Source organism: Streptococcus sp. SC1, from assembly GCF_030272855.1.
Classification (GTDB): Bacteria; Bacillota; Bacilli; order Lactobacillales; family Streptococcaceae; genus Streptococcus.
This window is the reverse complement of the sequence record NZ_JAQCMU010000003.1, coordinates 1-57,671: the sequence shown is the minus strand read 5'-3', so window position 1 is coordinate 57,671 and position 57,671 is coordinate 1. Positions and strand designations below refer to the sequence as shown.

Annotated in this window: 50 protein-coding genes (1 of these 50 running past the window's edge); 5 read left to right on the top strand and 45 right to left on the bottom strand. The window is 43.5% G+C overall.

The features are described from left to right. The 7 genes from PAN94_RS05540 to trpX all read right to left on the bottom strand — a co-directional run. Window positions 1–243, bottom strand: the 5' portion of a protein-coding gene (locus PAN94_RS05540) for an SP_0198 family lipoprotein (RefSeq protein ID WP_268731393.1). It extends 189 nt beyond the left edge of the window; 243 of the gene's 432 nt are visible here — the first part of the coding sequence; its start codon is at window positions 241–243; the stop codon falls past the left edge of the window. A 163-nt stretch (window positions 244–406) separates the two neighbouring features. Beyond that, a complete protein-coding gene (locus PAN94_RS05535) occupies window positions 407–823 on the bottom strand; it encodes a YbgA family protein (protein WP_285875051.1) in 417 nt (138 codons plus the stop codon). Between the two features lie 26 nt (window positions 824–849). Further along, window positions 850–1,572 (bottom strand): hypothetical protein, encoded by a 723-nt coding sequence (locus PAN94_RS05530; protein WP_285875050.1) that lies wholly within the window; start codon window positions 1,570–1,572, stop codon window positions 850–852. A 116-nt stretch (window positions 1,573–1,688) separates the two neighbouring features. After that, on the bottom strand, window positions 1,689–4,202 hold the full coding sequence (pheT, locus tag PAN94_RS05525; RefSeq protein ID WP_353048967.1) for a phenylalanine--tRNA ligase subunit beta: 2,514 nt from the start codon (window positions 4,200–4,202) through the stop codon (window positions 1,689–1,691). Between the two features lie 34 nt (window positions 4,203–4,236). After that, a complete protein-coding gene (locus PAN94_RS05520; protein WP_285875049.1) occupies window positions 4,237–4,749 on the bottom strand; it encodes a GNAT family N-acetyltransferase in 513 nt (170 codons plus the stop codon). 170 nt (window positions 4,750–4,919) lie between these two features. After that, window positions 4,920–5,966, bottom strand: coding sequence for a phenylalanine--tRNA ligase subunit alpha (gene pheS / locus PAN94_RS05515; RefSeq protein WP_285875048.1), 1,047 nt, complete (start codon window positions 5,964–5,966; stop codon window positions 4,920–4,922). Between the two features lie 312 nt (window positions 5,967–6,278). Beyond that, window positions 6,279–7,286, bottom strand: coding sequence for a tryptophan ABC transporter substrate-binding protein (gene trpX / locus PAN94_RS05510; RefSeq protein WP_125371023.1), 1,008 nt, complete (start codon window positions 7,284–7,286; stop codon window positions 6,279–6,281). A 531-nt stretch (window positions 7,287–7,817) separates the two neighbouring features. Between trpX and fbpA the strand changes: the two genes are divergently transcribed. Beyond that, a complete protein-coding gene (gene fbpA / locus PAN94_RS05505; RefSeq protein WP_285875047.1) occupies window positions 7,818–9,467 on the top strand; it encodes an Rqc2 family fibronectin-binding protein FbpA in 1,650 nt (549 codons plus the stop codon). 167 nt (window positions 9,468–9,634) lie between these two features. Here fbpA and budA read toward each other — a convergent pair whose 3' ends face one another. From budA to PAN94_RS05430, 15 genes are all read right to left on the bottom strand, one after another. Further along, a complete protein-coding gene (budA, locus tag PAN94_RS05500; protein ID WP_061910878.1) occupies window positions 9,635–10,354 on the bottom strand; it encodes an acetolactate decarboxylase in 720 nt (239 codons plus the stop codon). A gap of 114 nt (window positions 10,355–10,468) precedes the next feature. Then, window positions 10,469–11,218, bottom strand: a complete 750-nt coding sequence (locus PAN94_RS05495) for a PHP domain-containing protein (protein WP_285875046.1) — start codon at window positions 11,216–11,218, stop codon at window positions 10,469–10,471. A gap of 159 nt (window positions 11,219–11,377) precedes the next feature. Beyond that, window positions 11,378–11,683 (bottom strand): DUF4298 domain-containing protein, encoded by a 306-nt coding sequence (locus tag PAN94_RS05490; protein WP_125381370.1) that lies wholly within the window; start codon window positions 11,681–11,683, stop codon window positions 11,378–11,380. A gap of 77 nt (window positions 11,684–11,760) precedes the next feature. Further along, on the bottom strand, window positions 11,761–12,990 hold the full coding sequence (locus PAN94_RS05485) for a tetratricopeptide repeat protein (protein ID WP_285875045.1): 1,230 nt from the start codon (window positions 12,988–12,990) through the stop codon (window positions 11,761–11,763). Beyond that, on the bottom strand, window positions 12,983–14,152 hold the full coding sequence (locus PAN94_RS05480) for an AI-2E family transporter (protein ID WP_285875044.1): 1,170 nt from the start codon (window positions 14,150–14,152) through the stop codon (window positions 12,983–12,985). Before PAN94_RS05480 ends, PAN94_RS05485 begins: the two co-directional genes overlap by 8 nt. Before the next feature lie 191 nt (window positions 14,153–14,343). Then, window positions 14,344–15,285, bottom strand: a complete 942-nt coding sequence (gene manA / locus PAN94_RS05475) for a mannose-6-phosphate isomerase, class I (RefSeq protein WP_285875043.1) — start codon at window positions 15,283–15,285, stop codon at window positions 14,344–14,346. A 149-nt stretch (window positions 15,286–15,434) separates the two neighbouring features. Next, window positions 15,435–15,935, bottom strand: a complete 501-nt coding sequence (locus PAN94_RS05470) for a phosphatase PAP2 family protein (protein WP_148887994.1) — start codon at window positions 15,933–15,935, stop codon at window positions 15,435–15,437. A 143-nt stretch (window positions 15,936–16,078) separates the two neighbouring features. Continuing rightward, on the bottom strand, window positions 16,079–18,475 hold the full coding sequence (locus PAN94_RS05465; RefSeq protein WP_285875042.1) for a glycogen/starch/alpha-glucan phosphorylase: 2,397 nt from the start codon (window positions 18,473–18,475) through the stop codon (window positions 16,079–16,081). A 133-nt stretch (window positions 18,476–18,608) separates the two neighbouring features. Then, window positions 18,609–20,039 (bottom strand): glycogen synthase GlgA, encoded by a 1,431-nt coding sequence (glgA, locus tag PAN94_RS05460; RefSeq protein WP_285875041.1) that lies wholly within the window; start codon window positions 20,037–20,039, stop codon window positions 18,609–18,611. Beyond that, window positions 20,036–21,175, bottom strand: a complete 1,140-nt coding sequence (gene glgD / locus PAN94_RS05455) for a glucose-1-phosphate adenylyltransferase subunit GlgD (RefSeq protein WP_285875040.1) — start codon at window positions 21,173–21,175, stop codon at window positions 20,036–20,038. Before glgD ends, glgA begins: the two co-directional genes overlap by 4 nt. Then, a complete protein-coding gene (locus PAN94_RS05450; protein WP_045496498.1) occupies window positions 21,165–22,307 on the bottom strand; it encodes a glucose-1-phosphate adenylyltransferase in 1,143 nt (380 codons plus the stop codon). The genes glgD and PAN94_RS05450 overlap by 11 nt, the downstream gene beginning before the upstream one ends. A 3-nt stretch (window positions 22,308–22,310) precedes the next feature. Further along, a complete protein-coding gene (glgB, locus tag PAN94_RS05445) occupies window positions 22,311–24,224 on the bottom strand; it encodes a 1,4-alpha-glucan branching protein GlgB (RefSeq protein WP_285875039.1) in 1,914 nt (637 codons plus the stop codon). A 388-nt stretch (window positions 24,225–24,612) separates the two neighbouring features. Next, window positions 24,613–26,037: an NADP-dependent glyceraldehyde-3-phosphate dehydrogenase gene (locus tag PAN94_RS05440; RefSeq protein WP_285875038.1), complete on the bottom strand. Its 1,425-nt coding sequence runs from the start codon at window positions 26,035–26,037 to the stop codon at window positions 24,613–24,615. 236 nt (window positions 26,038–26,273) lie between these two features. Next, window positions 26,274–28,007, bottom strand: coding sequence for a phosphoenolpyruvate--protein phosphotransferase (gene ptsP, locus PAN94_RS05435; protein WP_285875037.1), 1,734 nt, complete (start codon window positions 28,005–28,007; stop codon window positions 26,274–26,276). A gap of 4 nt (window positions 28,008–28,011) precedes the next feature. After that, window positions 28,012–28,275, bottom strand: a complete 264-nt coding sequence (locus tag PAN94_RS05430) for a phosphocarrier protein HPr (RefSeq protein WP_005589589.1) — start codon at window positions 28,273–28,275, stop codon at window positions 28,012–28,014. Between the two features lie 443 nt (window positions 28,276–28,718). On the opposite strand from PAN94_RS05430, the gene nrdH reads away from it, so the two are divergent. From nrdH to nrdF, 3 genes are all read left to right on the top strand, one after another. Beyond that, entirely contained in the window at window positions 28,719–28,937 is a 219-nt protein-coding gene (gene nrdH, locus PAN94_RS05425; protein WP_005589588.1) for a glutaredoxin-like protein NrdH, read from the top strand. Between the two features lie 94 nt (window positions 28,938–29,031). Continuing rightward, complete coding sequence (gene nrdE / locus PAN94_RS05420; protein WP_285875036.1) at window positions 29,032–31,191, top strand: class 1b ribonucleoside-diphosphate reductase subunit alpha; 2,160 nt, start codon at window positions 29,032–29,034, stop codon at window positions 31,189–31,191. A gap of 126 nt (window positions 31,192–31,317) precedes the next feature. Continuing rightward, the gene (gene nrdF / locus PAN94_RS05415) at window positions 31,318–32,283 is read left to right on the top strand and encodes a class 1b ribonucleoside-diphosphate reductase subunit beta (RefSeq protein WP_005589584.1); all 966 of its coding nucleotides are present in this window, start codon (window positions 31,318–31,320) and stop codon (window positions 32,281–32,283) included. 53 nt (window positions 32,284–32,336) lie between these two features. Here nrdF and PAN94_RS05410 read toward each other — a convergent pair whose 3' ends face one another. The 18 genes from PAN94_RS05410 to PAN94_RS05325 all read right to left on the bottom strand — a co-directional run bounded on the left by PAN94_RS05410 (window position 32,337) and on the right by PAN94_RS05325 (window position 50,472). Then, window positions 32,337–33,335, bottom strand: a complete 999-nt coding sequence (locus PAN94_RS05410; protein ID WP_285875035.1) for a PhoH family protein — start codon at window positions 33,333–33,335, stop codon at window positions 32,337–32,339. A 90-nt stretch (window positions 33,336–33,425) separates the two neighbouring features. Then, a complete protein-coding gene (locus PAN94_RS05405) occupies window positions 33,426–33,641 on the bottom strand; it encodes a YozE family protein (protein WP_005589581.1) in 216 nt (71 codons plus the stop codon). Beyond that, on the bottom strand, window positions 33,642–34,496 hold the full coding sequence (gene cvfB, locus PAN94_RS05400) for an RNA-binding virulence regulatory protein CvfB (protein ID WP_149555750.1): 855 nt from the start codon (window positions 34,494–34,496) through the stop codon (window positions 33,642–33,644). A 99-nt stretch (window positions 34,497–34,595) separates the two neighbouring features. Further along, window positions 34,596–35,153 (bottom strand): ribosome recycling factor, encoded by a 558-nt coding sequence (gene frr, locus PAN94_RS05395; RefSeq protein WP_005589576.1) that lies wholly within the window; start codon window positions 35,151–35,153, stop codon window positions 34,596–34,598. A gap of 19 nt (window positions 35,154–35,172) precedes the next feature. Beyond that, complete coding sequence (gene pyrH / locus PAN94_RS05390; protein ID WP_005589574.1) at window positions 35,173–35,898, bottom strand: UMP kinase; 726 nt, start codon at window positions 35,896–35,898, stop codon at window positions 35,173–35,175. Between the two features lie 129 nt (window positions 35,899–36,027). Beyond that, the gene (locus tag PAN94_RS05385) at window positions 36,028–37,242 is read right to left on the bottom strand and encodes an ABC transporter permease (RefSeq protein ID WP_285875034.1); all 1,215 of its coding nucleotides are present in this window, start codon (window positions 37,240–37,242) and stop codon (window positions 36,028–36,030) included. Then, the gene (locus PAN94_RS05380) at window positions 37,239–38,132 is read right to left on the bottom strand and encodes an ABC transporter ATP-binding protein (protein ID WP_285875033.1); all 894 of its coding nucleotides are present in this window, start codon (window positions 38,130–38,132) and stop codon (window positions 37,239–37,241) included. The genes PAN94_RS05385 and PAN94_RS05380 overlap by 4 nt, the downstream gene beginning before the upstream one ends. Window positions 38,133–38,312: 180 nt before the next feature. Next, complete coding sequence (locus tag PAN94_RS05375; RefSeq protein WP_125381334.1) at window positions 38,313–39,224, bottom strand: magnesium transporter CorA family protein; 912 nt, start codon at window positions 39,222–39,224, stop codon at window positions 38,313–38,315. Window positions 39,225–39,542: 318 nt separating this feature from the next. Then, window positions 39,543–41,087, bottom strand: coding sequence for a peptide chain release factor 3 (locus PAN94_RS05370; protein WP_125381331.1), 1,545 nt, complete (start codon window positions 41,085–41,087; stop codon window positions 39,543–39,545). Between the two features lie 294 nt (window positions 41,088–41,381). Next, window positions 41,382–42,062: a YwaF family protein gene (locus tag PAN94_RS05365; RefSeq protein ID WP_285875032.1), complete on the bottom strand. Its 681-nt coding sequence runs from the start codon at window positions 42,060–42,062 to the stop codon at window positions 41,382–41,384. Between the two features lie 108 nt (window positions 42,063–42,170). Then, window positions 42,171–42,863, bottom strand: a complete 693-nt coding sequence (locus PAN94_RS05360) for a YwaF family protein (protein ID WP_285875031.1) — start codon at window positions 42,861–42,863, stop codon at window positions 42,171–42,173. Between the two features lie 193 nt (window positions 42,864–43,056). Continuing rightward, on the bottom strand, window positions 43,057–43,668 hold the full coding sequence (locus PAN94_RS05355; protein WP_285875029.1) for an NUDIX hydrolase N-terminal domain-containing protein: 612 nt from the start codon (window positions 43,666–43,668) through the stop codon (window positions 43,057–43,059). Continuing rightward, complete coding sequence (locus PAN94_RS05350) at window positions 43,655–45,028, bottom strand: UDP-N-acetylmuramoyl-tripeptide--D-alanyl-D-alanine ligase (RefSeq protein WP_285875028.1); 1,374 nt, start codon at window positions 45,026–45,028, stop codon at window positions 43,655–43,657. The genes PAN94_RS05355 and PAN94_RS05350 overlap by 14 nt, the downstream gene beginning before the upstream one ends. A gap of 104 nt (window positions 45,029–45,132) precedes the next feature. Next, a complete protein-coding gene (locus PAN94_RS05345; protein WP_285875027.1) occupies window positions 45,133–46,179 on the bottom strand; it encodes a D-alanine--D-alanine ligase in 1,047 nt (348 codons plus the stop codon). 148 nt (window positions 46,180–46,327) lie between these two features. Further along, window positions 46,328–46,924: a recombination mediator RecR gene (gene recR / locus PAN94_RS05340; protein ID WP_005589561.1), complete on the bottom strand. Its 597-nt coding sequence runs from the start codon at window positions 46,922–46,924 to the stop codon at window positions 46,328–46,330. A gap of 53 nt (window positions 46,925–46,977) precedes the next feature. Next, entirely contained in the window at window positions 46,978–49,035 is a 2,058-nt protein-coding gene (pbp2b, locus tag PAN94_RS05335; RefSeq protein ID WP_285875026.1) for a penicillin-binding protein PBP2B, read from the bottom strand. 129 nt (window positions 49,036–49,164) lie between these two features. Further along, window positions 49,165–49,857 carry a phosphoglycerate mutase gene (locus PAN94_RS05330; RefSeq protein WP_045498451.1) on the bottom strand — a complete coding sequence of 231 codons (693 nt, stop codon included), beginning with the start codon at window positions 49,855–49,857 and terminating at the stop codon, window positions 49,165–49,167. 162 nt (window positions 49,858–50,019) lie between these two features. Next, a complete protein-coding gene (locus tag PAN94_RS05325) occupies window positions 50,020–50,472 on the bottom strand; it encodes a peroxide-responsive transcriptional repressor PerR (protein WP_285875025.1) in 453 nt (150 codons plus the stop codon). Window positions 50,473–50,818: 346 nt separating this feature from the next. On the opposite strand from PAN94_RS05325, the gene PAN94_RS05320 reads away from it, so the two are divergent. Continuing rightward, complete coding sequence (locus tag PAN94_RS05320) at window positions 50,819–52,012, top strand: L-lactate MFS transporter (RefSeq protein WP_285875024.1); 1,194 nt, start codon at window positions 50,819–50,821, stop codon at window positions 52,010–52,012. 121 nt (window positions 52,013–52,133) lie between these two features. On the opposite strand, the gene PAN94_RS05315 is transcribed toward PAN94_RS05320, so the two are convergent. The 5 genes from PAN94_RS05315 to PAN94_RS05295 all read right to left on the bottom strand — a co-directional run. Then, complete coding sequence (locus PAN94_RS05315; RefSeq protein ID WP_285875023.1) at window positions 52,134–53,405, bottom strand: TRZ/ATZ family protein; 1,272 nt, start codon at window positions 53,403–53,405, stop codon at window positions 52,134–52,136. 70 nt (window positions 53,406–53,475) lie between these two features. Further along, window positions 53,476–54,177 (bottom strand): DUF4947 domain-containing protein, encoded by a 702-nt coding sequence (locus tag PAN94_RS05310; protein ID WP_285875021.1) that lies wholly within the window; start codon window positions 54,175–54,177, stop codon window positions 53,476–53,478. 200 nt (window positions 54,178–54,377) lie between these two features. After that, window positions 54,378–54,653: a non-specific DNA-binding protein Hbs gene (gene hbs, locus PAN94_RS05305; RefSeq protein WP_005589527.1), complete on the bottom strand. Its 276-nt coding sequence runs from the start codon at window positions 54,651–54,653 to the stop codon at window positions 54,378–54,380. A 110-nt stretch (window positions 54,654–54,763) separates the two neighbouring features. Further along, complete coding sequence (locus PAN94_RS05300; RefSeq protein WP_285875018.1) at window positions 54,764–55,597, bottom strand: DegV family protein; 834 nt, start codon at window positions 55,595–55,597, stop codon at window positions 54,764–54,766. Window positions 55,598–55,782: 185 nt separating this feature from the next. Then, on the bottom strand, window positions 55,783–57,671 hold a 1,889-nt coding region (locus tag PAN94_RS05295), incomplete at its 5' end, for an SHIRT domain-containing protein (RefSeq protein ID WP_285875016.1).

Sequence of the window (57,671 nt, the reverse complement as noted above, 5' to 3'; positions counted from 1 at the left end):
GCTGATTTCTAGGACATGCTGGTCACCATCATGGTCGGTTGCTTGGTAGCGTCCGTCTAGATTGCTGGTCTGGCCTGCATTGGATGAAGAAGTCTGTTCTTGCGCAGGCTGTGATGTTTGGCTTTGGGTATTTTGTGATGAGTTAGCATTTTCTCCCTGATTAGCATTGCCTGAACAAGCAGTCAATAAAACTGCGACTGTTAATGATAAGATTCCAGTAAAGGCTTTTTTCGAAATAGTCATAGTGTTTCCTCCTTTTTTTCTACATTTGTAGTTTATAATTATATTCTACAATTGTCTGTTTTGTTTGTCAATCATATAGCATTTTTTTATCTAAAAATAGAGAATTCTCCAGCCTTACTTGACTGGAGATGTAGAATTTCTTGCTTCTTCTAGAGGATCAAAGCTAGTCATCCTTGATGGACGAGCCTTCTGCATCATCCCCAGATATCAAGGTTGACTGTTGCAGATAGGGATTGGGGTACTTTCTAAGCAAATCTTTCACAGCTTCTACCAAAACCTCCTGCTTCACCTGACCTACTTGGTATCGCTCTAAAAGCAGCATAAAATTTTCTTTTTCAGCTGGGCTGGCTTTTTTCTTAAAATAGCCCCAAACATGCTGAAAGGCATTGCAGACCTGACCTCGGTTCTCTGGCAGGGCTATCGCCTGATCAATCAAGTCTTGGACATGTGCTGCTTCCACCGAGTCACTTTTCAGATATTGGCGGATTTCCAGATAAATCTTACTGGAATGACTGAGAACCAGATATTTATTTCTAGCCCAAAGAGTCTGACATTGGGATATTTGGTTTGAATTTTCCATGATTACTTTTCCTATAATCTTTCCTTTTATTCCGGAAAAATCCATTCAATATGTGGAGCTCGCTTACTGATTTCTTTATAAATAGTATTGAAATCAGCATCAACAAGATCATTCAAGTCAATCTCTTCCAGTATTTTTCCTTCTTCGTCTTTAAAATAAAGTATGCGATAAGTTGATCTCGAATTTTTAGAATAAGCACGTCTAATTTCATACTCGATTTGCTTAATATTTGTTAAATTAATGTGATTTATATCTTGGAAAACAGAGGGTTTAACATCAATCTTATCATCAGAAATAGTAAAAGCTGCAGGCTCATGAGCTTTCTTATAAGCCGAAACACCTAAAATAGTAACTATAATACCTGCACCAATTAGAATTGGACCCACATATTCATTATTTTGATTGAGAATTTCTTGCTCAGATTCCTTTTCTCTTCGGATAGAAGCTTGTTCGGACTCTAATTGTTTATTATAGGTCTCTACAAAAGCTTGCAGTCTTTTTTGCTCTTCTTCTGGTGTTTCATTCTCAGGTGCAAAATCCGAATTAACCAAGGTTTTGGCTTTTTCAATAGTCATCGGGCTTTCATTCAACTTTGCATCTTTTCGTTCAGACTCTAGCTGTTCCAAGCTATCACTGTGGTTCCCACTACTACTATTTGGTGATTGCATTACTCCAATGAATATGAAGGTTCCAATAATAACAATAATAATAGCTACAATTTCAGCTGCATAACTTCTTTTATATCCCATTAAAATATTCTTTCTGTAAAATCTTTATTGAGACTAGGATACCATAAATCAAGTTTTTTATAAAGTCCTACTATTAGATAAAAGCAGCCCTTAAGGACTGCTTCTCTTTGTATATACTAGCGCACTTCTGCTCCAACATTTTCTTCCAAGGATTTTTCAATTTTTTCCATGTATTTAGCCACTTCATCGTCAGTCAGGCTGTCTTCTGGATTTTGGAAGGTCAGTGTGTAGGCCATAGACTTAAGGCCAACACCTAATTTTTCACCAGAGAAGATATCGAAGAGTTTGATATCCGTCAAACGTTTCACTCCGGCAGCTTGAATCGCTTCCACCACCTGTCTGTGGCTGATCTCTGCTTTGAGCAACAAGGCCACATCGCGAGTAACAGCTGGGAATTTGGTGATTTCTGCAAAAGGCTGTTCTGGCTCAAGATTCGCCTCAATAGCCGTCAGATTGAGCTCTGCCACATAGGTTTCTGGGATATCATAAGCCTTAGCCGTCACTGGATGAACCTGCCCGACATAGCCCACAGGCTGACCTTTGATCGAAATCAGCGCTGTCCGACCCGGATGCAGACTCTTGAGCTGGTCAGTTGCTTGATAATCAGCTTCTAATCCTAGGCGGTTAAAGAGCGCTTCAACCACTCCCTTAGCGTAGAAGAAGTCCACAGGAGTCGCTGGCGTTTGGAAATCTTTTTCACTTACCAAGCCAGTTAGAGCAAAGGCAAAGCTATTGATTTCGTTAGGCAATTCTTCCTTCGGATTGCCTGTCTGTTCAAAGATTTTCCCAATTTCATAAAGGGCCAAATCCTTATTTTTACGAGCGACATTGTAGCTAACAGTATCCAACATACCTGAGAGCATATTTTGGCGAAGAACACTGCGCTCCCTTGTCATAGGCCACATAAGCTCAGTCAGATTTGTAGGATTAAGCGTAAATTCGACAGCTTTTTCTGGCGTGGTCAAGGCATAGGAAATAATCTCGGTCAGCCCTGCTCCTTCAGCCACTGTCCGAACCTTGCGACGTAGCTTCTGAGTAGCCGTCAATTCACCAGCTGTTCCAGCATCTTGAGGCAGGGAAACTGGCAAGCGGTCATAGCCATAAATACGAGCAATTTCCTCGTAAAGATCTGCTGGAATACTAATATCCCAACGACGAGCAGGCACGCTGACTGTGAACAAGTCCGCAGATCCACTGAGGCCAAAGCCTAGACGACGGAAAATATCTTCAATATCCGCATAAGTCAAATCTGTTCCCAGGACTCGGTTGACATCAGAAAGGCTAGTCGAAACTTGCTTGTCAGTCGTATCCAATTGTCCTGCTTGGACAATGCCAGCATGAACAGTTGCACCTGCCAAGTCAGCAATCATGCTCGCAGCAGCATCTAGAGCTGCGGTTACTGTTGCAAGGTTAATCCCTTTTTCAAAGCGAGAAGAAGACTCAGAACGCAATCCCAGACGACTGCTTGTCTTGCGGATTGACTTGCCATCAAAGACAGCCGCTTCCAGAACGACACGAGTCGACTTATCAGAAATTTCGGTTGCCGCTCCGCCCATGACGCCTGCAAGGGCTACTGCCTTATCTGCCACAGTGATAACTAAATCACCGACTTCCAGCTCACGCTCTTCGCCGTCCAGCGTCACTAATTTCTCACCAGCACGCGCTTCTCGGACGACAATCTTGTCACCCTCAAATGTGTCCAAATCAAAGGCATGCATTGGCTGACCAAAGTAGAGCAAGATGTAGTTAGTCACGTCCACTACATTGTTAATCGGACGGATTCCTTCGTTCATGAGGAGATTTTGCAACCACTGAGGACTCGGAGCAATAGTCACATTGTCCAAAATACGAGCGGCATAAAACGGTGCTTTTTCGCTTTCAATGGCAACAGACAAGCTAGCCGCAGCCTCTTTATCCCCTTCAGTCAAAGGAAATTCTTTGAAATGAACAGGCTTATCGTAGATAGCTGCTACTTCGTGTGCCACCCCACGCATAGACAAAGCGTCAGCCCGGTTTGGCGTGATAGAAAGCTCGATAATCTCATCATCCAAGTCTAGATAAGGGAAGACCTCATCTCCTGGCACAGCACTATCGGGCAAAATTTGGATACCATCCGCAAATTCCTTCGGTACGACAGAATCCGAAATTCCCAGCTCTCCAAGAGAACAAATCATACCCAGTGACTCTAGCCCACGGATTTTTCCTTTTTTAATCTTATAATTATCCGCAATACGAGCGCCTGGTACAGCCACCATAACTTTGATCCCAGCGCGAACATTCGGTGCACCACAGACAATCTGACGAGGCTCGTCTTCACCAACATTGACTTGACAGAGGTGCAGGTGGGTATCTGGAACATCCTCGCAGCTCAGAACTTCTCCGACAACAATTTTCGAAAGACCTTCAGCTGGTGAGCTGACTCCTTCTACTTCAATACCAGTTGTAGACATTTTCCCCGCCAGCTCAGCGCTCGTCACATCCAAATCAACCAGTTCTTTTAACCATTTATAACTAACTAACATATGTATGATTTTACGACCGACCCGAACTAACTCTGACTTCATAGACAAAGCCAGTCCATTCATCTCTTCGGTCGTATTTGATTCCTCTCTATAAATTTCTGTTTTCACTAAAAGCCCAATAAACAGCGATGTTATCGTCTTTTTAGTTTAATTTCTTCCTTAAAAGCCAGTCAATATCGACTGTGTCACCAGTGATATATTCATGCTGGCTAAATCTTTCAAAGCCATATTTAAAGTAAAAATTCTGCGCCTTAAAATTTCTTTCCCAAACACCTAGCCAAGCCCAGCTAAAGCCACGTTTTGGGGCTTCTTCTAAGGCAAATTCAAACATTTCCTTGCCCAAGCCAAGTCCCTGATGGGAGGCAAGTACATAAATCCGTTGAATTTCAAAGGAATCTTCCAATTCCTGCTCTGTCTGAGCCTGACCCCAGTTAAACTTGAGAAAACCAGCGATCTTTTGCTCCTTGTCCAGCACAAAATAATGCTCAGACTCAGGATTGGCCAGCTCCTGCTCCAGCCTTTCATGCGCCAGCTCGTGGGCAAAATAATGCTCTAAATCTGCCTGTTTGATGAATGGACCAAAAGTTTCTTGGTAGGTCTGCACTTCCAAGTCCCGCAAAATATCCAGATCCTCTGGCCGAACTCTAACTAACATAGGGCACTCCTTTCCCAGAAGTAGCTGTAAGCGATATTCCCATCTATAAATTTCTTATATTCAACTAAACTAACGAGCACTTTTGCCACGCATTTCAAGTCCGCAAACATTGCTAATCAGGCTTGTCGTGACGGGATTGTTCAAATCAAGCCCTATTCTAAGATTCTTATTTATTTAAATTGCTCTGAAAAGCGCACATCGCCTTGGTAAAAGCCACGAATATCATTGATACCGTAGCGAAGCATAGCCACCCGCTCTTGACCGAGACCAAAGGCAAAGCCAGAATATTTCTCTGAATCAATGCCACTCATTTCCAAGACACTTGGGTGCACCATTCCGGCTCCCATGATTTCGATCCAGCCAGTCTTCTTGCAGACATTACAGCCGGCACCACCACACTTAAAGCAAGATACGTCCACTTCGACAGATGGCTCTGTGAATGGGAAGTAAGATGGACGCAGACGAATCTCACGATCCGCACCAAACATTTTTTGAATAATCAGCTGCAAGGTTCCTTGCAAATCAGCCATAGAGATATTTTCCCCTACGACCAGACCTTCAATCTGGTGAAACTGGTGAGAGTGAGTCGCATCGTCTGTATCGCGACGGAAAACACGTCCTGGAGAGATCATCTTGAGTGGCCCTTGGCTAAAGTCATGGGCATCCATGGCACGAGCTTGGACAGGAGATGTGTGAGTACGCAAGAGGATCTCTTCTGTGATGTAGAAGGTATCCTGCATATCCCGCGCAGGGTGATCTTTAGGCAGGTTCATCCGCTCAAAGTTGTAGTAGTCTGACTCAACCTCGAAACCATCCACAACCTGATAGCCCATACCGATAAAGATATCTTCGATTTCTTCACTCGTTTGGGTCAAGATATGGCGATTTCCAGCCGGAATCTTACGTCCAGGCAGGGTCACATCCAAGGCATCATTGGCCAACTGGGCTGCGACTTTCTGCTCTTCCAAGATTTGAGCTGCTTCTTCAAAGGCTGCATTCAGCACATCTCGTGCTTCATTAACGTGCTTCCCGATAATAGGACGCATCTCAGCGGAAACATCCTTCATCCCTTTGAGAATCTCAGTAAGACTTCCTTTTTTCCCTAGGACAGATACTTTCAGCTCCTGCATATCCTTAGCATTTTCCAGAGTAATGGTCTGCAATTGAGCTAAAGTTTCCTCACGCAGACTCTGCAATCGTTCTTCAATTGTTGACATAGTTCCTCCAAAATAAAAACCGCGGTCTAACTCACACCGAAGCGGAGCGTTGACACGCGGTACCATCCGTTTTTTATCTGGCAAGCCAGACCTTAATTACCAATCCTAAAGCAAGTGAATTCGCCTAGCTTTCATCTAGAGAGCTCTCAGTCGCTGGCTCCCCTCCCTGTCAAACTTCCCCTAGGTTACTGGTCTTGCGGATTGCTATTCAATTATAATTCATTCTAACAGATTTCTAAACATTTCGCAAGCTCAGTTATAGAATTTACAAGAAGAAAAAGAAGCCTGTCAAACAACAGACTCCCTTTCTTTCTATTTAATCACTTGTCCTGCTTCTTTGAGAGCATCTTCTGGTACAGTGATACCGAGTTCTTTGGCATTTTTAGTATTGATAACAGATTTACCTTTATCAAAAATATCTACTGCAGTATCAGCAGGCTTGGCACCTTTAAGGACTTTAGCAGCCATTTTACCTGTCGCAACACCGAGGTCATACTGGTCTACAACGACAGAGGCAAGACCGCCTTCTTCTACCATGGCTGTCGCACTTGGATAAATCGGTTTCTTAGCTTCTTTATTGCTGGACACAACTGTCGCAAATGCTGACGCAATGGTATTGTCAATTGGAATCCAGATAGCATCAACCTTACCAGTCATGACATTCATGGTTGAAGCAATCTCATTGGTTGAAGGAACAGAGTATTCCTCTACCTTAAAGCCTGCCTCTTCAGCCAATTTTTTGAACTCTTCTACCTGAGCTTTAGAGTTGTCTTCACTGCTAGAATAGAGGGCACCGATTGTTTTCACATTTGGCGTTAATTTTTTAATCAACTCTAGTTGTTGCTTAGCTGGATTGTGGTCAGAAACACCTGTGATATTACCACCTGGCTTTTCCAGATTTTTCACTAGATTTGCTCCGACTGGATCTGTGATAGCTCCCATGACGATAGGCTTGTCCTTAGTAGCCGCAGCCAAGCCTTGCGCAGACGGAGTCGCAATCCCAATCAGCACATCATTGTCATTGGACACCAGCTGCTTACTCATGGTAGAAACCTTGCTCTGATCTCCCTCAGCATTCATAAAGTCAATCTTAATCTTGTCGCCCTTGTAGCCTTCCTCGGCTAGACCGTCCTGAATCCCCTTGTAAATCAAATCAAGCGAAGGGTGGCTGACATATTGCAAGACACCAACCTTGACTGTCTTACTATCGTCGTCAGTCTTAGATCCGTTGCTCTTTCCGCTCAAGCTGGAATAAGCCATCCCACCGATTACCAAAATAGCCAAAAGGCCTAAAATAGTCATTAAACGTTTATTTTTCATATTTTTTCTCCATTTCTTTATTTCATTTTTTCTATTCAATCCCTAGGGACGCCATCGTTTAAACATGGACATTTCTCCTTATTTCTTATAATAAGCAACAAAAAACCTCACACAGGTATTCTGTGTGAGGGCGTAAATCGCGGTGCCACCTCAATTATGGAAAAATAGCTAATATTTCCCCATATCTCTGTCTTGTCATCAAACAAGCTGCACTGTAAGGTGTGCACACCGAATTCTTATTGTTTCAAATTCATATTTATCAATTAGCCCAATTTCGTAAAGATTTGCTGCTCATTTCCACCAACCACAAGCTCGCTAAAAACAAATGCATCTACTACTTTTCTAATTTCCTATATTGTAAATTTTTCTTGAAGGGATGTCAAGGCTTTTTTGAAAATTTTTGTAAAATGTTCGGTTTTTGTTTATATCGATAATCATTGAAAAAAATAAATTTCTTTTTGATGAGACTTTAGAAGCTTTTGGCTTGGTTTTTTGTTATAATCTTCTTTAGCAAGTTTCAAGGAGAAAAGCATGTCTTTCGACGGATTTTTTTTACACCACATGACTGAGGAGCTCCGCCGCGAATTGCTGGGCGGCCGTATTCAGAAGATTAATCAGCCCTTTGAGAAAGAGTTGGTTTTACAGATTCGCAGCAACCGCCAAAGCCACAAGCTGCTCCTATCAGCCCACTCAGTCTTTGGGCGCGTCCAGCTGACAGATACCACGTTTGAAAATCCAGCTGTTCCCAATACCTTTATTATGGTCATGCGCAAATACCTGCAGGGCGCTGTCATTGAAGCAATCCAGCAGGTGGAAAATGATCGGATTTTGGAAATCAGCGTCTCCAATAAGAACGAAATCGGTGACAGCGTGGCTGTGACTCTTGTCATCGAAATCATGGGCAAGCATAGCAATATCATTCTCTTGGACAAATCTAGCGGTAAGATTACTGAAGCCATCAAACACGTCGGATTTTCTCAGAATAGCTATCGCACTATCCTGCCGGGCTCAACCTATGTCGCACCACCTCAGACTGGCAGTCTCAATCCTTTCACTGTGGGTGATGAAAAGCTCTTTGAAATCTTACATACTGAAGACATAGAGCCCAAACGCCTGCAGCAAATTTTTCAGGGATTGGGGCGGGATACGGCCACTGAGCTCAGTGGTCGTCTGACAGCTGACAAGCTCAAAACTTTCCGAGCCTTCTTTGCCAGCCCGACTAAGCCAAGCCTGACCGAAAAATCCTTCTCTGCTCTGCTATTTTCCGACAGCAAGACCCAAATGTCCACGCTATCCGAGCTTTTGGACACTTTCTACAAGGACAAGGCTGAGCGAGATCGCGTCAATCAGCAAGCCAGCGAGCTCATCCGCCGAGTAGAAAATGAGTTGGAAAAGAACCGAAAAAAGCTGGTCAAGCAAGGGGAAGAGCTCCTAGCAACGGAGAATGCAGAAGAATTCCGCCAAAAAGGGGAGCTCTTAACTACCTTTCTCCATCAAGTGCCCAACGATCAGGATCAGGTAGAGCTGGACAATTACTACACAGGTGAGAAGATTATCATCTCGCTCGACAAAGCCCTGACTCCCAACCAAAATGCCCAGCGCTATTTCAAACGTTACCAGAAGCTCAAGGAAGCTGTCAAACACTTGACCAGCTTGATTGAAGAGACTCGGGCTACAATTCTCTACCTAGAGAGCGTAGAAACATCCCTTGCACAGGCCAGCCTGACTGAAATTGCAGAAATTCGGGAGGAACTAATCCAGACTGGCTTTATCCGCCGACGCCAAAGAGAGAAAATCCAGAAAAGGCAGAAACCGGAGAAATATCTGGCAACAGATGGCCAAACCATTATCCTGGTTGGCCGCAACAATCTACAAAATGACGAGCTGACATTTAAGATGACCAAGAAGGACGAGCTTTGGTTTCACGCCAAGGATATTCCAGGCAGTCATGTGGTCATCACAGGCAATCTTCAGCCTAGCGATGAGGTCAAGACAGACGCTGCCGAGCTAGCGGCCTACTTTTCCAAGGCCAGACTCTCCAATCTGGTCCAAGTGGACATGATTGAAGTCAGAAAACTCAACAAACCAACTGGCGGCAAGCCCGGATTTGTCACCTATACAGGCCAGAAAACCCTGCGTGTCACACCAGATGAAGAAAAGATTAAAAGCATGAAAATATAAACTAATCAGTTTCTAAAATATGGATTTGGCGGATATTGAAAAATAAAAGAGGAGCCAAGACTCCTCAAACTTACTAAATCTAAAAATCTAGTTATCTTTCAGAGGTTGGGACAGCAGAGTCCTAGCCTCTTTTTTTATCAGAAGTAGACAATTGTCACAGTAATTGACTACTCAACCTTGTCCATGTCCGATCTTACTTCATCGACATTGAATTTTGCAAAGAGGAACTTACGGTCTTGAACTGGGAAACGTTGATCCAACTGATCGACAGCACCTAGCTCCACAATCCCTTCCTTGATAACAAAGTCCATAACGTGACCACCAAAGGTATGGTCGTCTGAAATAAAGTGAAGATGATAGCCGGCTACACTGACACCGTGGAAAATTTCGGGTGTCCAAAAGCCAACAATAGTTCCAGAAACATTGTCCGCATGGTACTCAGGCTGACTCACGGCCACCTCAGCAAACTTCTTCTCTGAAGTCGATTTTGGAATCATTCGCACATGCATGTGGGAAAATTCTCCATGAATCTTGATGGAGCGGAATAGATTTTCCCCATCGTAATAGGATTCAATTCGCTTTTCCAGCTCTTCATCTGTCATTTCGAAGCGTTGGCGGAAAATGACCTCCGCTTGATGGGGAACAACCGCAGCGTAGGGCACTGTTACATCATCTGAAACCTCTACAACTTCAGGCACATTGCCAGATCCCTTAGCCTGATAGGCCTTACCATCAAGAACAATCAACTCCCCATCAATGGAATCCAGTGTACCAATCCCTAAATCGCCGTATTTCAGGAGCTCCCCAATCGTCATGCTCCCACCATAAAGTCCAGCCATCAAAGCTCCTAGGGTGTTATACTGAAATAATTTCACTGGCTCTGCCATTTTTTCTCCTATATCAATAAACTTCTGTATTTTCTAAGATAATTAAGTATATCATATTCTGGTCGAAATTCAAAAAAATCGTTTAATGGAAGTTTGAAAAACCGCACGGGATACCTAAATCAGCTGACTTTCCTCAATACCGGCATCAGCTAGGATTTGAGCCACACGGTCAAACTTAAGTCGAAAATGCTCCAGCTTGTGACCATCGGAGCCAACTGAAAAGCGCTGACCACCCAGCTCCTTGACCAGACCAAGAGCGTAGATATAGAGATCTTCATGACCGTAGAGATACATAGACTTGCAGTTGAGTTCAAAGGCCAAACCATGATCACTCATCTTTTGAAAAAGCTGTCGCAGCTGCGGTTCAAAAGTTTTTAACTCCTCTACGGTAAGGTCGAATTTCCGAAAGCCATAGTCAAAGTGGGCTAGGACATCCGCCGGAACAGCCTCGATTGCCTCTTCTAGCTCTCTCAGGTAGCGGGGAATTAACTCCATCTTGTCCAGCTGCAAGACTGGCTCTTCCAGATAGTCAAAACTGCCATTGTGGTGGACAGATAGGAGTTTCAGGTCGTATTCCTTATAGGCTAGGAATGCTAAAATATCAGCCTTACGCGGAGCATAGTAACCAATTTCAATCCCCTTTTTGATGCGGTTGCCATATTGCTGGTTTAGCTCTGCTATTTTTGCTGAATAGGCCGCATAGTCAGGCACATCATCATGGGGCGAGGCAGCTTGGTGAGGGTAGGGATTGGACAGGTCATAGTGCTCGGTGGTGATAATCTCGCCCTCATAATGGTCCAGATAGTCAGAAAAATCCGCCTCAGAATCATAGGAAAAATAGGTATGAAGATGGTTGTCGCGCATGCTGGTCCGCCTTTCTGCAAATCTTGTGTTCCTTTAATAATGTCAACGGTTGGTCGGCCCTTGTTTTATATTTCCCACATTTCCGATCCTTTCGTTGACGTTGTCCATGCTCTAGCCTTTCGATAGAAGTCATTTTATTTCAAAAATCCTCCTAGGCCTTTACCTTTCTTTCAGCATGGCACTGGATAGGTCTAGCAGCTGCAGCGCTGTCTCAAAGTGCTCTCCCATGAGGTCATAAACAGCATCTTCGCTCAAAACGCCGCAGGCCACATTCTCAGGAAAGTCTGGTCGATTGGAAAATTCCAAATCGTCAAAGAAAACTTGGCTGGTGTAATAATCTCGGAGATGAATATAATTCTTCTGGCTGGCCTCCAGCACAGCCAAAGCAGATTGAGCTGCAGCCAGAGCCTGAGCGTATTTATTCAAATGCTCTTCCATTTCTTGGATTCGTTTCAATTGGGACATTATCTCCACTCCTTCTTTAATCAAACTATCGTGTTCGCACGGAAAGCTACTAACGCAAGAGATTTTCCAAGAAAACTTTACAAACTTTCGTATAAATCGGCCATAGCAGTATCATCTGGAACCAAACGCAGATACTTACCAGCCTGTATTTTAGCTTCTTCCACACGCCCTAATTCGCGTAAGAGATAAACATATTCTTCCAAAAATTCAGGATTTTCCTGCAAGTCAGTTTCCAGTTCCTGGTAAAGCTCCCCAGCTTTTTCCAGATTTTCCAAGGCCTGATAAGCACGTGCCAGATTCCAGCGAGTCAAGACATTGTCTAGATCTTGTTCCTCAAAAGCTAAAACCTCATCGTAGCGTTCCTGCTCCAGATAGAGATTGGTCAAACGTAGAGCAATTTCCTCTAAATCATCTGCATTTTCCTGAGCTGCCAGCAAGTAGTTTTCAGATTTTTCCACATCATGCAGTTCGTAAGATAGTTGGGAAGCCAGAAGCAAGAGGCGAGTCTCGAAAGGATTTTTGGTCAAACCTTGCTCTGCCATCGCCAAAGCTTCCTCCGTCTTATGCTCCGCATGGAGAGACTGCGCGTAGGCATACTCATAGCCTTCAAAATCTGGCGAAATCGTATCCAGCTGCTTGAAGTACAAATTAGCTTTTTGGTACTCCTCTTGCTCATACAAGATAGCTGCTAATTCATAGACCGTCTCTTCGTCGTACTCCAGCTCAACAGCTTTTTCCAAAAATTCAATGGCTGCTTCGATTTTCCCCAGACTGGCATAGCAAAGGCCAATACGCTGGTAGGTGGACACGCCTGTCTGCTCGTAGATAGAGCGATTATCTAGCTGGGCATATTCCTTGATGGCCTGGGCAAAATTTTCCAATTCAAACTCAATTTCTGCTAAACCAAAAGTCACCAAAGGGTCGTCTGACAGTTTGGCAGCTTCTAGCAATTTCTCCCGTGCCACATCTGGCAGTCCCTCTAGCTGATAGAGGTCAGCCTTGGCCAAGAGAGCGGCCACATACCATTCACTTTCTAAGTCAATTTCCTCTAAATAGGCAAAGGCGTCCTCCAAATCACCATCGTCAGCAGCAATCGTTGCCAGACTGATATAGGATTCCGGAAAGAGCGGAGCTAATTTTTCATAAATTCGCTTGGCTTGAGGGAAAAAGCCGATACTTTCTAAGTAATCGGCTAATTCTAATAACTCTTGATTGGAATCTTGGTTCAAAGCCTCTTCAAAATACTTTTCAGCCTGTGCTAAATCTTGATTTTGCAGGGCTGTTAACATTTGTTCACTCTTACTCACTGCCTTCTCCTAATTCTTGAACACTTTCTTCATACAAACCGCTGACCTTCTTGTACCACTTAAAGAGCGCTGTGATGGCAACTTTGGCTGACGCATAAGCTGGAATTCCCAGCAAGACGCCCCAGATACCAAACATGGTTCCTGAAGTCAGCAAAACAAATAAAATCGTAATCGGATGGATGCTTAATTGACTTCCCAAGATCAATGGAGACACGAAGCGCCCCTCAATAGTCTGCTCCACGATAAAGACGATAATGACTTTCAACAGCATGATCGGACCAGCAATCAATCCAAGAACCAAAGCCGGCAACATAGCAAGGAAGCTTCCCAGATAAGGCACCAAGTTCAAAACTCCTGCCACAACCGCTAGAGTCACACCGTACCGCAAGCCGATAATCTTGAAAAGAATCATAAACATAAAGGCCACAATAATCGCTACGGTCACCTGACCACGAACATAATTGGCCAGCTGGGTATTGACATCCGTCATAACCTGACCAAATGACTCGCGGAATTTCGTTGGCAAGAACTGAACCACATAACCTTTGAGATTCTTCGCGTCGCGCAATAAATAGAAAAGAATAAAAGGCATGATGATAATAGCCACAATGATTTGTGAAGCCGTACTAATCAAATTGCTAGCCCAATTGACTGCCTTAGATGAAAAATTGCTGGCCCATGAAGTAATCTGGGTCGATAGCTTATTCGTAACTTGCTCGATTTGTGGCTTCAAATCATCTGAAATATGATTGGTCAAAACATCATCAATCATTTTATTGGCTTGCTTGAGATAGGCAGGAACATTTTTTGAAAAACTCACTATCTGATGCTGCAAGTTAGGAATAGCAACCGCCAAGCCCCACACAATCAAAACGCCAATCAAGACAAAGACAATTGTAATCCCAGCCACGCGATTAATCTTGCGCTTTTCCATCCAGTCGACAATGGGGTTGAGCAGATAGTAAAGTAGTCCAGCCAAAATCACTGGCAACATGATAACACCAATAAACTCAATCACCGGTGTAAAAATAAAGCTAATTTTGCTAAGAATAAAAATGTTCAAACCGATGAGCAAGGTCACCAAAAATACGGTAATGGCCTTATTATCCAAGAACCATCTAAAAAACCAGGATAAACTAAAATCTTTTTCTTTATGTTCCATATTCAACTCCTTTGGATATTCCATTTCATTGTACCATTTTTCAAAAAAAAATTCTTCAAGCAACCATGATGAAATGCCTCATTTATCGGACTTTTTCACCGATTGAAGTTAAAGTCCTGTTTTCTCTATTCATTCTACAAAAATAAAAACAAATAGACCGAGATGGTCACTCGGTCTATGTGTTTTTCTCACTATGGATGGCTGACAATCAGTTGTAAGTCGCCAGACAAGGTCCATTCTGTAACATCGCTCGGTAGGATGAAATGAGATCCTTTTTTGATTGGATACACTAGTCCATCCACTGTTAACTCACCAGCACCTTCCAAGATACTGAACAAGCTGTAATCTACTGTCTTTTTAAATTCAACAGAACCAGCAATGTCCCACTTGTAAACAGCAAAGAAGTCATTGGCCACCAACAGAGTAGAGGTCAAATCGTCAGCCTGAAGGGTAACGGGACGACTATTAGCAGGCTCGCCGATAGTCAGAACATCAATCGATTGCTCCAAATGCAGCTCACGAAGATTACCAGCATCGTCCTTACGATCAAAGTCATAGACACGGTAGGTCGTGTCACTGGACTGCTGAGTTTCTAAAATCAGAATCCCTGAGCCTATGGCATGCATGGTGCCACTTGGCACATAGAAAAAGTCACCAGCCTTGACCGGAATTTTGGTCAAAAGATGATCCCAGTCCTTGCTCTCGATTTGCTGGCGCAATTCTTCCTTGCTCTGGGCATTGTGACCGTAGACAATCTCTGCCCCTTCGTCTGCAGCGATAACATACCAGCATTCAGTCTTGCCAAGCTCTCCTTCGTGCTCTAGTCCATAGGCATCATCTGGATGAACCTGAACGCTGAGCCAGTCATTGGCATCCAAAATCTTCGTCAAAAGTGGAAAGACAGGCTCTGGACGATTGCCAAAGAGCTCACGGTGTTCAGCATAGAGAGCATCTAGCTTCTGACCTGCAAAACGACCATTCTTGACGGTTGAGACACCGTTTGGATGAGCCGAAATTGCCCAATACTCGCCCACATGGTCGCTGGGGATTTCATAGCCAAAAACATCACGCAGCTTAGTGCCGCCCCAAATTTTCTCCTGCATCACAGACTCTAGAAATAACGGTTCTGACATAATAGTCTCCTTACATATTTTTCATCATCCAAAATCTGGCAATCCTTGATGATAAAAGTTTGGTACTGCTTACATTATAATATAGACTCGGGCACTTTGTCTACTCCTCAATTTACTTTACAAAGAAAAATCTGGCTCTCGCCAGACATTTATAATAAAAAGATTAAAGCTCCCCAGCAAATGCCGCAAAGGTATCCTATCACCACATCCTTTGGATAGTGCACTCCGCCAATCACGCGCACTGTAGCCAACCCCGCTGAAAGCAAGAGGCAGATAAGTCCCGGCAACCAGAAAAAGTAGAGCAGGCACATGGAAATCACTGTAGCCGAAAAGACATGGCGGCTAGGCATGGACTTGCCCGATGTATCCTTGACCAGCAAGGGTTGAATAGCCCATTTTTCGTAAGGACGTGCTTGATTCAGCTGTTTACGAATCGCTGACAAGAGACCAAATCCGATAGCTGGCAGGAGAAAAAAAGCAAGCAGCCCTTTCCAACCTTCCGTCAGAAAGGCACAAACCAGAATCAGACCATACACCAGAGGCATAAAAACAGTCATCCCCCTATTAAAATAGGCCATTCCTTTCACTATCCTAGGACGACTGCGAAAGGAAGCTGTTAATTGTTGATAAAAAATCTCATAGTCTCTCATACTTGCTTACCCTGCTTTTTTAAAAAGTTGAATTCTCATACTTTCTCTACTATAGCATATTTCTAGACAGGATGGTAGATGGATAGCAAAAGAGACTGAGAACCAGGCCCCAATCTCTTAGTGTTCATATTTTCCGAAGAGGTTTATTTCTCCAAGTTCCAGATTTCCTTGGCATATTGCTCAATGGTATCATCTGAAGTAAACTTGTCGGATGTAGCGATGTTAATCAAACTCATGCGGGCCCATTTTTCTTTGTCACGATAGAGGGCATCAATCTTCTCTTGAGCTTCTACATAGGAGTGGAAGTCTTCCAAGAGGAAGTATTCGTCATTGTGGGTGATAAGGGCTTCGTAGATCTCAGAGCCTTCTTCACGGACGTTTGGAATGGTGCCGTTGACAAAGGTATCGACCACTCGGCGAATATCTGGATTGCTTTCATAGACACCGCGTGAGTAGTAATCGTGGCGGGCATAGTGCTCGTAAACTTGGTCCTTGTCCATCCCAAAGATGACAATATTGTCGTCACCGACCTCGTCCTTGATTTCGATATTGGCTCCGTCCAGTGTAGCCAGGGTAATGGCACCTGTCATCATAAACTTCATATTGGAAGTACCAGAAGCTTCCTTGGAAGCCAGAGAAATCTGCTCTGATACATCTGCCGCAGGAATGATGAGCTCAGCTAGGCTGACACGGTAGTTTTCTAGGAAGACAACCTTGAGTTTGCCTTGCAGGCTTTCATCCTTGTTGACCAGATTGGCTACTTCATTGATCAGCTTAATGACCGACTTGGCAAAGTGGTAGCCTGGAGCAGCCTTGGCACCGAAGATAAAGACGCGTGGCACCATATCCTTATCAGGATTGTCCTTGAGGTCCCAGTAAAGCTTGATGATATGAAGCAGGTTGAGCAGCTGACGCTTGTAGGCGTGGAGGCGTTTCACCTGGACATCAAAGATGGCTTCTGTAGAGACTTCCACTCCTGTTGATTCCTTGATAAAGTCAGCCAGACGAGCCTTGGCTTCCTGCTTCACTCGATAGAAATCACCCAACACTTGCTGATCATCCTTAAATTCCAAAAGCTTGCGCAGCTCATGGATATCACTTCTCCAGCCCTTACCAATCAACTTATCAATCTCAGATGACAGAGGCTGGTCCGCAATCTGCAGCCAGCGGCGCTGGATAATCCCGTTGGTTTTGTTATTAAACTTCTCTGGGTAAATACTGTAGAAATCACGCAAGGTGTCTTCTTTAAGCAGTTCTGTGTGGAGTTTGGCAACACCATTGATTGAATGACCACCGATGATAGCCAAGTGAGCCATGTGGACTTGATTGTCCTTGACGATCCGAGTGTTTTCGATGACCTGTGGATCGATACCGCGTCCAGCCATTTCAGCTACATAGCGGTTGTCAATTTCTAGGATAATCTGATAAACCCGAGGCAGGACATTCTTAAAGAGCTCAGTATCCCATTTTTCCAAAGCTTCAGACAGAATGGTGTGGTTGGTGTAGCTCATAGTTTTAACCGTCGCATTCCAAGCATCTGCCCACTCGAGACCATAATCATCCAGCAAAAGGCGCATAAACTCAGCTGGCGCTACTGCTGGGTGAGTATCGTTGATATGGACGGAAACCTTCTCATGAATACCCTTGAGCGGACGACCTTGCTTGAGGTAAGACTTGATAATAGTCTGCAAACCCGCACTGGTCATAAAGTATTCCTGAATCAGACGCAGTTCTTTTCCTTTGTAACTAGAGTCGTCTGGATAGAGAATGGCAGTGATATCCTGCACCCGTCGACGGGCTTCAATGGTTGGATAGTCCAACTCATATTCTTCTGGGATTTCAACATCCCAAAGACGGAGATTGTTGATATTATCATTGCCAAAGCCAATCTGAGGCACGTCATAAGGCACAGCACGCAAAGTTTTAGAATGCTCATAAACCGGCACAATGCGGCCTTCTTCATTGGCACGAAGGTAGACATTTCCAAAGATTTTAACATCCACAATGCCGTGATCCTTACGGGTTTCCCAGACATTGCCCAGACTGCCAAACCAATCATCTGGAATCTCGACCTGATAGCCATTCACGATTCTCTGCTTGAAAAGACCGTAGCGATAGCGAATCCCATTTCCAAATCCTGGATAGCCCGTTGTAGCTAGCGAGTCCATGAAGGCTGCTGCCAAGCGACCAAGGCCCCCATTTCCCAAAGCCATGTCGTGCTCAGCATTTTTTACATCCTCAAAGTCAACTCCTAACTCAGCAAAGCTTTCCTTGACCGTATCAAGAATACCTAAATTGAGCAGGTTGGTTTCCAGCATACGTCCCGGCAGAAACTCAATTGAGAAATAATAGGCTGTTTTTTGCTGCTGTTCCACGAGTTTATTGCGGCGCTCCAGCCACAGTGGCGTAATATATTTACGAATGGTACTAGCGAGGGCTTGAAAAAGCTCGGCAGGTGTAGCATCCGCAATCTTAATCAGCTGTCTTTCGTGCAAAGTATCCTTGAAATCTCGGATAAACTGTTCTTTATTTAATTCCATTTTTACCAATCAACTTCCTTTCTTTTAGGGAAAAGCATCCGTCTGGATAAGATGTCAACATGAGAAAGACCACTTACCCGACAAATCCTCTCTTGTTAGAAACAAGAGAGGATTGCTGTTCTAATGCAATATTCTAGAGCAGTGACTCATATAAATCACTATATGCTCGACTGGCTGTATCCCAAGAGAAATCTCTTTCCATCGCCTGTATTTGCAGACTATGCCAAGTTTCTTGGTCATGCCAGTAAAGATTGAGGGCTTCTTTGAAAGTCCATGTTAGCCAATAACCAGAGAAGTTATTGAAGCTAAAGCCTGTTCCCTGTCCACTATAGACATTGAAAGGTTCAACCGTATCACGCAAACCACCAACCTCATGAACCAGTGGCAGTGTCCCGTAGCGCATGGACATCATCTGCGACAGACCGCAAGGTTCAAAGCGACTCGGCATGAGGAAAATATCACTAGCCGCATAGATTTCCTGAGCCAGAGTAACATCAAAAAGGATATTAGCGGACAATTTTTCAGGATAAGCCTGGCCAAACCAAGCGAAGGCCCGCTCAAATGCAGGGTCACCTGTTCCAAGTAGCACAATTTGCACATCTTCCTGAAGCAGATTATGCAACTCTTCCACCACCAAATCAAAACCTTTTTGACGTGTCAATCGAGAGACGATACCAACGACAGGAACATCATCCCGAACTGGCAAGCCGACTTTTGCTTGAAGAGCTCGTTTGTTTTCCAATTTCCCAGTCAAATCATCTTTATTAAAGTGGTAAGCCAGCAATTTATCTGTTTCTGGATTGTAGATATCTGTATCGATACCATTGACAATACCGACCAGCTTGCCTGACTCCATCCGAAGAATCTGATCCAGACCGCAGCCAAACTCAGCTGTCCGAATTTCGTTGGCATAGCTCGGTGAAACAGTTGTCACGCGGTCCGCATAGAGAATACCCGCCTTCATCCAGTTAAGGCAGTCATTCCAGCGGAGAGTCCCGTCCGCATAACGTTCATAGCCGACACCAAAGAGTTCCCAAAGCATGCTATCCGGAAATTGCCCCTGAAACTCTAAATTATGAATCGTCAGTACTGTCTTGATGTTGTTATAGGCCTGAATCCAGCGGTATTTTTCCTTGACCAAGAAAGGAATCATAGCCGTATGGTAGTCGTGCGCATGGAGAACATCTGGAATAAAGTCAATGCGCTCCATCAGCTCAATTGCTGCTAATTGGAAATAAGCAAAACGTTCACCGTCATCAAAATCACCATAGACATGTCCACGGAAGAAATAATGCTGATTATCGATAAAGTAGAAGCTGACACCTTCCAACTCAATCTTTTTGACACCGACATACTCCCGACGCCAGCCGACACTGACTTCAAAAGAGAAGAGGTCTTCAACTTGATCACCAAATTTAGCATCCGTCATGTCATAATAGGGCAGAATAACCCCAACTTCATGACCAGCTTTGACCAAGGATTTGGGGAGGGCGCCGATAACGTCCCCCAAACCACCCGTCTTTGAAAAAGGTGCCCCTTCTGCTGCTACAAATAAAATTTTCATGAAACGATGTCCTCTGTAACTTTTTGACCTTTCTTCAGTACAACTGGATGTTCAGCTGTACCTCGAACGACAACTCCTTCAGCAATCTCAACGCCCTTGTCCACAATTGCATATTCTACCACTGCATTTTTTCCAACGACAACGCGTGGGAAGAGGAGACTGTCTTTGACACTGCTACCCGCTAAAATTCTTGTATTCCGCGAGATAACAGAGTTTACAACTTCACCTTCTACAATACTACCTGACGCAAACTGAGAGCGATTTACTTTTGATCCTGTTGCATAGTAAGTCGGCTCTTCGTTTTTCACCTTTGTATAAATCTTGTGATTTGGCGAGAAGAGAGAATAGAATTTCTTCTGTTCAAGCATGTCAAGGTTAGCTTTATAATATGAACCAACAGAGTAGATATTTGCTAGATAGCCTGTGTACTCGTAAGCAAAAGCTCCAACTTCAGCTGCCAAGTCTCGAAGAACATAGCGTAGCTTTTGTGGGAATTCTTTTTGCGCTTCTTCTTCCAACTTTTCAATTAACCACGGCGTATCTACTACAAAAATATCTGTAGACATATTAAAGAGTTCGCCCTCGTCTTTTTCACTATGCAGCTTATGACCTAGGACATGGTCAGTTTCACTGATTTGTAGCACCGCATTCACATCTGAAATGTCCTTAGATGGCAATTTCTTGTAAACCACTGTCATCGGTTGCTGGGTTGTGTTATGTAAGTGGAAGACCTGATTTAGGTCAATGTTGATCAACACATCACAGTTTAGGGCTACAGTTTGGTTAGAGCCTGAACGCTTCAGGTAAGTCAGCAACTGTTCATAATATTCCTTACCAACTGTGCTGCTTTCTACACGAGTATTGTAAATTCCTAGATAGTAGTGACTCAAAAGTGTAGACAAGCCCCACTCACGACCTGAACGAATATGGTCAAAGACAGAGCTGATATTGTCTTGTTGGAAGATACCAAAGACGCTACGAACACCAGCATTAGCAAGACTAGACAGTGGGAAGTCAATCAAACGGTATTTCCCACCAAATGGCAAACTGGCAACTGGACGATGTTCTGTTAAGGTTGACATGTCGTGGAAACCGACCGTATTTCCTAAAATCGCTGAATATTTATCAATCTTCATCTGTTGGTACCCCCACTTTTTCATTATATCCGACTACTTGCACTTCATCTGTTCCGTCAATCTCTACACCATCAGAAATAACAGCGCCCTCACCAATGATCGCACGTTTAATCTTAGCTCCCTGGCCGATAATAGCGCCACTCATAATGACAGAATCAGTGACTTCTGCACCCTCACGAACTTGAGCGCCTGTTGAAAGAATAGAATGCTTAACAGTTCCGTCCACAAAACAGCCGTCAACTACCAAAGAATCTTCAACATGAGCATTTGCACCAAGGTAGTTTGGTGGTGAAATCAAGTTACGTGAGTAAATTTTCCACTGACGATCACGACTGTCTAAAGCATTTTCTGGACTAATGTATTCCATGTTCGCTTCCCAAAGTGACTCAATCGTACCAACGTCTTTCCAGTAGCCGTTAAATTCATAAGCATAAACACTTTCGCCAGATTCAAGATAGTTAGGGATAACATTTTTACCAAAGTCGGACATATCGACATTGCTCTTTTCAGCAGCAATCAGCATATTGCGGAGACGTTGCCAGTCAAAGATATAGATTCCCATAGAAGCCTTGGTTGATTTAGGATTTTCTGGTTTTTCTTCAAATTCAACGATTCGATTGTTGGCATCGGTATTCATGATACCAAAACGGCTAGCCTCCTTGAGAGGCACATCTAAGACAGCAACCGTCAAACTAGCGCTGTTATCCTTGTGGGATTGGAGCATATCATCGTAGTCCATCTTGTAGATATGGTCACCAGATAGGATTAAAACATATTCAGGATTGATACTGTCGATATAGTCGATGTTTTGGAAAATAGCGTGGCTAGTTCCCTCAAACCAACGATTTCCTTCACTGGCAGAGTAAGGCTGAAGAATGGATACACCTGTATTGATACCATCCAAGCCCCAGCTTGAACCATTCCCGATATGGCTGTTCAAAGCAAGTGGTTGGTACTGGGTAATCACACCGACATTGTTGATCCCAGAGTTAGCACAGTTTGACAGCGCAAAATCAATAATACGATAACGACCACCAAACTGTACTGCTGGTTTTGCAATACTTTGTGTGAGCTTTCCAAGACGAGTTCCTTGCCCACCGGCAAGAATCAAAGCTAGCATTTCATTCTTCATATCCTACTCCTTTGTGGAATCTTTTTTAGCATTTTTACGAACATTCACACGACGCTTGATTTTCCAAATACTTGCTCCCAAAGCTGGTAGCGTAAAGGTCAAGGTCTGCGGATAATCTTTCCATAGTCCCTCTTGAGACTGAACTGTTTCGTTGTGTTCCTTCCAAACACCTCCCCATTTCTCTAATTCAGTATTCCATACTTCTTCATAAATGGCTTCCACTGGCACACCAATGGTAAAGTTTTTGCGCTCTACTGGCACCATATTGAACACACAGACCAGCATATCTCCTTTTTCCGTCTTACGAATAAAGGAAAGGACGCTCTGATCGGTATTGTCAGCATCAATGATTTCGATGCCATCGTAGCTCAAATCAATCTCCCAAAGCGGACGATTGTCTCGATAAAAGGCGTTGAGGGCCGAAGTGAAGCTCTGCATCTGCTTGTTCATCTGATCGTCCAGATTTGACCATTCCAGCTGCTCTTCTGACTTCCACTCTAGGAATTGACCAAATTCTGAACCCATAAAGAGCAGTTTCTTGCCTGGATGGCAGATTTGATAGGTCAAGAGGTTGCGTAGACCAGCAAATTGATTGTAGCGGTCACCCCACATCTTATGCATCATGCTCTTCTTACCATGAACGACTTCGTCGTGAGAGAAAGGCAAGAGGAAATTTTCAGAAAAAGCATACATAAAGCTGAAGGTCACCAGATTAAAATCGTACTTGCGATAAATCGGGTCTTCTTCATAGAAACGGAGAATATCGTTCATCCAGCCCATATTCCACTTGAAGTCAAAGCCCAAACCGCCCATTTCTCTCATACCCGTAATCTTGGTTTCGGACGAGCTCTCTTCAGCAATCATCATAACTTCTGGATGAAATAGCTTGATGACTGTGTTCAAACGTTGCAAGAAATAGTAGCCTTCATAGTTACGATTACCGCCATCCTTGTTTGGCTGCCAAGGACCACTATCGTAGTCTAGGTAGAGCATGTTGCTAACTGCATCCACACGAACCCCATCTAGATGGTAGAAATCAATCCAGAATTTGATACTAGAAATCAAGAAAGATTGCACTTCATTTTTTCCTAGGTCAAAATTCAAGGCGCCCCAGCCATAGTTGTGAGCTCGGTCATGATCCTGGTACTCAAAGGTTGGTGTTCCATCATAGTAGGCCAAGGCATCGTCATTGATGGTAAAGTGACCCGGAACCCAGTCCACAATGACACCAATATTATTCAAGTGACATTCTTCGACAAAGTCTTGAAATTCCTCTGGCGTTCCATAAGTATGTTCAAAGGCAAAGTAACCCATAAGCTGGTAGCCCCAGCTGAGTCCCAAAGGATGGGCCATGAGCGGCATGAACTCAACGTGCGTGTAGTTCATTTCTACCAGATAAGGAATCAACTCCTCCTTAAGCTGAGCCATAGAATATGGACTGCCGTCAGGATTTCGTTTCCAAGAGCCAGCGTGTACTTCATAGATATTGACCGGTCTTGAGAAAAAGCCCCAACGCTTTCTCCGAGCCAGCCAAAGTCCATCTTGCCACTTCTTCTCTGGAATAGTCCGAACAATAGCTCCTGTCCCTGGGCGCTCTTCTAAATAAATAGCCAGCGGATCAATTTTCAAGATTTCCTGACCACTACTGCGTTTGATATTGTACTTGTAAATATCTCCTTCCTTAGGCAAATCCGTGAAGACTTCCCATACACCGCCTTCATTGCGAGTCATAGGAATCTGCTCTCCATACCAATTGGTGAAATCTCCAATCAGATGCACATTCTGCGCATTGGGAGCCCAGACTCTAAAGGTGTAGCCAGCCTTGCCATCCACCACATCCTGATGCACTCCCAAATAATGCTGCAAATGAAAGTTTTCACCTGTTGTAAAGGTTCTTAATGCTTCTTTTTTGTCCATTTAGTCACCTTTCTATTTGTAAACGTTTTCTATGTTTCTATTTTACTCCATTTTCTTATATTTTTCAAGTAAATTTCCAAAAACTATCTCAAAAATTTCAAAAGCCCAATTTCTTCAAAAGAATGAATTGCTATATCAATAGATCGTTGAAGAAGATCTCATGAGATACTGATTCTAAAGGCTTTTACCTGAATCATTTGATATAAAAATCAATCGGATTAGAGATAAAATAGCTGATAATTGTATAGACCAATATGTAAATTTACATTTTAAAATGATAAGTAATCAAAAATATAAACGCTTGCTTATTTTTATATTGTTCGAACACTTGTTAGATTTACAAGTTCATCAAGGTGAGAAAAAAGGCCGCACAAAGCCGCCTTTCTCATTATTTCACATCAAACACGATGGATTTTACTTGTGTCATCGCTTCGATACTGTAACGAATCCCTTGCACTCCGGCTCCAGACCCCTTAACACCAAGGAATGGGAAGTTATCTGGACCACGTTGGGTCTTATTATTGATGTGTACAGTACCCACTTCCAGTTTTTCAGCAATTTCAAATGCTTTCGGAAAATCATTTGTAAAGACTGAAGATTGCAGACCAAATTCTGACTGGTTACAGATCTGAATAGCCTCTTCAACGGAAGTCACACGAATAATCGGAAGAACAGGACCAAATGGCTCTTCCCAAGCTAATTTCATATCCAGTGTCACATGATCAAACAAGGCAGGCCAGATGAGATTTGCTTCACGTTTGATTTCTGTCAAGGCTGACGCTCCCTTTTCTTGAGCATCTTCAATCAAGCCCCAGATGAAATCTGCTGATGCATGATCAATGACTGGTGTGATATCCGCATTATCAAAGGGATCACCAACCGTCAGTTTCTCTACCTCTGCCTTAATCAGCGCCGCTAATTTATCTGCTACGCTCTCCATGACAATGACACGTTTAATAGCCGTACAGCGCTGACCGGAATAACTGTATGCCCCGCCAACAATCTGCTTAGCTGCATGCTCCAAGTCAGCATCTTCCAGCACAACTGCAGCATCCTTACCACCCAATTCTAACATAATTGGACGCATACCAGCCAACTTACCGATGCGCTCACCGATTGGAGTGGAGCCAGTAAAGTTAATGTAGTTTACTTCCTTATGCTCAATAATGTAGTCCCCAATTTCTGAACCATGGCCTGTGATGGTATTGAAAACACCAGCAGGCAGACCAGCCTCAGCAAAAGCCTGAGCCAAGAGCAGACCAGAAATCGAACCTTGAGTAGGTGGCTTAAACATCACAACATTTCCGCCGATAAGGGCAGGAGCAATCTTAGAACCAGACAGATTGACTGGGTAATTAAATGGCGCAATAGCCAAGACAACTCCTACAGGCTCACGACGAACCATAGCCAATTTTTTCTTGCTGGCAGCTTCAAAGCCGCCACCTTCCATAACTTGACCGTGAATACGGATGCCCTCTTCAGCCGCATAACGAATCAAGTCTGCTGTCCGGACTACCTCTCCGACTGCCGCTTTGATACCCTTGGCAACTTCTTTTGCCAAAATTTCGCCAATCTTCTCTTGATCACGCTCCAAAATATCCGCGGCCTTATGCAGATAAGCTGCACGTTCGACTGCTGAAAGAGCGCGCCAAGCTGGCAAAGCAGCACGAGCGCTCGCCATCGCATAATCAACCTCTGCCTGACTCATGGCAGGCACAGTTCCTAAAATCTCATTATTGATAGGAGATGAGATGGTGATTTCATTTTCAGAAGCTCTCCACTCTCCATTTATATAGTTCTTATATTGTGTCACTTGTACCCTCCATAATGTTATTAAGTATCATTTTATCAAATTTTCTGAAAATTTCAACTAAATTTTATATATTTAAAGAAATTTTTCACAAATTTCATGAATCATCTTCTTTTGCTCATATGAACTCTCTATATTTCTCGATTTTTTATCAATTCTCACTTTCTACACTAGGTCCACTATGACGTTGAAGAAAACTAAAAAAGACCAGGAAAATTTTCCTGATCTTAATTTTCAGATTAATCGAAGTCAAGATATTCTTTTTCAAGTTCAAGAACTTCTTCCATCGTTGCACATTCAGTCAATGCGCGCTGTGCAAGTTCTTCCATCTTCTTCGTATCCAATTTCTTCATAAGGCTACGAGTCCGAAGGACAGAAGTGGCACTCATAGAGAATTCATCCAAGCCCATTCCGACAAGAAGCGGCACAGCTGTTTGGTCACCGGCCATTTCTCCACACATACCTGCCCACTTGCCTTCAGCGTGAGCTGCCTTGATAACGTTATTGATCAAGCGAAGGATTGATGGGTTGTATGGTTGGTAGAGGTATGAAACTTGTTCGTTCATGCGGTCAGCAGCCATTGTGTATTGGATCAAGTCGTTAGTACCGATAGAGAAGAAGTCAACTTCTTTGGCGAATTGATCCGCCAACATTGCTGCTGCTGGAATTTCAATCATGATACCCACTTGGATATTATCCGCTACAGCAACGCCTTCAGCTTGCAATTTCGCTTTTTCTTCTTCATAAACTGCTTTAGCCTTGCGGAATTCTGTCAAGAGAGCAACCATCGGGAACATGATACGCAATTGTCCATGGACAGAAGCACGCAAGAGAGCGCGGATTTGTGTACGGAACATAGCGTCACCAGTTTCAGAGATAGAGATACGCAATGCACGGAATCCAAGGAATGGGTTCATTTCATGCGGCATATCGAAGTAAGGAAGCTCCTTATCTCCACCGATGTCCATCGTACGGACAACCACTGGTTTTCCATTCATGCCTTCCAAGACAGCCTTGTAAGCTTCGTATTGCTCATCTTCTGTTGGGAAGTCTTGTGAATCCATGTAAAGGAATTCTGTACGGTAAAGACCTACGGCTTCAGCACCATTTGCATTGACACCTTCAACGTCTTTTGGTGTACCGATATTAGCAGCGAGTTCAAAGTGTTTGCCATCAGCAGTCACTGTTTGGGCATCTTTCAAGAGAGCCCATTCAGCCTTTTGCTTCGCATAAGCTTCACCAGCTGCCTTGAATGCTGCTGCCTGCTCTTCAGTTGGGTTAATGATAACTTCACCAGTGATACCATTTACTGCAATGATATCGCCGTCTTTAACAAGGTCAGTGATATTATTGGTTCCCAATACGGCTGCGATTTCAAGCGTACGCGCCATAATCGCAGAGTGGCTTGTTCGTCCACCGATATTGGTTACAAACGCTTTAACAAATTTCTTGTCTAATTGAGCTGTATCAGAAGGAGTCAAGTCATGTGCAATCACAACTGATTCTTCATTGATAGAAGCTGGATTTGGTAATTTCTTGCTCAAAAGGTTTGCCAAAACACGCTTCGTTACATCACGAATGTCTGCCGCACGTTCTTGCATGTATGGATTGTCTTCCATACCTTCAAAAATAGCGATAAACATGTCTGTAACTTCTTTCAGACCAGCTTCCGCATTTACTTTCTTAGTACGGATCGTTTCTTTAATTTGACCAACCATTTCAGGGTCAGCGAGTACCATTAAGTGAGCGTCAAATACTTGAGCCGCTTCCTCACCAAGGCTATCTACTGCTTTCTCACGGATAACAGAAAGCTCGTTCTGTGAAGCTTCAAGAGCTGCATCCAAACGAGCCTCTTCTGCATTCGTATTATCGACTGAAACAGTCTCAAATGACAAATCCGGTTGAACTAATAGATATGCCTTAGCAACAGCAACACCATCAGATGCTGCAATTCCTTTTAGCATTTCTGTCATTTTCTTATGCCAATCCTTCTTTTTCCATTGTTTCTGAGATAGCAGCGATAGCATCATCCGCGTCTGCACCTTCAGCTGAGATTGTAACGTCAGCACCTTGGCCAACACCAAGACTCATAACACCCATGATTGATTTAAGGTTTACTGATTTACCTTTGTACTCAAGAGTGATATCTGAAGCAAATTTGCTAGCTGTTTGTACCAACAATGTTGCTGGACGCGCGTGAATACCTGTTTCTGCCACAATGTGGAAATCTTTAGAAGCCATAGTTAGACTCTCCTTTAAAATAATTCTTTTTGAGTTAAAGTGATAACCCTTACAAGTTGATATTATATCACTTTTTGAAATCTTTTTCAAGAATTTTATAGCACGCTTACAAAATATTTCGTTAGAGTTTGAAAATGAATTCTGTTTTAATTATAGTAGATTCAATCATCAACTCCCTCTCTTTCCGAAATCGTTTCAAGGCTTTCTTCCTTATAATGAATTCTTCTTGGTCTAGCTTCGCTTAAAGTACAGTAAGCGCTGTTACTTCTTGTGGTTATTTCTCTTTGTTTCGATGTTTTATACACTATATATTGTATCTCTATAGTTGCTATAAGAAAATATCATACAATATTTAGTTCAAAACTGTTGACATCGAATTCGCTTTTAGATATACTAGTTTCAGATTTAAATTTAAGAAAATGAAAGTATAGAGGAATCATCTAATGGTAACTATTTACTCTAAAAACGATTGTGTTCAATGCAAGATGACCAAACGTTTTCTTGATACCAACAATGTGGAATATCGCGAAATCAACCTTGATGAGCAACCAGAATACATCGACCATGTTAAAAGCCTCGGTTTCAATGCAGCGCCTGTTATTCAAACGCCAACTGAAGCATTCTCTGGTTTCCAGCCTGGTAAACTTAAAAAATTATCATAATCTCACCAGTATTTAGAGCTTTGTTGCCGCTCCTATCATTCGTAGGAGCCGTTTATTTTGTACAAGCAAAAGACATTTTAGAAAAAGGAAAATTATGGGACTCAAACACTTAGAAGATGTGACTTACTTCCGTCTAAATAACGAAATTAACCGTCCAGTCAATGGGCAAATCATGCTTCACAAAGACAAAGAAGCCTTGGAAGCCTTCTTTAAAGAAAATGTTGAACCAAACACGATGAAGTTTGCTTCTATTACTGAAAAAATTCAATACTTAATCGAAGAGAACTACTTGGAAAAAGAATTTATCCAACTCTATTCTCCTGAATATATTGAAGAGTTGTCTGCTTTTATCCGTGCTCAAGATTTCAAGTTCAAATCTTTCATGGCTGCCTATAAATTCTACAACCAGTATGCACTGAAGACAAATGATGGTGAATACTATCTGGAAAGCATGGAAGATCGAGTGCTCTTTAATGCCCTCTACTTTGCCAACGGAGATGAAGCCATTGCCAAGGATATCGCAAATGAAATCATCCACCAGCGCTATCAACCGGCTACACCAAGCTTCCTCAACGCTGGTCGAGCTCGTCGTGGTGAATTGGTTTCCTGCTTCCTCATCCAAGTAACAGATGATATGAACTCAATCGGCCGCTCCATTAACTCTGCCCTGCAATTGTCTCGTATCGGAGGTGGGGTCGGTATTTCTCTCAGCAATCTGCGGGAGGCTGGAGCACCTATCAAGGGCTATGAGGGAGCAGCGTCTGGCGTTGTACCTGTTATGAAGCTCTTCGAAGACAGCTTCTCTTACTCTAACCAGCTGGGCCAACGTCAGGGAGCTGGGGTTGTTTACCTCAATGTCTTCCACCCAGATATCATCGCCTTCCTTTCTACCAAGAAAGAAAATGCCGACGAAAAAGTTCGGGTTAAAACCCTCTCGCTCGGGGTCGTGATTCCAGATAAATTCTACGAATTGGCGCGTAAAAATGAAGATATGTACCTCTTCAGCCCCTATTCAATTGAACGTGAATACGGCGTACCATTTGCCTATATCGACATCACTGAAAAATACGATGAGTTGGTCGCTAACCCTAAGATTACCAAAACTAAAATCAAAGCCCGTGATTTGGAGACAGAAATCTCTAAACTCCAGCAAGAGTCTGGCTATCCGTATGTCGTGAATATCGATACTGCCAACCGTTCCAATCCAATCGACGGCAAAATCATCATGAGTAACCTTTGCTCTGAAATCCTGCAAGTGCAAGAGCCTAGCCTCTTGAATGATGCGCAAGAGTATCTCCGCTTGGGAACAGATGTGTCATGTAACTTGGGATCTACCAACGTTGTCAACATGATGACTTCGCCTGACTTCGGAAAATCCATCCGGACTATGACACGCGCTTTGACCTTTGTCACTGACAGCTCGCACATCACAGCTGTCCCTTCTATCGACAATGGTAACAGTCTGGCGCATACCTTTGGTCTGGGAGCTATGGGACTGCACAGCTATTTGGCGCAACAACTGATTGATTATGGATCTGCGGAAGCTGTCGAGTTCACCAGCATCTACTTTATGCTCATGAACTACTGGACTTTAGTTGAGTCTAATAATATCGCTCGCGAGCGCGGTGTGACCTTCCATAACTTTGAAAAATCTGACTATGCCAACGGCACTTACTTTGACAAATACCTGACGGGTGAATTTGTACCTAAGTCTGACCGTGTGAAGGAACTTTTCAAAGATATCTTTATCCCAACCGCTGCTGACTGGGCAGAACTTCGTGACAAGGTAAAAGCGGACGGTCTCTATCACCAAAACCGCCTAGCTGTTGCACCAAATGGCTCTATCAGCTACATCAACGATGTTTCTGCTTCAATCCATCCAATCACTCAGCGGATCGAAGAACGTCAGGAAAAGAAAATCGGTAAGATTTACTATCCTGCGGCAGGTTTGTCAACTGAGACCATTCCTTACTACACCAGCGCCTATGACATGGACATGCGCAAGGTGATCGATGTCTATGCAGCCGCAACTGAGCACGTGGATCAAGGACTTTCACTCACACTCTTTATGCGCAGCGATATTCCTAAGGGCCTCTACGAGTGGAAAAAAGAAAGCAAGCAAACAACCCGTGACCTTTCTATCCTGCGTAACTATGCCTTCAACAAGGGAATCAAGTCCATCTACTACGTCCGCACCTTTACTGACGATGGCGGCGAAGTAGGAGCTAACCAATGTGAAAGCTGTGTGATCTAGTAAGTAACAATTTACAATTACACCATTTAAATTCAACAAAATAAAAAAACACCTATCGCAATGTCGCCAAGGAAATCATTCCATCGGCGACATAAGCAAGTATTAGAAGTTTAAAGCGAGATTATCATGGAAACATACTATAAAGCCATAAACTGGAATGCTATCGAAGATGTCATTGACAAATCAACTTGGGAAAAGCTGACGGAGCAATTCTGGCTCGATACGCGTATCCCCTTGTCAAATGACCTAGACGACTGGAGAAAACTATCAAACAAAGAAAAAGACTTGGTCGGCAAGGTCTTCGGAGGATTGACATTGCTGGATACCCTCCAATCTGAATCTGGTGTAGATGCCCTACGCAAGGACGTCCGTACTGCCCACGAAGAAGCCGTCTTCAACAACATCCAATTTATGGAGTCCGTTCACGCAAAATCTTACTCTTCTATCTTTTCTACCTTGAATACCAAGGCTGAAATTGAAGAAATCTTTGAATGGACTAACACAAACCCATACCTACAAAGAAAAGCAGAAATTATCAATGAAATCTACCTCAATGGTAGCCCCCTTGAAAAGAAGATTGCCAGTGTTTTTCTTGAAACCTTCCTCTTCTACTCTGGTTTCTTTACACCCCTCTACTATCTCGGTAACAACAAACTGGCCAACGTTGCGGAAATCATCAAACTGATCATCCGTGATGAGTCTGTTCACGGAACTTACATTGGTTACAAATTCCAACTTGGTTTCAACGAATTGCCAGAAGAAGAGCAAGAAAAACTCAAAGAATGGATGTACGATCTGCTCTACACTCTCTACGAGAATGAAGAGGGTTATACAGAAAGTCTCTATGACGGTGTTGGTTGGACCGAAGAAGTGAAAACCTTCCTTCGTTACAATGCCAACAAGGCCCTCATGAACCTAGGACAGGATCCACTTTTCCCAGATTCAGCAGACGATGTCAATCCAATCGTCATGAACGGAATCTCAACAGGAACATCTAACCACGACTTCTTCTCTCAAGTCGGAAATGGTTACCTTCTTGGTGAAGTTGAAGCCATGCAAGACGATGACTACAACTACGGTTTAACCAAATAATTTGCAGATACTAAAAAACGACTAACTTGATGAGCAAGTTAGTCGTTTTTTTATCAGCTAATTCTTTCGTCCTCAGCTACTTCACTATCCTCTTTCTTAGGAGCTGGAGGTTCATAGGCACGGATAATTTGCGCCACTACTGGATGGCGAACCACATCCTTGGCTGAGAAATGCACAAAATCGATCTGGGAGATATTTTTCAATTTCTCTTGAGCGTCAATGAGGCCAGACTTAACATTGCGAGGCAGATCAATCTGACTGATGTCACCATTGACAATCATCTTGGACTGGAAGCCGAGACGTGTCAGAAACATCTTCATCTGCATGATGGTGGTATTCTGCGCTTCATCCAGAATGACAAAAGCATCATCCAGCGTCCGCCCCCGCATATAGGCCAGGGGTGCAATCTCAATGATTTCTCGCTCCATCAGACGCGTCGTCTGGTCCTTGCCCAAAATCTGATACAAGGCATCATAGACCGGTCGCAGATAAGGATCTACCTTTTCCTTAAGGTCACCAGGCAGAAATCCCAAACTCTCACCGGCTTCTACCGCTGGTCGCGTCAAGATGATGCGTTTGACCTGCCCACGCTTGAGAGCTGTCACGGCCAAGGTCACCGCTAGAAAAGTCTTCCCTGTTCCAGCTGGCCCGATACCAAAGACGATATCATGATTTTTAACACTGTCCACATAGATTTTCTGGCCAAGTGTCTTGACCCGAATCGGCTTGCCATAGCTGTCCTTGATAATCTCTTCTTCATAAAGAGCTACAAACTTATCAATCTCGTCATTTTTGACCATGGTAATGGCTGTTACCACATCGGGCGTTCCGATAGTCATACCACGATTGACCAAGACCAAGAGAGCCTGAATGACCTGGCGAGCCTCCTCACAGGCGGCCTCCGTGCCCATAATCTGCACAATCTCGGTTCGGGCATGGATGGTGACATTTAATTCCTGCTCCATCAGGCGCAGATGGCGTTCATTAGAGCCAAAGAGATGAAAGGCATCATCTGGATGGCCCAGTTTCAATTCTACTGAATGTTCCTGCAAACAAAGAACCTCTCTACTTTATTTTTTTGAATGAATTATCTTTATTATATCAAAGCAAGCAGAAAATGACTATCCCTAGCCACTATCCACTTAATGGGCCTGATATTCTTCCCAAATCGCATCAAACTCGCCCAAGTTAAAGGAAAAATTTGCGTGCTCCTCCAGAAAACGACTGACCTCATCAAAATCATCCGTATGCTTGGGAAAGGCCGTGTCCTGAAAAGCCAAATCCGCCAAAATAGCTTTGGGCTTATTACTTTTAGGATTGCGCTCTGTCATTAGCCAGCTGTAAAAAGATTTTCTCATTTAAACCAGCTCCGTCCCAGTCGGATCTTGCTTGATTTTACCGGCTTTCATGAGACCGCCCAGGGCTTTTTTAAACTGGCCTTTGGAAATGCCAAAAGTAGCCTTGATGTCGTCTGGTGAAGACTTGTCGTTCAAAGTCATGAAGCCGCCGTTGCTCTCCAGATAAGTCAGAATCATCTGAGCATCATTTTCCAGCATTTCAAAGGAGCGAGGCTTGAGGGAGAGGTTAAGGGTGCGGTCTACTTCACGGAAGCCAATCACTCGTGCGTCCAAGACCTGCCCCAGACGTGGCTCTGCATAGCGCTCGCTCGGATGGATGAAGCCCAGCATATTATTCTCTGGCAGATAGACAAAGGTGCCAGAAAGCTTGAGCCGATAAACGATGGCTGGCCAGTTTTGGTTCTGCATGTTATTGTAGGCAGGACGAGCCAAGCGCTGGAAGTCCTCTTGATAGGCCAGTTGACCCCAGATGCGGTCTTTCTTGTCCACACTGAGACGAATATAGAGACGGTCGCCCTTCTTAGGCCAAAGTTCCTTGATTTCTGGCAAGATGTCTAGCGACACAACGATTTGCTTATCCGGCAGGCCGGTATCGACAAAGACGCCTAGATCCTTGCGAACCTCCGTCACTGTTCCCCAGCCAAACTGCTCTTGGGTCGCTGTGACTTCAAGAGTCGTCAGGCGAAGCTTCTGCTTCATATCGCTATAAGCAAAGCCCTTGACAGACTGACCTAGCTCATGCGGTCCCTCTTCTTTAGAAAGAGCATAAGTTTGTCCATCCTTCTGGACAAAGTAAAAACGATCGTTTTCATCCGTGATAATCCCCACGATGAAGCTAGCAAGATTTGTGTTCATATAGTCCTACTTCTACCTTGCCTCTTCTAATCGCAAGGATTTTTATGTTAAAACAACTCAGCCAGCCTAGGCCAACTGAGTTTTGATTCTGCCAAAATATTAAACTTCTAGAAGTTCTTTTTCTTTAGTCGCTGTCATATCATCGATATGCTTCACTGCATCATCAGTGACTTTTTGGATATCCTTTTCAAGAACCTTCAATTCATCTTCAGTGATTTCTTTAGCCTTTTCCTGTTTCTTAGCTTCGTCCATCGCGTCGCGGCGGATGTTACGAATCGCAATCTTAGCATTTTCACCGACTTTTTTTACTTCTTTAGCCAATTCACGACGAGTTTCCTCTGTCAGAGCTGGAATAACCAATCGAATGACAGATCCGTCGCTAGATGGTGTGATACCTAAGTCAGATGCATTAATCGCACGCTCGATATCCTTGATAGAAGACTTATCAAAAGGTGTCACCAAAAGAACACGCGCTTCTGGAATCGTGATAGAAGAGAGTTGGTTAAGCGGTGTCTCTACTCCATAGTATTCCACATGGATGCGATCCAAAAGGCTAGCATTAGCACGGCCTGCACGGATGCTACCAAATTCACGGGCCAAACTTTGGTGCGAATGGGTCATTCTTTCTTTTGCTTTTTCTACAATTGCATTTGCCATTTTCTTTTCTCCCTGATTTTTATAAATTATTTGAGACAGTTGTCCCAATTTGCTCGCCAAAGACCACTCGTTTGATATTGCCAGGTTCATTCATATTAAAGACAACTAGATCAATGTCATTGTCCATAGAAAGGGTAGAAGCAGTCGAGTCCATGATGCGCAAGCCTTTGTTAATAACGTCACGGTGGGTCAATTCATCAAACTTCACAGCCGTTTTATCCTTGTTTGGATCGGCATTGTAGACCCCATCCACACCATTTTTAGCCATAAGGATAGCGTCTGCCTCAATTTCCGCAGCCCGCAGAGCAGCTGTCGTATCTGTTGAGAAATATGGTGAACCAATACCAGCACCGAAAATAACAATCCGACCTTTTTCCAAGTGACGAAGAGCACGTCCACGAATATAAGGCTCAGCTACCTGCTGCATGGCAATTGCTGTTTGAACGCGGGTGTCAACGCCCACTTGTTGCAAGGAATCTGCCATTACAAGTGCATTCATGACTGTTCCCAACATACCAGTATAGTCCGCTTGAACGCGATCCATACCTGCTTCTGCTGCTGGCTCGCCTCGCCAAAGATTACCACCACCGATAACCAAGGCAATTTGAATGCCCAGTTCATGGACTTCCTTGATCTCTTCAGCCATCTTTTGAACAGTGGCGATATTGATACCCACACCTTTTTCGCCAGCCAAAGCTTCTCCAGATAGTTTAATCAAAATACGCTTATATTTAGGTTCTACCATTTTTCCACTCCTTGTTTTATCTGTACTATTTTACCATAAATTCCACTTTTTACCTAGCCCTATTATTCAAAATATTAAATTAAAATACAAAAAGAAAACTCCACCAGATGACTCCAGTGAAGTTGTGATTTATTTATATTTTAAAGCACGTTTGAAGGTCTTCCAAGCTCCCAAATCATCCGTCTGCAGGACAAGGCTGGAGTAGATTCGCGCGATGAAAACTGTCATCATCACCGCAAAAGCAGCTGTAATTCCTAGAGAAAGCCAAGCTTCCAAGCTGGTTGCATAACCATTGATAGCTCGGAAAGGCATGAAAAAGGTTGAGATGAAAGGAAGATAAGAACCAACCTTCAAAATCACATTATCTCCTGCTGCCCCCAAAGCTGAAACTCCCATGAAGCCGACTAAAATCAGCATGATAACTGGCGAAAGGACTTTTCCTGTATCTTCTGCTCGTGCCACCATTGAACCAAGAAAGGCTGACAAGACAACATACATAAAGATGCTGACAGCTACAAAAGCTAGGGTATTCAAAGACACAGCTTCTCCGATATACTGCTGAATGGCTGGATTGCTCTTCAAAACTTGAGATACAAGAGGAATGCTGTCCGCAAAGAGAAAGGCTGCCAGTCCACCAAGCACATAAATGCCCAGATGGCTAAGAATCACTGCAAAAATCCCAATCATACGAGCATAGAAATAATCGGTCGCCTTAATACTGGAGAAGATAACTTCCATGATTTTTGTGCCCTTTTCACTGGCCACATCTTGGGCAGTAACGCTGGCATAAGTAATCAGAATCATATAGAGCAATAAGCCCAGTCCCATTGCAGCAAAGGTCTGAACCATCTTCTTGCCTTCTTTATTTTCATCAATTTTTTCTTCAAACTGGACTGTCCGCGCAAGAATCTGACTCTGCTCATCTGATAATTCAGCCTTGGCCAAGTTTAAAGCCTGCTGAACCTGGATAAGGGAATTGGACAGAGCCATTTTCGTTGCAGCGTTCATGCTGGTTTCTGCATAGTAGGTGGCAGAAAGCTGTCCATCTCTTTCCTCAATCGTCAGATAGCCCGCGATTTTCTTATCTTTTACAGCCTGCGTGGCTGCAGCTTCATCTTTGTACTGAAAACTCAGCTGATCTTCATTTCTTAATACTTCTCTGACAGAATCAAGCTGGGTCAGCACTGCTACCTTTTGAGAAGAGGATATGGAGCTTCCCTGCAGATAGCCAATCCCCAAGCTCAGCCCAAGAAAGAGAAAAGGAGACAAGACCATAAAGACAAAACTCCAAGACTTGACATGACGCAGGTAGGTTTCTTTGATTACGATTAACATTTGTTTCATACTTCCACCCCTGATTCTAATTTGAAAATTTCATCAATTGTTGGTGCCTGCTGGTCGAAAGTTGCCACATAGCTTCCCTGCGTCAAGCGATCAAACAATTCAGGACCAGCTGTTTCATCGTCCAGAATCAATTTCCAGATGCCTTGCTTGGTCTGCGTCGCCTTGACAACATGGGGCAGGGCTTCTAATTCAGCCTGAGACAAGTCACTTGAAACGAAAAGACGAGTCTTGCCATATTGGTTGCGGACTGCCTGCACATCCCCATTGAGAACCACTTGCCCGTCACGAATCATTAAGACATCATCACACAGCTCTTCCACATTTGTCATGACATGATCCGAGAAGATAATCGTCGCTCCGCGCTTTTTCTCTTCAATAATGACTTCTTTCAGGATTTCAGTATTGACAGGATCCAGACCGCTGAAAGGCTCATCTAAAATAATCAAGTCTGGCTCATGCAGGAGCGTGATAATCAGCTGAACCTTTTGCTGGTTCCCCTTAGACAAGCTCTTGATTTTGTCGGTTAATTTTCCCTTGACCTGAAGCTTTTCCATCCACTGGGGCAGTTTTTCTTTGACAACAGCTGTCGGCACACCCTTTAGATTTGCCAGATAGCGCACTTGTTCAAAGACCGTCAGCTTGGGCATCAGGCTTCTTTCCTCAGGCAGGTATCCAATCCTGCTATAGGTCTCCTGCTCAATCGCCTGCCCTTCGAAACGAATCTCTCCAGTATAGTCTAGGAAGCGTAAAATACTGTGAAAAATCGTTGTTTTCCCAGCACCGTTTTTCCCAATCAAACCAAGGATATGCCCCGGCTGGGCTTCGAAATCAATACCGAACAAGACTTGCTTTTGCCCAAAACTTTTTTCTAGTTTTTCTACATGAAGCATATGAAACCTCCTATTATGATACTAAGATTATTATACTACTTTGAAAGCAGTTTTTCATCTTTTTGTCCTACTATACAAGAAATTTTATCTCTATTTTTCATAAATAGAAGATGAAACTCGCTCCAAGTAATACCACAAAAAAATGAGACTCGAAAACCTCATTCGTTTAATGTATTTTATTCATCGCTCTTTATTGACCACCCAGTTGAGGAGCTTGGTCAAAAGAGTCCAGAGAACAAAGCTAATGATGATAATATAAAGCCAAGCATTTTTATCATCTGACAAAGGCAGGGGTACATTCATACCGAAGAAGCCAGTGATGACTGCTAGGACTGCCAGAAGAACCGAAATAATAGTCAAGACAGTCAAATTATCATTCAGATTGTTGTTCAGGATGTTATTGTAGGAGCCCGAAAGCTGGCTAAGAACCTGAGCAATCAAATCCGTCATTGAAACCAGCTGACGTGCTTCAATCATGGCATCTTCAAATTGCTCGGTCTCTAGTTCATCAAAGCTACGATAAACAGCATTGCTCTTGATGTGCTCTAAAAGTATACTATTTTGCTTGGATGCCGCTACCAGATAGACCATAGAGGTTTCCAAGTCGGAGAGGGCAAACAAGTGCTTTTTAGTAGTTTTCTGACGCAAAAGTCGGTTAAGCTCATCCTTGCGCTTATCCATCTGCTCAATGACCGGATAGTAGGAATTGGAGATCAACTCTAAACTGGCAAAAAGAAACTTATAGACTGACACGGGCTCATGGTGCTCCGTGTAAGCCTTCATGATATCAACCACATAGGCATTGTCTTGATTGCTGATGGTGATGAGACGATCCTGCTGCACCACGAAAGTCATCGGAATGGTCTCATAGTAGTCCTTCTCTGTCGCTAGATTCAGCACATTATAGATAAAAAGAACCGTCCCATTCTCGCGATTGTAGTCCATGTGAGCTCGCTCGTTTTTATCCAGCGCATACTCGATGGTTTCAAGGTCGATATTATAATCCTGATAAATCTGTCCATTCTTTTTAACATCATCTGAATCAATGTTGATCCAGACAGATTGGTCTTTTAGTTTTCTTTCCAGAAACATAGAACTCCTTTCTGGGATCTAGAATGATTGTCTAATAGCTCATACATAATGCCCACACTTAGCCTCATAGCCAAAGCTCCTATGTCCTGACAATAACCAAGCAAATCGATATCATCTTTTAAATATAGCTTGTAAGGAAGTTAGCTAAATCAAGTCACTAGCTACGACACGAAGATGCGGAAACGGTCTTTTTTCACCGATAAGTTAGTGAGGTAGTTAGGCACTACGCTTACTTTCCTAGTGAAGCGTTTAGGTAAGCCGCCATAGCGGTTACCGTCAAATGACAGCAACTCTCTGTTGCTAGTCATTTGTAACGATTTACATCTTCTCTTCTAACTCTACATCTGGATATTTATCCGCAAACCAGCGGAGGGCAAAGTCATTTTCAAAGAGGAAGACTGGTTGGTCAAAGCGGTCTTTGGCCAAGATATTGCGGCTTGAAGACATGCGCTCGTCTAGGTCTTCCGGCTTGATCCAACGAACCGTCTTTTTACCCATTGGACTCATAACCACTTCTGCATTGTACTCACCTTCCATGCGGTGCTTAAAGACTTCAAACTGGAGTTGGCCGACGGCGCCCAGCATGTACTCGCCTGTTTGGTAGTTCTTATAAAGCTGAATGGCTCCTTCTTGCACCAATTGCTCGATTCCCTTGTGGAAGGATTTTTGCTTCATGACATTCTTAGCAGAAACTTTCATGAAAATTTCAGGTGTAAAGGTTGGCAATGGTTCAAATTCAAACTTGTTTTTTCCAACCGTCAAGGTGTCTCCAACCTGATAAGTACCGGTATCGTAAACTCCGATGATATCTCCTGCAACAGCGTTGGTCACATTCTCACGACTTTCCGCCATAAACTGGGTGACATTAGAAAGCTTGGCAGTCTTCCCAGTACGAGGCAAATTGACACTCATGCCACGCTCAAATTCGCCCGATACGATCCGAACAAAGGCGATACGGTCACGGTGACGAGGGTCCATATTGGCTTGGATTTTAAAGACGAATCCTGAGAAATCCTTGTCATAAGGATCCACAATTTCCCCGTCTGTCTTCTTGTGTCCGTGTGGTTCTGGAGCAAATTTCAAGAAAGTTTCAAGGAAGGTCTGCACACCAAAGTTAGTGAGGGCTGAACCGAAGAAGACCGGGGTTAGCTCACCAGCTAAAATAGCTTCCTCTGAAAACTCGTTTCCTGCTTCCTTCAAGAGCTCAATGTCATCCTTAACTTGTTCATAGAAAGGATTGCTGGCAAAAAGTTTGTCCCCATCTTCCAGACTAGCAAAACGCTCATCCCCTTTATAGAGCTCCAAACGTTGGTTATAGAGGTCATAGAGACCCTCAAAGGCTTTCCCCATCCCGATTGGCCAGTTCATAGGGTAGCTGGCGATACCCAAGACTTCTTCCAATTCTTGCAAGAGGTCTAGTGGCTCACGTCCATCACGGTCTAGCTTGTTCATAAAGGTAAAGACGGGAATCCCACGGTGTTTGACAACCTCAAATAATTTCTTGGTTTGGGCCTCAATGCCCTTGGCAGAGTCCACGACCATGACCGCAGCATCCACTGCCATCAAGGTCCGATAGGTATCTTCAGAGAAGTCCTCGTGTCCTGGTGTGTCAAGGATGTTGACTCGTTTGCCATCGTAGTCAAATTGCATAACAGATGAAGTGACCGAAATTCCACGTTGTTTCTCGATATCCATCCAGTCAGACTTGGCAAAATTCCCTGTTTTCTTACCTTTTACAGTACCAGCCTCACGAATTTCGCCCCCAAAGTAGAGCAGCTGCTCAGTAATGGTTGTTTTCCCCGCGTCTGGGTGGGAAATAATGGCAAAGGTACGTCGTTTCTTAATTTCTTCTTGTAAAGTCATTTTCTTCTCTTTCTTTCATTTTAGGATAATGGCGAATGTCAGTATTTTTATATTTTACATTGGAATATTCTAATCCTTTCAACCTACCTATTATAGCGGATTTAGCGCTTTTTTTCAATTATCTGAAGAACATAAAAATCGCTCTTTTCAGCGATTCTATTCTTTATTTTTGTCAAATTTGTCTTAAAATTGACAATGACACTGCTAAAGAGGAAAACTGCAATGATTAAGATTAAAATCAGATTTAAGAAAACTCCTGCCAACTAAACTTGACAGGAGCTATAAAATGCAATATTAAACAATTTCTAGCTGCTTTTTCCACCGTTTCTTAAATATTTCATCAAAAAGAAGCAAGGTAGCGGACAAAATAATCGACACAGCTAGATATTTTACTAAAAGATTGTGCTGACTGATAAAAGGTGGGCTTTTTAGCAGACCGTAATTTCCACCCGTCACTTGATTGACGCCGACAAGAAAGGCATCGAGCAAAAAAGTATAGAGAACAATCATGTATTTCTTGAGTTGGGTCTTGTCGTAGTGATTCATCAGATAAATCAGGGAATTTACCAAGAGCGCATAGTGACCAATCAGGAAAGAAAAGCTGGTAATGTGTGGGAAATCATAAGGATCAAAGACTGGATAGCCAAGGGCAAAGACTGCTCCGCTGGCTCCTAGGAGAGCGAAATACTGCTTGCTGGGCCATTTATCTGGCAGAAAGACTACCGCAAACATGGCCAAACGACAATGGTATAAAGGCAGACTATTTGCCAGAGGAAGCTGAAAACCCACATACCAACTATAAAGAACTGCCAGTTGGCACAACTGAAGGATTTTCATGCTTTTTATAAAGCTAGGATTCTTATGATATTTTATCGATGCGTAGACAGACAGCAAAAGCAATGCCATCATCAAAGAGTAGGCCAAAGCTGAAACAAAGGGTGGTTCAGTTTGGTTGGTAGTCAAAAAATGATGCATCCAGTTTCCTTTCTACTTTTAAAATCTGTATGTTCAAACTCGCAGTCAGATTGAAAATCTAGGCAGAATTCTCCTAGTTGCTAGAGAAATCATTTCCTCTTCCAATCTTTATTGGATCAATCGCTCTGCCTGTCTTTCCTTCATTTCTTTGAACAAGTAAGAAAATAGAAGCAAGGCCGTCGCTAAGACCACAGACACGATCATATAATTCCCAAGCATACCATGATCTCCTACCAGAGGCGGATCCTTTAAGAAACCGTAGTTGCCCCCGAATGCAATATTTCCAAGCAAGATGAGGAAGTCTAAGCCAAAGGTAATTTCTACGATACGGCGATAGGACAAATTAAGTCTATCATAATGCTTCATCAGGTAGATAATCGAATTGGCTAACAGGGCTAAATGACCGATGAAAAATGAAAATAGCGTGATATGCAGAAATGGATAGGGATCCAAAATCGGATAGACAATGGCGCAAATCGGTCCAAATACTCCCAATAAGGCGAAATATTGCTTATAGGCTACTTTATCTGGCAGTAGCAAGACAGCAAACATAGCGACTCGGCAATGATACAAGGGGAGACTCTCCGACAAAGGCTCCTGAATAACCAAGTACCAGCCATACAAAGAGACTAATTGCACGATTTGGGCAACTCTAAAAAAAGTCTGCACTTTCTTTCGCTCAAAAAAACGACTAGCAACATAGATGACGGACACTAGGCTCATCATGAGCAGAATATAAGCAAAAGGCGTCATCACAGGCGGTTCTGTTTTGTGACTAGTAAAAAAATCTAGTAAATTCATCTTTCAAATTTTCATCCTAATAAATAATTTTTAAGGACACTGGGCTTGCTCTTCCTAGCAAAGTCCTTAATTTCTTTTAAAAAGGTTTTTCAACTTCTTAGAATAATAGCTTCTGGCCATTACAACTCTGGACAGATTGAGCTGGATTATCTGGTCTACTGGATATAAGCATCCAGTCAGCATCAACTTCAATCTAGTCTATATATTGTTCTTGCTGATTCTGATAAATATCCCAGAGAAGCTGCATCTGCTCGTTTGTTATCCTTTTCTCGGATAGAAGAGGCAAATCCTGTTGATCAAAGAAACTCAGCTCAGCGATTTCTAAATTGGGCTGAAAATCTCCCTCTTTCAGCTGACATTCAAACACGAGCTTGACGTACTGCTTACTTTGTGGCTGAAATTTATTGCTATCAAAGACAGCCAGCAAGCGTACTACGCTAGCTTGAAATCCAGTTTCTTCCTGAATTTCTTTTACTATATTTTCTTTGGGAGATAAGCCTACTTCACAGAAACCACCCGGCAGAGCCCATGTCTCCTCTTGCTGTCCTCGTACTAGACAAATCTTGCCCTGCTGAACGATAAAAGCTCGGACATCGACCAAAGGAGTCGCATAAAAATCTGTCGGCCGGAGCAAGTCAGACAGCTCATCCGATTCCAGATGGCTGGTCTCGCTGAGCAACTGATTCAGATTGTCTCTGATAACCGCATAGCGTTCTCGATCAAAGTCACTGGCAGCAAAAGACAAACCTGTATCCGTTATAGCCAGCAGTCGCTGGAGAATCAAAGCTATATCACTTGTCCCCATACTCCAAGACCTCCACTAGTTTATCCAACTTCATCGAATTACTGCCCTTGAGCAAGATTTGGTCGGAGGATTGCAACCAAGTCTTAACGGTCCTGGTCAAATCTTCAAACTGATCCTTGTCAGCATTTTTGACAAAATAATGCACCCGATTTGGTGGATAGATTTCCCGAGCATAGACATAGAGGGCTTCCATATCCTCTCCATAGAGGAAAAGATCGGTTATAATCTCTGGATTGAGACTGGTAATCATGGCTCCGTGCATTAGCTTGGAGTCAGCACCCAGCTCTTTCATATCGGCTAATACTGCAGCCTTGCGACCACTCTGACTGGCTGGAATCGTTGAGAAAGTCTCAAGAATCAGACGCATGGCTGTTGGATTGGCATTGTAGACATCTGACAGGATATCGGCCCCATTAGCCGCCTTCTTCCACTCGGTTCGATTGCGAGTCAATTCCAGCTGGGCAAAAGCCTGACGAATCGCCGACTCACTGACACCTTCCTGCAAGGCTACGTAAGAGGCGATCATAGCGTTAGTCGCATTGTATTTGCCAGTCACAGGTAGGTCAATCGCCTGCTCCAGAAAATTCGCTTCAAAGGTCAAACTATCCTTGCGCTCTTCCAAGCGAGTCAAGTAAATATCTGCATCGGGACCAAAGCGAACTACCTTTTGCTGGTCTGGCAGAAAATCATTGACGATCTTATCAGCCGGAGCCAAGAACAAGCCGCCTTTCTTCATGCCATCTGCAATTTGCATCTTTCCTTTAGCAATTTCCGTACGGCTTCCGAAAAATTCTAAGTGAGCTTCGCCAATCAAGGTTACAATGCTAGTCTTTGGCTTGGCAATTTCAGACAGAAGATGGATATCTCCCAAATGATCCTGTCCCATTTCTAAAACTAGCTTTTCTGTGTCGTCTGGCATGTGGAGCACCGTGTAGGGCAGGCCGATTTCATTATTATAGTTGCCCTGGGTTTTATAGGTTTTGTAGCTAGTAGCCAGTAGCTGAGCCAGCATATCCTTGGTTGTAGTCTTCCCATTGGATCCCGTCACAGCGAGCACATCTACGCCTGTCTTTTCCAGATAGTATTGAGCCAAAGCTTGAAAGGCCGCGAGCACATCATCGACCAAAATATAGGGTCCTTCTGCTACCGGACGCTCAGACAAGGTAGCCGCAGCTCCCTGAGCAAAGGCTGTCGCGATAAAGTCATGTCCGTTACGCGCCCCCTTAAGCGGGATAAAAAGATCCCCCGCCTCAATCAAACGGCTGTCAAATTCAGCATTTCTAAAAGCCACATTTTCAAACTGATTGACATCATTTTTGGCAGCCAAGACTTCTGCTATTTCATATAAATCTAATTTCATATTTTTAACTCATTTTTCCACTTTTTCCCAAAAAAGAAGGGATTGAGACCAGACTAAATAGTAAATATTCAGCCTGTCATCTCAGTCCCTCTATTATATCATATTTATAAAAGATGCGCTTCTCTCTGAGCGAAGGCCTCTTCAGCTAGATTTACCAATTTCTCAATCAACTCGGAATAAGGCAGTCCCATATTTTCCCAGAGCAAGGGATACATAGACCATTGGGTAAAGCCTGGCATGGTATTAAGCTCATTGAGGAAAATGTCACCCTCTTCAGTGTAGAAGAAATCACAGCGAGCCAATCCCTGTCCGCCCAAGGCACGAAAGGCTGTCTCAGCATTCGTACGCATGACTGAAATAACCTCGTCTGAGATTTTCGCAGGAATATCCATGGTGATCTTATTGTCAATATACTTGGCTTCATAATCGTAGAAAGCCACATCCTTGACCACTTCGCCCGGCAAGGTACTCTTAACGTCATAATTTCCTAAGAGACCAACCTCAATCTCACGCGCATTGACTCCCTGCTCAACCAAGACACGGCTGTCGTACTTGAAGGCCAAATCCAATGCCGCTCGCAGCTCCTCTTGATTCTCAGACTTAGAAATACCGACACTAGAGCCCATATTAGATGGTTTGGTAAAAATCGGATACGTCAATTTTTCTTCGATTTCGGCAATTTTTTCTTCCAGATTTTCACCCTCAATCACCGCTACATAAGGAACCTGTGGGATTCCAGCAGATTCCAGAATACGTTTGGTGGTGATTTTGTCCATGGCAACACTGGAAGACAAGATATTGCAGCCCACATAAGGAAGGCGCAGCACTTCAAGGAAGCCTTGGATAGAGCCATCCTCGCCCATAGGTCCATGAAGAACAGGAAAGACAACTGCATTTTCCTCATAAATATCACTCGGTTTGACTTGCTGTGAAAGATCAACCGTTTCATTGGTCATGAGCTTTTCAGCTGCAGCTGGTTTTTCTGTAAATACCTGCGTCTTTATAAAATCGCCAGCTTTTGTGATGAAATAAGTCTTGACAGAAAATTTGTCATAGTTGATAGCTCGCATGACACTCTCAGCCGACAAGACTGAAACTTCTCGCTCAGCGCTGCGGCCACCGTATAGTAAAATCAAGGTTTGTTTGACCATTATCTTATCCTAACATTTCTAGCTATAAGTTCATTTTGGGTTGCCCCATCTTCTTTTTAGACTGTTTCAGTATATCATATTTCCCCGCATTTTTGAATAGAAAAAAGACTTCCAAAGCTGTTTTTCAGCAGGAAATCTTTCTTTCATCTTACAATTCTGTCCGATTTTCAATGGCTCGGAGCAGGGTCACTTCATCTGCGTATTCGATATCAGCGCCGACAGCCAATCCGCGGGCCAGACGAGTCACCTTGATGCCTGCAGGCTTGAGCACTCGAGAAATATACATAGAAGTCGCTTCTCCGTCAGCCGTTGCATTGGTAGCCACAATCACTTCCATCACTTGGCTGTCCATCAAGCGAGTCAAGAGACTCTTAAGGTTGATGTCATCTGGTCCTACACCGTTCATGGGGGAGATAAGGCCGTGAAGAACATGATAAAGGCCGTGGTATTCTTGGATATTTTCCATAGCAGACACATCGCGACTATCCTCAACGATCAGAATCACAGTCTGATCGCGCGTTTGATCCGTACAGATAGCACAAGGATCATCGTCCGTCAGATTGCCACAGATAGAGCAGTAAGTCAGCTCACGCTTGGCAGCTAGTAGATTTTTGGCGAATTCATTGACATCATCGTCACTCATCCCGATGGTATAAAAGGCCAAACGAGTAGCTGTCTTGATGCCGATACCTGGCAGCTTGGAAAAGCTATCAATCAATTTGGCGATAGGAGTTGGATAAAGCATTATAGTAATCGTTGAGCAGTAAAATCTTGATCCGATTCTACTGCTTTTCCTTTCTAATTCATAGGATGCTGTTGATTATAAAGGTTGATAATATCACGGGTGATACTGTGGCTAACCGTTGAGGAAAGATCGGTATTGTGCGGAAAGACCACGGCCACAGCTATTTTAGGATTATCGCTTGGTGCATAGGATACGACATTGGTGTTGATAGCAGATGTACCACCGTTGACAAAGGTTTCGGCAGTCCCTGTTTTGGCACTGATCGAAACCATAGCGCCCTGGGCAATCGTCCGTCCAGTTGTAAAGCCACTCCATCCATTGACCACCTGATAGAAACCTTGTTTTATCAGAGCCATATTTTCCTCGGAAATATTGACCTGATTTAGTTCTTTTGTTTCCTTCTTCTCAATCAAGTCTCCCAGTCCACCTTGGTCATTGTTGGCGTAAATGCCTTCAACCAGATGCGGAGCTACCCGTTTACCGTTATTGGCTACTGTCGACGCATATTGAGCCAACTGAAGTGGAGTGTAGTTATCAAACTGCCCAAAAGCATCCGTAATATAATTGCTGACTGTGAAGTTTTTGGGAATGTAGCCTGTTGATTCTGTCGGTAAATCAATCCCTGTTTCAGTCCCCAGACCATATTCTGCAAAAGTCGAACGGAGTTTTTTCATTGAAGCATCGACATTATGGGTTCCTAAGGCCATATTTGGGCTATACGGAGTCCCCAGCATATTTAGGGCTACCTGAACCATATAGGTATTAGACGAATATTCCAGAGCCTCCACCGCTGTAATAGAACGTGAGCCATAGGCCGTAAACCAAGAATTGATAGGAGCAGAACCCGCGAAAAGAATCGGCTGATCGACCAAGGATTGATTTCCTGAAATGGCTCCGTACTGCCAACCAGCTGTTAAGGTAGCCGCTTTAACGACAGAACCTGGAACAAAGACATTTGTAATGGTACCCAGCGCATCCGCTGAGATATCGCCTGTTTCCAGATCGTGCTTGACACCAGCCAGGGCCAAGATTGACCCTGTATTGGGATCCATAGCCACGGCATAGACACCTTCTGAATAGGTGGCATTACCTTTGGCTAGCTCCATATTAAAGGCATTTCTGAGAACATCCTCAACTCCCTGCTGGAAGGTCAGATCTACGGTTAGCTTCAGGTTGTTCCCTTTGCTTCCCTCGGAAATGGTCTCAACGCTCTCCATGTTGCCATTTTTGTCCAGCCGAATTTCTTTTTCTGCTCGTTTTCCTTGTAAAACAGACTCATACTCTTTTTCCAGATAAGAAATTCCCACTCGGTCATTCAGAGAATACCCCTTCTTGACATAGTCATCCGCTTCCTCAGCTGGCAGACCTGTTTTTTCGGTTGAAATTTGACCAACAATCGAAGCCAGCGATGTTTCCAAAACCTTCCGGTTCCAGCTGGTTGAAATACTAATACCCGGAAGCTCTTTGCCGATGGACGCAATCGTAGCGACCTGCTCCGTCGTCAAATCATCCGTCTGAATCGTCCCTGTTGAAAAGTTTGGAACGGCATTCATCTGGCTAAATAGAGCGATAATCCTCTTTTCCTCATCTGTATAGCCTAGCTGGCTTGGATCAATACTCTCCGCCGCTGCCTTATAGATCTTGGCTTCAGGCAAACGATTGCCATCCGTATCAAATTTTTCTTCCTTGGGTAATTTTTCAACCACTTCTCGGTAAACTTTATTATCCGCCAGATAATAATCAACCTCTTGGCGCTCGGTCACCTTTAGGTCAGACACTGACACATACTGCAGTAACTTTTGTGCTGTTTCACGGATTTCTTCTGCTGTCAGTTTATTATCTCGCGTAAAGGTCACCACTTGCTTGGTTGTGTTCTCCACCAGGGGCTTGCCTGAAGCGTCATAGATCTGCCCACGAACCGAACTCGATTTAATCTTCGTTTTACTTGCTTTAGCTAATTTATCGGTATAAAATTCTTGATTGACGACCTGCATGTAGCCCAGACGAGCGATCAGCACCAAAAATAAGACTCCGACTATCCCAAATAGAAGGTAGAGTCGGCCTGTGATAGAATGGCTATCAAATTTTCTCTTAGACATTTCTTCTCTCATTCTCGTAAAAATCTATCTTTTATTTTACCACATTTCCCCAGCAATGAAGCATGGAAATCTCACAGGAAGGAAAAAGAATTTTTCTCCAATAATGAGAAAAAGCCCTGCTAGGCAGAGCTTTATCACCAATTATTTTCCAAGGTAGTATTCAGCAACTACGTTCAATTTTTCGTCGAATTCGAATACCAATGGTGGGAAGTTAGGGATTTCCACGTCCATGATTTCGTCGTCTGACAAGCGTTTGATGTGTTTTACAAGGGCACGGATTGAGTTACCGTGAGCTCCTACGAATACATTTTTACCATCTTTAAGTGCTGGAGCGATTTTATCTTCCCAGAATGGAAGGGCACGTTCCAAAGTTACTTTCAAGTTTTCAGCATCTGGGATAACTGAGTCGTCAAGTGAAGCGTAACGACGGTCAGTGTGAGCTGAATGTTCATCATCACGATCCATGTTTGGAGGCAATACATCGTATGAACGACGCCAGATGTGAACTTGCTCATCACCAAATTGTTCAGCTGCTTCAGCCTTGTTTTTACCAGTCAAACCACCGTAGTGACGTTCGTTCAAGCGCCATGATTTTTCAACTGGAACCCAGAGTTGGTCAGCTGCTTCAAGCGCCAAGTTTGTTGTTTTAATCGCACGTTTCAAAACTGAAGTGTAAGCTTGGTCAAATTCGATACCTGCTTCTTTGATCAATTTACCAGCGTCAATCGCTTGTTGTGTTCCTTTTTCAGACAAATCAACATCAGCCCAACCAGTGAAGAGGTTAGCTTTGTTCCATTCAGACTCACCATGGCGAGCAAAAACCAATTTTACCATTAGATGGATTCTCCTTTTATTTTCCGGGGTTTGCCCCGTTTATCTATTCTATTTTACAAAATTTTCTCTCAAAAATCTAGTCTCAGTGAAATATTTGTGAAATTATCCACTTGCTCAGCCTTTGCTCAACGTTTTGAGAAAATCAATTCTCACTCAAGACTTCTAGCTAGCCACTTGTCCTTGCTGGGCGCACTCGGGACAAATGCCATAAACGACCATCTGACTCTTAGTGATCTGATAGCCAGTCTGCTCTGCTGCTTCCTGCTGAACGTCTGGCAAATCCAAGTCCATATCCGCAATCCGACCACATTTTTCACAAATGACATTGAGGTGCTGATGCCCCATAAAATCATAATAGGTCGTCGTGTCATTACGAACCTTGAGCTCTGAGACAAAGCCTTCATCAATCAATACTTTTAAATTATTATAAACAGTCGCCAAGCTCATATTGGGAAATTCAGGCAAGAGGGCTTGGTAAATCATCTCTGCACTAGGATGGTCATGACTGCTGATGATAAAAGCAATCACAGCCTTTCTCGTCTCTGTGATTCGAACACCTTTCAGCCTCAGATGTTCAATTACTTCCTGGTAATTCTTTTCATACTCTTCATTCATCTTCTCTATACTCCATCTACATTCATTTCTAGCTTATTTCCATTATATCATGACAAACATAGATTTTCTATTAAGAATGATTGTAAATAAGGAAAATTATTAACCCACCTAATAGACCTATTCATTTTAATTAAGTAGATTTTTGCCTCAAAGCACGATATGATAGAGATGTCAACAAATATGTAAGCGCTTAAATTATTTGACATGTCAGCTTTATAGTAACAAATTCTGTAGCCATGCTTCTGCTATTTTACCTGCCTTGCAGGAAACATGCAGGACAAGTATTTGGGTACAGCTGATTTTCTATCACTTTTTAGAAAAAAATTATATAAATGAGGATATCATTATGAAAAAAACACCAAATCGCTGGTTAATTTTAGCAGCAGCTATATTAACCAACCTTTCTTTAGGTGCTGGATACGCCTGGTCTGTTTTTCAAAAAGCGTTGCTGGAAGCCAATGCTAGCCAAGGATGGGTACAAGCTCAAACCTCTCTAGCCTTCAGTATCTCTTTTGCAATGGTGCCAATCGGCATGATTATTTTCGGACCTAAAGTCGATTCATTAGGCCCTAAGAAATTTGTCTTTCTAGGAGGAATTCTCTTTGGTGCGGGTATGTTTGCTACAGGATTTGCAACTTCTCTTCCTGTACTCTACTTGACCTACGGGGTTATCCTTGGTCTCGGTATCGGATCAGCCTATGGCGCTTCAACTTCTGTCGCTACCAAATGGTTCCCTGATAAAAAAGGTCTCGCGGGTGGTTTAACCGCAGCGGGCTTTGGACTTGGACCACTAATCATCGGACCACTTGCCAAAACTCTCATCGCTTCAATGGGCGTTTATTCTACATTTAAAGTTCTGGGAATTGCCCTACTTGTCGTTATCTGCTGCTCTTCTCTTGTCATGGAAAAAGCTCCAGTAGCTGCTCCAGCAGCAGGAAGTTCTGCACCGACAGGAAAAACTCACAAAGAAATGCTACGCGAAGGCAACTTCTGGTTGCTGTGGCTCATCTACATTTTAGGTGCTACTGGTGGTATGATGATTATCGGCTCAGCAGCGTCTATCTCCGACCAATATAAACTAGTTGGAGAAGCAACTCTATTCGTTATGCTGGTTTCTATTGCCAATACTTTTGGACGAATCTTCTGGGGAGCTGTATCGGACAAAATCGGCCGCTACCCTACTGTAATCGCCATGTTTGGCGCTGTCGCTGGTGGCTTAGCACTGACCGCTCTCTTTAAAGGAGAAGGAAGCATCCTTGCAATCTTAGGCGTCATGCTTGTTGCCCTGTCCTTCGGTGGCTTCCTTGGATCTTTCCCAGGTATCACAGCCGAAAATTGGGGCGTGGCCAATGTCGGCACAAACTACGGCTGGATGTTCACGGCCTATGGTGTTGCAGCTATTGCCGGACCACAGTTAGGAGCTCGACTTGCTCAAGCAAACAAGGGAGACTATTCAATGGCCTTCTACATCGTTATTGGCATGGCACTCCTTGGTATCGTCCTACAATTATTCTATATTTCTAAATCAAAGAAAGCTTAAAACTATTACTAACTCTGGGGTAACCCAGAGTTTTTCTTTGACAAAGAATCTGTTAGCCAGCAAAAATTGAAAAGAACTCTCCGAACTAGCATAAAAGCCGAGACAAACTCGGCTTTTCTTTTTAACGGAACGATTCTAGATCAACGGTCAGAACTTTGCCATCTCGGACGACCTGCTGCCCTGCAATGTAGACATCCTGAACATCGCTGCCTTTGACTGCATATACTAGGTGCGACAGCATATTTTCCAAAGGATAAAGGTGAAGTCGTCCCTTAGGCTGAATGGCAATGAAATCGGCTTGCTTGCCCGTTTCCAGACTGCCGATTTTCTTCTCCAAGCCCAGAGCTTTAGCTCCTTCAATGGTCAAAGCCTTCAAGGCCTGCTCAATTGTAAACTGGGTCGCATCACCTGCCCGCATTTTCTGGAGGAGGGCAGCCGTCCGACCTTCTTCAAACATATCCAGATTATTATTGGAAGCAACAGAGTCTGTCGCGAGGCCAACGGTCACCCCAGCGGCTAATAAGTCTGTCACTGGAGCTATACCAGAAGCCAGCTTGAGGTTACTGATAGGATTGTGGGCGATGCTGACTCGAGAAGCCGCTAAATCCGCAATCTCTGATGGATTGAGCTCAACTCCGTGAGCAAAAATGGCTGATTGCTCCAAGTAGCCTAGTTCTTTCAAGAAAACCAAAGGCCGTTTACCATAGCGCTCCAGGATAATTTTATTTTCTTCCTGTGTCTCCGCCACATGGATATGAAGCTTCAAATCCAGCTCACGCGCTAGCTCAAGACTGCCCTTGAGCAGAGCTTCGTCACAGGCATAAGGCGAATGAGGCGCCACCATGACCTGAAAATCTTCATCGTCATAGGAGCGAATTTTCTCAATAATGGCCCGAGTACGTGCCAGAGTCTCTGCTGCCGTTTCAGCTGCTGAGCTAAAGAGGGTTGGCGAAAAATAACAGCGCATACCGGACTGCCGCACAGTCTTATAGATCCGGTCAATCTCCACTCCCTGAGGATTATACATATCGTTAAAAGTCGTTGTTCCCGACTGGAGCATTTCAGCTAGAGCCAGCTGGACAGCTTTAGTTGTTAGATCCGATGTGAACTGGCTTTCTGCCGGCCAGATATAATCCTCCAGCCATTCGTGCAGATTGCTATCATCACGAATCCCGCGCAACAAGGTCATAGCAGAGTGAGTATGGCAGTTGACCAGCCCTGGCATGATCCAAGCACCCTCATAATCCACTAGCTCGCTGCACTGTTCTAGCCAGGCCTCGTCATAGGGGCCACAGTAGGCAATGCGATCATCTTCCACAACCAGCAACCCTTCCCGATATACATGAAATGCGCTGTCACAGGTCATCAGATTGACATTTGTATAAGCTTTCATCCTTGCTCCTTCTCATTTCGTTTTAGCTATTATAGCAAGCCTAGTAAACTAGCGCAAGAATTTTCTAAGATTATTTAAAATAAAGATAATCAGGATTAGGAGTCATATAATACAACTCTCCTTTAGAGAAAATCAGATTAATTTTATGTTGCTTATAGCTATATAAAATATAATCACTCTCCAACTGATAGTCTTGGTTCAAGCTAGCTGCCTGGGCAATATCCGCTGCTGTTACATAGAAAGCTTTTGCCTGCTCTTCCGTCACATGCTGACCTCGATAGAGTTCTTTTATATTTTCTAACTCCTGAGCTTTAAAAGTGTTCTTAATGTAATTCGGATCCTTTATGACGGCCTCTGGCTCGCCAAGCACCTTTTTGACTTGCTCCTCTGTATAGCCTTTGAAATCAGGCGTTTGAGCACTAAATCCTCCTTCAAAAGAACGATAATACACCTTGGCATTACCTGTTGCATAGATCTTGTCTTTATTGGCAGACTGTGCATCTTGAGGCAAGCCATCCGTTACTTCATCTGGCGAACTTGTAGCCTTGCTCTCAGAAGCTGGAGCACTGGATGATGAGGTCTGGCTGCTCTTTGATCTTTCTTGCTGACTGGAGCTTGTAGCCTTCGTCGATTCTGATTTCTTTGGTATTTTCACCTTTTGGACAGAAGAGGCTTCAGACCTAGGAACCCTTTTCCTTGGATAATAGCAAGCTGTCAAAGCCATAACAGCCACAAGCATGGTTAAAAAGGTTATTATTCTTTTAAAATACATAGTTACCCCCATTTCTTAGCTACATTATATCATATTTTAAGTTGAGCAGGAGGAGCATCCTAATTTTTACTGTCTTCTCTAACAAACAAATACTGTGTCTTCTAGAAGCTTAGGAAAAATGATTGATGTTATGCCAAAACATAAGAAAAAACCTATTGCACAAGCTAGGAAGCTGATGCAGTAGGCTTTTGGTTTTTGTCTTATTTAACAGCGTCTTTAAGAGCTTTACCTGCTTTGAAAGCTGGAACTTTAGAAGCTGCGATTGTGATTTCTTTACCAGTTTGTGGGTTGCGACCTTTACGTGCTGCACGCTCACGAACTTCAAAGTTACCAAAACCGATCAATTGAACTTTTTCACCTTTTGAAAGGTATTCTGTAACTGCTGCAAATACAGCGTCAACTGCTGCTGCTGAATCTTTTTTAGTCAATTCTGTAGCTTCTGCCACTTTTGCGATCAAATCTTGTTTGTTAGCCATTTAACAAATCCTCCAATTTTTTTCTGGGTTAATAACCCTAACAGATATTATCATATCTAAAAAAAGCGTCTAGGTCAAGTCTTAAGCAGACATTTTACAAATAATTTACTCTATTTATAGCGAACTAGAACGGCCCATGCATTTTCTCCAGTGTGAGTTTGGATGATGGAACCTGTTTCTAAGACAGAGATTGGTTTTTCAACAAACTCCTGCAGCTCTACCTTCATTTGATTGGCAAATTCTGGTCCACCCGCATAGGAAATTCCGATTTCTTCAATTTCTTTCTCTTTCAGAGACTCTTTCAAGTCATCCAGCCATTTCTTAAAGGTTTTAGCGCCCCGTCCTTTGACAATAGGAGTCAAGGTATGATTTGTCATCTGCATGACGACACGAATATTTAAAAGCGAGCTAATCAGACCAGTCACACGGCCGATACGACCACCTTTGACCAAATTTTCTAAGGTTGATACGCCGATATATAGCTCCGTCTTGGCTTTGACTTCCTCAAGTTTTTGTAAAATCTCCTCCAAAGTCGCTCCAGCTTTTGCCATCTTAGCAGCCTCAACGACTTGGAATTTCATCGCTTGATCCGTGAAAGAACTATCGACAACCGTTACATCAGCCTTGGCCAAGGTAGCTCCCTGACGAGCTGCCTCTACGGTGCCAGATAAAGCATGAGACATGTGAATCGAGATGATTTGGACATTTTCCGCTGACAAATCTTCAAAAACCTCAGCAAATACTCCAACTGGTGGCTGGCTAGTCTTGGGCAGATTTTTACTAGACTTCATCAACTGAAGGAATTCTCCCTCCTTCAAATTGGAATCCGAGTAGACTACACCGTCAATCATGACTGTCAAAGGAACTATCGTAATATTCAAATCTTTTGCTAGTTCAGGCTCAATCGTAATCGAAGAGTCTGTCACAATTTTAATTTTTGTCATATTTTCCCTACTTTTATCCTATTATTGACTCTATTATACCAAAAAATCCTAATTTTTGTGAATCAATCTTAGCTTAATCCATAAATCCCGAAAAAACAAGAGCCTTCTAAGTAAAATACTACTTAGAAGACTCTTAACTAGTTGATTGAGGCACTAGCCAAAGCTTGCATCAAGAAGATGCCCTTTTAAGCCTCATCATCTTTGCGCTTGCGACCAAGAATCATGAATCCTAGACCCGCAAGAAGAGCACTGGTCGTTGCTCCCACGATTGAAACTGGAGCAGTGCTACCTGTATTTGGTAAGGTCGCTTGTTTAGTCTTATCTCCTGCTGGAGTTGGAACAGCTGGCTTAGCATTTAGAACAGGTTTGCTTTCAGGCTTCTTCGCTAACTGATCCGTTTGAATTTTAGCTGCTGAATCAGTCTCTTGAACCGGCTTCACTTCTGGAGTCACTGGTGGAACAGGACTTGGCTGTGGTTCTGGTTTCGGAACCGGTTGCGGTTGTGGCGCTGGTTCTGGTTTCGGCTGCGGTGCAGGTTCCGGTTGTGGTTGTGGTTGTGGTTGTGGACTAGGAACTTGCTTGGCTTCAAAGGCCCATTTACCTATGAAAGTCAAACTTGTTCCCTCTTCCACTTTTTCATAGCCCAGGAATTTCCAAGTGCCATTTGCAGCAGCCACTTCTAGTAGCATTGGTGCTTCTGGAACAAAAGCAATCGCTGCAGAAGAACTTGTAGTATATGTCCCACTTTGTGGAAGCAAGCTCAATACTTCTGCTGGCAAGTTGTTGTCTGCGGTTGCACTTTCGAAGCGGTAAGTCACTTTATAGGTTTCAGTTACCGGTGCAGGCAAAACATTAACTGGTACAGGAACTTCAGTAGAAGAACCATCTGGATAATCAACACGCACTGTACCGCTATAAGTACCTGGTTTTGTGGTATCTATTTGACCCACAGGTGTGATATCAACTACCTTAGTGCCAGCTGGAAGGCTTGACAAGTTCGTCACATTATCGATCAAGTTTGGTTTGTCTCCAACCTTGATGATTTCTTCCGTTACCTGAGGCGTATAAATTTCAGCATTTTTCGGATTTGCCTTGAATTCCCATTTTCCTACAAACTCTACATTTGCCTTGTTCACGACTGCATTGGCTGCGTCATAGCCCTTGAAGGTCCAGGTGCCATCATTCACTGTATCTGTGTAAGTGCTTTCCGCTGGTTGCTTAGCTGAAACAGAATTACCATTCACATACGAATCACTGTCGCTTGGAGTCAAGGCTGCGATGGCTGCTGGAAGAGCTTTGCCAGCAGTCGCACTTTCGAAACGGTAACCTGCTTGGTACTTGTTGGCTTCAAAGGCCCATTTTCCTACAAACTCAACATCGGACTTGTTCACGACTGCATTGGCTGCATCGTAACCCTTGAAGGTCCAGGTACCGTCATTGACAGTATCTGTGTAAGTGGTTTGAGCTGGTTGTTGAGCTGAAACAGAAGCACCATTCACATAAGTTGCACTGTCGCTTGGAGTCAAGGCTGCGATGGCTGCTGGAAGAGCTTGACCTGCTGTCTCGCTCTCGAAGCGATAAGTAGCTTGGTACTTGTTAGCTTCAAAGGTCCATTTCCCTACAAACTCTACATTTGCCTTGTTCACGACTGCATTAGCTGCGTCATAGCCCTTGAAGGTCCAAGTGCCGTCATTCACAGTATCTGTGTAAGTGGTTTGTGATGGCTGTTGAGCTGAAACAGAAGCACCATTCACATATGTTGCACTGTCGCTTGGGGTCAATGCGGCGATGGCTGCTGGAAGTTGCTTACCTGATGTTGCGCTCTCGAAGCGGTAACTTGCTTGGTACTTGTTAGCTTCAAAGGCCCATTTCCCTACAAACTCTACATTTGACTTGTTGACAACGGCGTTAGATGCGTCATAGCCCTTGAAGGTCCATGTGCCGTCGTTCACAGTATCTGTGTAAGTGGTTTGTGATGGCTGTTGAGCTGAAACAGAAGCACCATTCACATATGTTGCACTGTCGCTTGGGGTCAATGCGGCGATGGCTGCTGGAAGTTGCTTACCTGATGTTG

What these genes read in the sequence shown, in the direction of transcription:
- PAN94_RS05535 (WP_285875051.1), bottom strand. Translation starts at nt 823, where the DNA reads ATGGAAAATTCAAACCAAATATCCCAATGTCAGACTCTTTGGGCTAGA.
- PAN94_RS05530 (WP_285875050.1), bottom strand. Translation starts at nt 1,572, where the DNA reads ATGGGATATAAAAGAAGTTATGCAGCTGAAATTGTAGCTATTATTATT.
- PAN94_RS05520 (WP_285875049.1), bottom strand. Translation starts at nt 4,749, where the DNA reads ATGTTAGTTAGAGTTCGGCCAGAGGATCTGGATATTTTGCGGGACTTG.
- pheS (WP_285875048.1), bottom strand. Translation starts at nt 5,966, where the DNA reads ATGTCAACAATTGAAGAACGATTGCAGAGTCTGCGTGAGGAAACTTTA.
- trpX (WP_125371023.1), bottom strand. Translation starts at nt 7,286, where the DNA reads ATGAAAAATAAACGTTTAATGACTATTTTAGGCCTTTTGGCTATTTTG.
- fbpA (WP_285875047.1), top strand. Translation starts at nt 7,818, where the DNA reads ATGTCTTTCGACGGATTTTTTTTACACCACATGACTGAGGAGCTCCGC.
- budA (WP_061910878.1), bottom strand. Translation starts at nt 10,354, where the DNA reads ATGGCAGAGCCAGTGAAATTATTTCAGTATAACACCCTAGGAGCTTTG.
- PAN94_RS05495 (WP_285875046.1), bottom strand. Translation starts at nt 11,218, where the DNA reads ATGCGCGACAACCATCTTCATACCTATTTTTCCTATGATTCTGAGGCG.
- PAN94_RS05490 (WP_125381370.1), bottom strand. Translation starts at nt 11,683, where the DNA reads ATGTCCCAATTGAAACGAATCCAAGAAATGGAAGAGCATTTGAATAAA.
- PAN94_RS05480 (WP_285875044.1), bottom strand. Translation starts at nt 14,152, where the DNA reads ATGGAACATAAAGAAAAAGATTTTAGTTTATCCTGGTTTTTTAGATGG.
- manA (WP_285875043.1), bottom strand. Translation starts at nt 15,285, where the DNA reads ATGTCAGAACCGTTATTTCTAGAGTCTGTGATGCAGGAGAAAATTTGG.
- PAN94_RS05470 (WP_148887994.1), bottom strand. Translation starts at nt 15,935, where the DNA reads ATGAGAGACTATGAGATTTTTTATCAACAATTAACAGCTTCCTTTCGC.
- PAN94_RS05465 (WP_285875042.1), bottom strand. Translation starts at nt 18,475, where the DNA reads ATGGAATTAAATAAAGAACAGTTTATCCGAGATTTCAAGGATACTTTG.
- glgA (WP_285875041.1), bottom strand. Translation starts at nt 20,039, where the DNA reads ATGAAAATTTTATTTGTAGCAGCAGAAGGGGCACCTTTTTCAAAGACG.
- glgD (WP_285875040.1), bottom strand. Translation starts at nt 21,175, where the DNA reads ATGAAGATTGATAAATATTCAGCGATTTTAGGAAATACGGTCGGTTTC.
- PAN94_RS05450 (WP_045496498.1), bottom strand. Translation starts at nt 22,307, where the DNA reads ATGAAGAATGAAATGCTAGCTTTGATTCTTGCCGGTGGGCAAGGAACT.
- glgB (WP_285875039.1), bottom strand. Translation starts at nt 24,224, where the DNA reads ATGGACAAAAAAGAAGCATTAAGAACCTTTACAACAGGTGAAAACTTT.
- ptsP (WP_285875037.1), bottom strand. Translation starts at nt 28,007, where the DNA reads ATGACAGAAATGCTAAAAGGAATTGCAGCATCTGATGGTGTTGCTGTT.
- PAN94_RS05430 (WP_005589589.1), bottom strand. Translation starts at nt 28,275, where the DNA reads ATGGCTTCTAAAGATTTCCACATTGTGGCAGAAACAGGTATTCACGCG.
- nrdH (WP_005589588.1), top strand. Translation starts at nt 28,719, where the DNA reads ATGGTAACTATTTACTCTAAAAACGATTGTGTTCAATGCAAGATGACC.
- nrdE (WP_285875036.1), top strand. Translation starts at nt 29,032, where the DNA reads ATGGGACTCAAACACTTAGAAGATGTGACTTACTTCCGTCTAAATAAC.
- nrdF (WP_005589584.1), top strand. Translation starts at nt 31,318, where the DNA reads ATGGAAACATACTATAAAGCCATAAACTGGAATGCTATCGAAGATGTC.
- PAN94_RS05405 (WP_005589581.1), bottom strand. Translation starts at nt 33,641, where the DNA reads ATGAGAAAATCTTTTTACAGCTGGCTAATGACAGAGCGCAATCCTAAA.
- cvfB (WP_149555750.1), bottom strand. Translation starts at nt 34,496, where the DNA reads ATGAACACAAATCTTGCTAGCTTCATCGTGGGGATTATCACGGATGAA.
- frr (WP_005589576.1), bottom strand. Translation starts at nt 35,153, where the DNA reads ATGGCAAATGCAATTGTAGAAAAAGCAAAAGAAAGAATGACCCATTCG.
- pyrH (WP_005589574.1), bottom strand. Translation starts at nt 35,898, where the DNA reads ATGGTAGAACCTAAATATAAGCGTATTTTGATTAAACTATCTGGAGAA.
- PAN94_RS05385 (WP_285875034.1), bottom strand. Translation starts at nt 37,242, where the DNA reads ATGAAACAAATGTTAATCGTAATCAAAGAAACCTACCTGCGTCATGTC.
- PAN94_RS05380 (WP_285875033.1), bottom strand. Translation starts at nt 38,132, where the DNA reads ATGCTTCATGTAGAAAAACTAGAAAAAAGTTTTGGGCAAAAGCAAGTC.
- PAN94_RS05375 (WP_125381334.1), bottom strand. Translation starts at nt 39,224, where the DNA reads ATGTTTCTGGAAAGAAAACTAAAAGACCAATCTGTCTGGATCAACATT.
- PAN94_RS05370 (WP_125381331.1), bottom strand. Translation starts at nt 41,087, where the DNA reads ATGACTTTACAAGAAGAAATTAAGAAACGACGTACCTTTGCCATTATT.
- PAN94_RS05365 (WP_285875032.1), bottom strand. Translation starts at nt 42,062, where the DNA reads ATGCATCATTTTTTGACTACCAACCAAACTGAACCACCCTTTGTTTCA.
- PAN94_RS05360 (WP_285875031.1), bottom strand. Translation starts at nt 42,863, where the DNA reads ATGAATTTACTAGATTTTTTTACTAGTCACAAAACAGAACCGCCTGTG.
- PAN94_RS05355 (WP_285875029.1), bottom strand. Translation starts at nt 43,668, where the DNA reads ATGGGGACAAGTGATATAGCTTTGATTCTCCAGCGACTGCTGGCTATA.
- PAN94_RS05350 (WP_285875028.1), bottom strand. Translation starts at nt 45,028, where the DNA reads ATGAAATTAGATTTATATGAAATAGCAGAAGTCTTGGCTGCCAAAAAT.
- PAN94_RS05345 (WP_285875027.1), bottom strand. Translation starts at nt 46,179, where the DNA reads ATGGTCAAACAAACCTTGATTTTACTATACGGTGGCCGCAGCGCTGAG.
- recR (WP_005589561.1), bottom strand. Translation starts at nt 46,924, where the DNA reads ATGCTTTATCCAACTCCTATCGCCAAATTGATTGATAGCTTTTCCAAG.
- pbp2b (WP_285875026.1), bottom strand. Translation starts at nt 49,035, where the DNA reads ATGAGAGAAGAAATGTCTAAGAGAAAATTTGATAGCCATTCTATCACA.
- PAN94_RS05330 (WP_045498451.1), bottom strand. Translation starts at nt 49,857, where the DNA reads ATGGTAAAATTGGTTTTTGCTCGCCATGGTGAGTCTGAATGGAACAAA.
- PAN94_RS05325 (WP_285875025.1), bottom strand. Translation starts at nt 50,472, where the DNA reads ATGAATGAAGAGTATGAAAAGAATTACCAGGAAGTAATTGAACATCTG.
- PAN94_RS05320 (WP_285875024.1), top strand. Translation starts at nt 50,819, where the DNA reads ATGAAAAAAACACCAAATCGCTGGTTAATTTTAGCAGCAGCTATATTA.
- PAN94_RS05315 (WP_285875023.1), bottom strand. Translation starts at nt 53,405, where the DNA reads ATGAAAGCTTATACAAATGTCAATCTGATGACCTGTGACAGCGCATTT.
- PAN94_RS05310 (WP_285875021.1), bottom strand. Translation starts at nt 54,177, where the DNA reads ATGTATTTTAAAAGAATAATAACCTTTTTAACCATGCTTGTGGCTGTT.
- hbs (WP_005589527.1), bottom strand. Translation starts at nt 54,653, where the DNA reads ATGGCTAACAAACAAGATTTGATCGCAAAAGTGGCAGAAGCTACAGAA.
- PAN94_RS05300 (WP_285875018.1), bottom strand. Translation starts at nt 55,597, where the DNA reads ATGACAAAAATTAAAATTGTGACAGACTCTTCGATTACGATTGAGCCT.